Origin of the sequence: Brachybacterium sp. 107, assembly GCF_052379725.1 — a bacterium.
GTDB lineage: Bacteria > Actinomycetota > Actinomycetes > Actinomycetales > Dermabacteraceae > Brachybacterium.
The window spans coordinates 1-57,671 of sequence record NZ_JBQSYW010000021.1 but is presented as its reverse complement, the minus strand read 5'-3'; the positions used below and the strand labels follow the sequence as shown (position 1 = coordinate 57,671).

Genomic DNA, 57,671 nt, shown 5'->3' with positions numbered 1-57,671 from the left:
GTGGGCGACCACGTCGTGAGCTCCGCGCAGCTGTACGGCGGCACCGTCACCCAGCTCGACGTGACGCTGCGCCGCTTCGGCGTGGAGACCACCTTCGTGCCCTCGTCGGATCCGGCGGACTTCCGTGCCGCGTTCCGGCCCGAGACGAAGGTGCTCTACGTCGAGATGATCGGCAATCCCTCCGGCGAGATCGCCGACCTCGAGGGGCTCTCCGCGCTCGCCCATGAGCACGGGGTGCCGCTCGTGGTCGACGCGACGCTGGCGACCCCCTACCTGGTGCGTCCGCTCGAGCACGGGGCCGACATCGTCATCCACTCCGCCACGAAGTTCCTCGGCGGGCACGGCACGACCCTGGGCGGCGTGGTCGTGGAGTCCGGCCGCTTCGACTGGGGCAACGGCAACTTCCCGCAGATGACAGAGCCGGTCGCGTCGTACGGCGGCATCAGGTGGTGGGACAACTTCGGCGAGTACGGCTTCCTCACCAAGCTGCGCTCGGAGCAGCTGCGCGACATCGGTCCGTCGCTGCCCGCGCAGTCCGCCTTCCAGCTGCTGCAGGGCGTCGAGACGCTCCCGCAGCGCATCGACGCCCACCTCGCCGGGGCCGCGGCCGTCGCGCAGTGGCTCGAGGAGGATCCGCGTATCTCGTACGTGACCTGGGCGGGGCTGCCGTCCCACCCGCACCATGCGCGGGCGCGGAAGTACCTGCCGCTCGGCCCGGGATCCGTCTTCGCCTTCGGCGTGCGGCCGACGGGGGAGTTCACGAGCGACGAGGAGGAGTCCGCGGCAGCGCGGGCGACGGGCGAGGAGGTCATCGCGAACCTGCAGCTCGCCTCGCACCTGGCGAACATCGGTGACGCGCGCACTCTCGTGATCCACCCCGCCTCGACCACCCACCAGCAGCTCTCCCCGGAGCAGCTCGCCGCCGGTGGCGTCAAGGCGGATCTGATCCGGATCTCGGTGGGCCTGGAGGACATCGACGACATCCTGTGGGACCTGGACCAGGCGATCACCACGGCGACAGGAACCCCGCGGACCGAAACCCAGCGGACGGAAGCCCAGCGGACGGAGGAGGCACGATGACCGGCATCAGTGTGGAGGGTGCGGGCTCGGCCTGCGCCGTCCCGCCAGTTCCCTCAGCCCCGTCGGGCCCGTCAGGCCAGACCGGGGCGACCGAGGCAGGCGCCCCGTTGCGCACCTGGCAGGGTCCGTCGGCCCCGGATCGCTTGGCGATCCTGCGTCGGGCGAAGAGCATCGCGATCGTCGGCGCCTCGGCGAACCCCTCGCGGGCCAGCTATTTCGTGGCGACCTACCTGCGCTCGAGCTCGCCGTACGACGTGTACTTCGTCAACCCGCGGGCCGACACGATCCTCGGGCAGCCGGCCTATGCCTCGCTCGCCGACCTCCCGGTGGTGCCGGACCTGGTGGACGTGTTCCGCAAGGACGCCGACCTGCCGGGCGTGGCCCAGGAGGCGGTGGACGTCGGCGCGAAGGCGCTGTGGCTGCAGCTGGGCTCGTGGAACGAGGAGGCCGCGGCGATCGCCGAGGCCGCCGGGCTCGACGTGGTGATGGACCGCTGCGTGAAGATCGAGCACGCCCGCTTCCACGGCGGACTGCACCTGGCCGGGTTCAACACGGGCGAGATCACCTCGCGGAAACAGCGCCTCAGCGGGCGCGGCTGAGCGTACGCTCGCAAGTCAGGCGCGGGTCGGGGATCACCTCGGCCCGCGTTCTGCTGCCCGGGGTGGGCATCAACCCAGCGGGCGCGAGAAGTCGATCGTGACGCCGGGGGCGGCGGGGATCTGCACGCAGGCGGAGCGCTCGCCGAAGTCCATGTCGACCGGCTCCCGCACCGCGAGCGCGCCGCGCTCGATCGCCTGCTGGAACGCCTCGTCGACGTCGTCGCAGTGCATGTGGATCACGACGCCGCGGGACGTCTCGTCGCCCGGGGCCGGGGCGTTGATCCAGAGCGGGATGCTGCCCGGCGCAGTCAGCGAGGCGAAACTGCCGAAATCGGATTCGATGGTCCAGCCGAGCGCGTCGCGCAGGGCGCTCGCGATCGAGGACGGTTCGTCGAGGACGAGGGTGAGAGCGCGGATTCCGGTCATCGGGATGCTCCTTCGGCAGGGTGCCAGCGGTTCTCGCACCGTAGTGCACGAGGAGCGTCGGCGTCCGGGACTCGGGAGTGGAGAGGGCGTGGTCAGCCTTCGACGCGGATCCCCAGGTGGCTCGCGAACGCCGGCGCCATCTCGGTGACCTGCTGGGCGTCGAGCGTTGCGCCGGACATGCCCTCGAGGTTGCTGATCGCGCCCATCTCGAGCCCTCGCAGATCCACGTCCTTCAATCGGGCGTGGGCGAGGGCGACGCTGCTGGCGCGGCAGTTCACGAAGGCGACTCGCGTGGCGGTGACGCCGGCGAGGTCCAGCTCGTCGATCGTGCAGTCCTCGAAGAGCACGTCCTCGAGCGTCGAGGAGCGCAGATTGATCCAGTCGAACTTGCTGCCCACGATCCGGGTGGAGCGGATCTCCGCGTCGTAGATGTCCAGCGCGCCGAGCCGCGACCCGCTCAGCTCGACGTCGCGCCAGGTGCTGCGGGTCGCGTCCAGGACCGGGGCGTTCAGCCGTTCCAGGCGCGTCTCGATCAGCCGTGCGTGCGTCAGCGTGGTCGTGTGCGCCGTGACGCCCACCAGCTCGCACTCCGTGAAGGTGGCGCCGGTGAGGTCGAGCCCGGAGAGGTCCGCCCCCTCGAGCCGGAGCCCTTCGTGGCTGTCGTGAGCCTCGAGCTGATCGACGTCCGCCGGCTCGAGGTCGGGCAGGATGAGTCGACTCAGCACAGGCTTCTTGGTGGTGGCATTCCGGCGTGCGATGGGGGACACCTCGAGATCGGGGGTGGGGCCTCCTGCAGCGACGGGACTGCAGTGGCGGGAGACGACTCCGAGACTACGTGGCGGGGCTGACGGGCGACGACGTGGGGCTGCGACGACGGGTGATGCCGACGGGTGGCGCCGACGGGTGGCGCCGACGGGTGGTGCCGACGGGCTGTCGAGTGACGACGACGCTCCGACAGGAATCGAACCTGCGACCGCCTCCTTATGGGGGAGCTGCTCTACCGGGCTGAGCTACGGAGCGTGACGCCAGGTCCGGAGGCGAGCGCCCGGCGACGAAGCCCATCCTGAAGGTCCGTGAGCGGCGGTGTCGAGCATCCTGTCATGAGCCGTCTCCTGCTGACTCGGGGCGTCGTCCGGGTTCTTCGGGACGTTCGACGGAAATCATCCTTCCTCCCCACAGGGTGGTTTTCCACATCGTGCTGGTGGGCGATCAGAAAATGTGTCGTGGAGAGGCAATAGTCAACCTTTCCTCCCCAGGGGTGGTTTATCCACAATGGGAGTATCGAGGCGGCCGATGAGTGGCGTGCGGTGCGGCGAGTCTCGGTGTGAAGGGATGTCGTGCGTGCTGTTGACCTGGGATGTTGTGTGCCGTGGTGAGGCATGTCGTGCAGGCTCCTTGCTCGGGGGCGGTCAGCGAGCTTTGAGGGGTCGGGGGTCGGGGGTCGGGGGTCGGGGGTCGTCGGGCGGTGAAATCAGCGGAGCGATCCGCACGGCCGAGAAGGTGCATGGAGGTTATCCACATTCTGCGACCCGCTCTTTCTTTTGTCGGTGCCCGGCGGAACAATAGAGGCATGAACACGGATTCGCAGGATGTCGACGCGGACGACGGGGACCCCACCCGCCGGCAGCTCGATGTTCTGCGGCACGGCGGCCCGGTCGCTCTCGCGGAACTGCTCGGAGACCAGTCCTATCTGCTCGCGGAGCTCGCTCTCGAACCGGGCGCCTTGTTCGCTCTCGACGGCCCGGAGCGGCCGTCGGCGCACTACTCCGCTGTCGTCGGGCGGCTCCATGAACAGCGCTCTGCCCTGGAGGCGCTCGAGGCTCGAGCCATTGCGAGCCTGGCGGAATCGATCCGTCGCGAGACCCATGCGCAGGAGGCGGCGAACGCCGCTCAGGAGATGACAGCCATGGCCCCGGAGTCGATCCTCGACAAGCGGGCCGAGCGCGCTGCGACCCGGGAGATCTCGATGATCACCCACCGCTCCCCGTCCGGTGCCGGGCGCACCCTGGGTTCGTGCCGACGCATGGTCGAGTCCATGCCGGAGATGTTCGAGGCCATCGTGACGGGGCAGGTGACCTTCGAGAAGGTCCACAGCGCAGCCGCCTCCGTCGCGCCCCTGTCCCCGGAGCAGCGCCAGCAGGTGGATCGCGGTCTCGCGAAGCGGCTTCCTGCCCTCGACGGTGCGGGCACCAAGAGATGGAAGCGCGAGGTCGCACGGCAGATCGAGGCAGCGGACCCACAGGGGGAGGCACGACGGCATCAGTATGCTCGCACCCGTCGTCACGTCACAGTGCGGCCTGGCGAGCACGGTATGGCGACCGTCTCCGCGCGGCTCCCCTCCCTGGACGCCGCCCTGATCCGCAAGCGCCTCTCGCTCGACGCCGAGAAACTGCGAGCCCAGGGGGACCGCCGGGGTCACCAGGCCATCCAGGCGGACATCTTCGTGGACACGCTCCTGGGCCGCGAGACGGGCATGGCCCCCATGACCCTCGACATCGGGGTGATCATCACCGACCGTGCTCTGTTCTCCCCCAGCCAGGGCGACATCGCCCATATCGAGGGGTACGGGCCGGTGCCCTCCGAATCACTCCGTGAGGAGCTGCGCGCCGCGCTCAGCAGCAAGAAGAACGTGATGGACGAGGCGCTGGGGGAGGACGGGCCTGCTGCTCGAGCCGAGCTCAGACGCCTCTATACGCACCCCACCACCGGTGAGCTCGTCGCCATGGAGTCCACAGCCCGAGCCTTCCCTCCGGAGCTCGCACGATTCATCCTCTGGCGCGACGTGACCTGCCGCGGCCCCTTCTGCGACGCCCCCAGCCGCCAGACGGACCACATCAAGCCCTACTCCGAGGGCGGTCACACCTGCCTGGACAACGGAGACGGTGACTGTGTTTTCTGCAACGACAAGGAACAGCAGACACGCAGCGTCGAACGGGACGATGCTCCGGAGACCCAGGGACACAGCGTCACGTGGACCAGCGTCAACGGCGTCACCCGCACCACCACGCCAGAGCCGCTCGGTCCGTCCGAGGAGGCCGTGAGTCCACCGATGGCGTCGGGAGGGCAGGACTCGTCCCGAGCATCCGACACATCGACTCCACCCGATGAGTCGACCGCAACCAACAGGTCAACCGCGTCCAACAAGTCGCCCGCATCCAACAGGTCGACTCCGTCCGACAGGGAGGCACCGGCCGGCGGCCCTCGCCGTTATCGCCGAGTGCGTCAGATCCGTGCATCTCGCCGCCGAGGGGACACCAGGACAAGGACCCGGGTGAGCAAGCGCCGTCGCGTACCTCGGCGCAGTTCACGAGGACGAGGGCCCACGCAGGGCAGAGGACGAGGGTCCACCCAGGATGAAGGGCGGGAGTCTGCCTGATCTGCGGGAGCGGTCTCCTCGGGGCCGGGAACTCCGCCCCGAGCCAGACCCGCGCACACCGATGCCCAGGACGCCCACGAGACCTCCACAACTTCTCCCTCGCCGTGGGGGCCCCTGGTGTCAGGATCTCGTCATGACCACGTATTACGCCTCGGCCGCCGCCTCACCGAGCATCAGAACCAGGGCGAATCCGGCTTCTCGATGGATCGGGGTCGGGGGCACGGCGCTGGTTCTCGCCTATGCCGTCTTCGCAGCCCTTCAGATCCAGGTGCTGAACCCGCTCGCGGCGGTGCCGGGCAGCTCGCTGCGAGAGATCAGCGCGGCGGTGGGGAACACCGCCGACACCATGGGGTGGGGTCTGATGATCGTCGTCCTGGCGCTGGGTCCCCTGATCGCCGTGCTCATCACGATCATCGGGTGGCGCGGACGGATTCCCACCACAGGCATGCTGGTGGCGATGCTCGGGCTGCTCATGCTCGGCACACCGGCGTACTTCGTGGCGTCGTTCCCCGCCGGGATGACTCTGGCCGACACGTTCGGGATCGGCGGAGCCGACCATTCGCCGTGGGCCGGGGTCCTCCACCTCGTCAGCCTGCTCGCCCTGATCGCTCTCGTCGTGATCGCAGTTCGCGCCGTGATCCGAGCGACCGTCCGGAGCGTCGCCCCGGGCAACGCCTGATGAGCTCGGGCATGCGGCACTGAGTCCCTGAGTCCCTGAGTCCCTGAGTCCCTGAGTCTGGGCACCGACTCCCGGTGCCCAGACCCCGGGCCCTCACCTGAGGGCGCGCGGTCAGCTCACGCCGCGGTCAGCTCACGCCGAGGCGGCAGCCTTCGCCGCTCCCGGCAGCGCAGAGGCGATGCGATCGAGTACCTCCGGCGTGTGCGCGGTGGAGACGAACCAGGCCTCGAAGGCCGATGGAGGCAGGTAGACCCCCGCCTCGAGCATCCCGTGGAAGAACCGGGTGAAGGCCGCGGTGTCCTGCGCCTTCGCGTCCGTGTAGCCCGACACCGGATCCTCGCGGAAGAACACCGAGAACAGGGTCCCGGCACTCTGGATGACGTGGGGGACCCCGGCCGTGGTGAGAGCGTCGGCCACCAGCTGCTGCAACGTGCTCGACGCCGCCCCGAGAGTCTCGTAGGCCGCCTCGTCCAGGCCGGCGAAGGTCGCCAGACCCGCCGCCGTCGCCAGCGGATTCCCGGACAGGGTTCCCGCCTGGTACACCGGACCGGCCGGCGCCAGCAGCCCCATGAGGTCCTTCCGGCCACCGAAGGCGCCGACCGGCAGCCCGCCGCCGATGACCTTGCCGAAGGTCATGAGGTCCGGCGCCCAGGCATCATCCGCCCCAGCGACCCCGGTGGGGCCGTCGACCCCGTAGTAGCCCTCACGGCTCGCCCGGAACCCGGTGAGCACCTCGTCGCTGATCAGGAGCGCGCCGTTCGCGTGCGCGGTCTGCGACAGGAAGCGGTTGAAGCCGACCCCGTCGGCCTCCAGCGGCGGGACCACGCCCATGTTCGCGGGCGCCGCCTCGGTGATGATCGCGGCGATCTCGGAACCGCGCTCGGCGAACAGCGCCGTGACCGCCTCGCGATCGCCGTAGGGCAGCACCACGGTGTCCCGAGCGGTCGACGCCGTCACGCCGGCGGACCCCGGCATCGCGAAGGTCGCGACTCCGCTGCCCGCCTCGGCGAGCAGGGCGTCGACATGGCCGTGGTAGCAGCCGGCGAACTTCACGATCACGTCGCGGCTGGTGGCCGCCCGGGCAACGCGCAGCGCGCTCATCGTCGCCTCGGTCCCGGAATTGACCAGGCGCAGCTGCTCGACCGGCGCGATGCGGGAGATGACCTCCTCGGCGAGCGTCACCTCACCGGGCTGCGGCGCCCCGAAGGACAGTCCGCGGCCGGCGGCCTCACGCACCGCCTCGACGACGCCTTCGTGGGCGTGGCCCAGGATCATCGGCCCCCAGGACCCCACCAGGTCCACGTACTCGCGGCCATCGGCGTCGTGCAGCAGAGCGCCCTTCGCGGAGGTCAGGAACGGCGGGGTGCCGCCCACGGATCCGAAGGCACGCACAGGGGAGTTGACCCCGGACGGGATCACCTTCTGGGCGCGGGTGAAGAGGTCGGCGGAGGATGCACTGGTCATGAGAGGTCTCCTGGAGGGGTCGCGGGAGGTGGGTGGACTGGGTGAGCCGATCGGGGTGCCTGGCCTCAGCGGAACTCGCGCAGGTGGGCGGGCAGCCCGTCGCGGTACCACTGGGCGACCTCGCTCGCGTAGTAGGTCAGCACGGTCGAGGCCCCGGCACGGCGGAACGCCAGCAGCGACTCGAGGATCATGCGGTCCCGGTCGATCCAGCCGTTGGCCGCGGCCGCCTCGATCATCGCGTACTCGCCGGAGACCTGGTAGGCGCCGACGGGGACCGGCGAGATCTGGGCGACCTCGCGCAGCACGTCGAGATACGGCAGCCCGGGCTTGACCATCACCAGATCGGCACCTTCGGCGAGGTCGAGCTCCAGCTCGCGCAGCGCCTCGCGGCCGTTCGCCGGATCCTGCTGGTACGTGCGCCGATCGCCCTGCAGGGAGGAGTCGACGGCCTCGCGGAACGGTCCGTAGAAGGCCGACGCGTACTTCGCGGTGTAGGCGTAGATCGCGGTCTCCAGATGCCCCGCCGCATCGAGCTCCTCACGGATCGCCGCGATCTGGCCGTCCATCATCCCCGAGGGGCCCAGCAGGTGGGCGCCGGCCTCGGCCTGGGCGAGGGCCATCTCGCGGTAGCGCAGCAGGGTGGCGTCGTTGTCCACGCGGCCGTCGGCGTCGAGCACACCGCAATGGCCGTGGTCGGTGAACTCGTCCAGGCACAGGTCAGCCATGATCACGGTCTCGTCGCCCAGCTCGGAGCGCAGGCGCGCCAGAGCCTGGTTGAGGATCCCGTCGGGGTCGGTCGCCCCGGAGCCCACGGCGTCCTTGTGCTCGGGCACGCCGAACAGCATCACGCCGCCGACGCCGCGCTCGGCGGCCTCGGTCGACGCGCGCACCAGGGAATCCATCGTGTGCTGGACGACGCCGGGCATGGAGCTCACGGGCTTGTTCTCGTTCGCCCCCTCGCGCACGAACATCGGCAGCACGAGATCCGCCGGGCGCAGGGTGTTCTCCCGCACCAGGGAGCGCATGGCGGCGCTCGAGCGCAGGCGGCGGGGTCGGTCGACGGGGAGGGTCATGGGGTGGCTCCTTGCGGATGGAGGGGACGGGTGGAAGAGCGGGCGGGGGATCCGGGAAGAGGAGCGGCGGTCAGGGGCCGAGGTCGAGCGCTCGCACGACGACGGCGGCGAGGGCTGCGTCGGTCGGCTCCTCGGCCTGGAGGGTGACCCTCAGGCCGGCCTCACGCACCGCCTCGCTGGTCGGGTCGCCGATCGTGAGGATCGCGGTGGAGGGGTGGATCCCGATCGCCGCCGCACGGCGCGCAATCATGGGACTGGTCAGCACCATCGCGCTGTAGCCGCCGGTGCGCAGCGCCTGCGCGGAGGCCTCCGGGAGATCGACGGGCTCGGGCCGGTACACGGTCACCTGGTCGACGCGATAGCCCTTCGACCGCAGCCCCTCGGGCACGGTGGGCGAGGCGGCGCCGGAGGCAGGGAACAGCACCCGGGAGGCCTGAGCCGTGCTCGTGGTCGGCATCTCCTCCACGAGGGCCGCGCCGGAGCCGGAGGCGACCACGTCGGCCCGGATCCCGACCGCGGCCAGCGCCGCCGCGGTGCCCTCGCCCACGGCGACGACCTGCGTGCACGGAGGAACGCCGACGGGGGTCTCCGCCGTGGCCTCGGCAGCGAAGAGGGCCTCCACCGCTGTGCGGGAGGTGACGACCAGATGCGTGTACTCCCCGGCCGCGAGGCGCTCGCGGGCCAGATCGACCTCCGGCCCGCTCACGAGGACCAGACGGGTCAGGGGCCGATTCTCGACGGCGGCTCCCCGCTGCTCGAGCAGGGAGACCAGAGAGTCCCCGCGCCCGGCCGGTCGCGTGACCAGCACCGGCCGGGAGGGGCCGGCGGGGGTTCGGCCGGCGGCGCCCCGACCAGCGGGAGCTCGACCGGCGGAGGCTTGCACGGCGGGGGCTGGGCCCTCGCTCCTGTCGCACTCGCTTCTGCCACCTGCGCTCATAGAGCGCCTCCCTCCGGGCCCCCGTGCATCAGGCCTTCGCCGCCGCGAGGATCTCCCCGGCACCGCGCTCGATCAGATCCGCGGCGAGCTCCGAGCCCAGCAGGAAGGGGATCGAGGCGGTGCCCGAGGCGTCGTCCTCGGCGAGGTCGAAGCCGACTCGCGCCGTGCCCTCGACGACATGGCTGCCATCGGGCCGGATCGCCAGGGCGCGCAGCGACAGCTCGCCGTCCGCGATCTCCGCGTAGGCGGCGACCGGTGCGGAGCAGCCCGCCTCGAGCGTGCGCAGCAGCGCCCGCTCCGCCGTGACCGCCGCGCGGGTGGCGGGATCATCGACGGCCGCCAGACGCTCGGCGAACCAGGCCGGCGCGGTCTGCACCGTCCCACCGTGCAGAGCCGCCGTGGTGACCTCCACCGCCAGCGCGCCCTGGGCGGGCGCCGGCAGCATGACATCCACGCTCAGCAGCTCGCTGATCACGTCGCCGCGGCCCACCCGCAGCAGGCCCGAGGCGGCGAGGACGACGGCATCGAGATCGGCCTCCTCCCCGAGCGCCCGGGCCAGGCGGGTCTCGATGTTGCCGCGGATCCCCACGACGTCCAGATCGGGGCGGGCGCGCAGCAGCTGGGCGGCACGGCGCGGGGAGCCGGTGCCCACGCGAGCCCCCTCGGGCAGCTGCTCGAGGGTCATCCCGTCGCGTGCGCACAGCGCGTCACGGGGATCCTCGCGGGCCGGGATGCACGCCAGGATGATGTCCTCGAGCGGCTGCGTGGGCAGGTCCTTGCACGAGTGGACGATCGCGTCGACCGTCCCGTCCAGCAGGGCCTGGCGCACGGCGGTGACGAACACGCCGGTGCCGCCGATCTGCGCGAGGGGACTGGTGCGGTCCACGTCGCCGTGCGTGCTCACGTGCACCAGCTCGACGGCATGGTCGGTGCCCGCCACGAGCGCCTCGCCGACCTGCCCGGACTGGGTCAGCGCGAGCTGCGAGGCGCGGGTGCCCAGGCGCAGGGCGGAGAGCGCCGCCGTCATGAGGAGACCCCCGCTGCAGTCGTCTCCGCGGACGCCTTCTCCTCGTGGGCGCGCGCCTCCTGGGCGCGGGCCACGTCGTCGGCCGAATCCACGGCGCTCGTAGTGGGGCGGCACACCCGGCCCACGCAGCAGTTCGCGCCGCACACGTCCGGCGTGCCCCCGAAGTCGGTGACCACGCGGCGCGGGAACTGCGCGTCCAGCCGCTCCTGGACCAGATCCGCCAGGGCGGCGATGAAGCGGGGGTCCTCACCGGAGGTCGCGACCCGGCGGAAGGCGAGCCCCTTCTCCTCGGCGGTCTCCTTCGCCTCGGTGTCCAGGTCCCACACGACCTCGACGTGGTCGGTGACGAAACCGATCGGGACGACCACGACGGCGTCGGCCGCATCCTCCTCGGCGAGCTGCGCGATCACGTCGTTGACATCCGGCTCGAGCCACGGGATGTGCGGGGCGCCGGAGCGGGACTGGTAGACCAGCTGCCAGTCGGGGAGCTCCGGCGAATCGTCGTGCAGCTGGTCCATGACCCAGCGGCAGGCCGCGAGATGCTGCTCGACGTACCAGCCGCCGGACCCCTCGACGCGGGTCTCCTCCGGGCCCGACGCGTCGGCCATCGAGTTCGGCACCGAGTGGGTCGAGAACAGCACGGCGACGCGCTCGGCGTCGTGCCCGGCGGTGGCGAGGCTCGCCAGCGCGCGGCCGAGCCCGTCGACCACGGGCTCGAGGAAGCCCGGATGGTTGAAGTAGACCCGGACCTTGTCGATGCTCACCTCGTCGGCCAGGCCGGTCTCCTCGAGCACCATCCCGAAGTCCTCGCGGTACTGCCGGCACGAGGAGTACGAGGAGTAGGCGCTGGTCACCAGGCCGAGGGCGTGGCGGTGGCCGTCGGCGTGCAGCGCGCGCACCGCGTCGGCGTTGTAGGGCGCCCAGTTGCGGTTGCCGAAGTAGATCGGGAGGTCGACGCCGCGGCCCGCGAGCTCCTGCTCGAGAGCGGCGATCAGCGCCTCGTTCTGCTCGGTGATCGGGCTGCGGCCGCCGAGGGCGCGGTAGTGGCCCGCGACCTCCTCGAGGCGCTCGTCCGGGATGCCGCGCCCGCGGGTGACGTTGCGCAGGAAGGGGATCACGTCCTCCTGGCCGTCGGGCCCGCCGAACGACGAGAACAGGATCGCGTCGAAGGGCTTGGGCTCCCCGCGACGGGTGTGGGTCGCGGACGCAGGATCGGCGGCGCGGGGGCGGAGCGTCGACGTGGTGGAGTCAGTCACGGAAGGTTCCTTCGCAAGAAGAGGTGGGTCAGGCGAGCAGAGCGGCGACGTCCGCGAGGGAGTCGAGGCGTCGGCCGGTGTGGAAGGGGAGCTCGTCGCGCACGTGCAGGCGCGCATCGGAGTAGCGCAGGTGGCGCATCATGTCGACGAGGTCGTGGAGGTCGTCCGCCTCGAAGGAGAGCAGCCACTCGTAGTCACCGAGCGCGAAGGCGGCCACGGTGTTGGCGTTGACCTGCGGGTACTCGCGGCCCAGCATCCCGTGCTCGCGCAGCATGCGGTTGCGCTCGTCGTCGGGCAGCAGGTACCAGTCGTAGCTGCGCACGAACGGGTACACGGTGATCCACTGCTTGCGCGTGAACTCGGGGACCATGAACGAGGGCACGTGGCCGCGGGCGAACTCGGCCATGCGGTGCACGCCGACGGAGGCCCACTCGCGGTTCAGCCAGGTGCCGGGCAGGGAGTTCTCGAACTCGCGCAGCGCGGCCTGCAGCGACTCGGGCTTGTCGGCCGCGAGCCACAGCATGAGGTCGTCCTCGGCGCGGAAGCCGGAGACGTCGTAGAAGCCCAGGATCTCGACGTCGCCGTCGGAGGCCGTCTCGATGAGCGACGTGACCTCGCCGAGCGCAGCGGTGATCTGCTCGGTGGTGACCTCGCCGTCCTCGGTGAGGCCGGAGATCCGGCGGAACACGGTGTAGCTCGTGTAGCGCGTGGTCTGCGCGATCTGCTCGGGATTGCTCGCCGCGCCGCTGGTCGCGTCCGTCGACGGGTTCTTCGCCTCGTTCATCAGGGGGTGTCCTTCCACTGCAGGGGAGTTGCTGGATCGTAGGTGGGTCACGTCAGTCGGGTCAGTCGGGTCAGTCGGGTCAGTCACGTCAGTCGGGCGGGGTCGCGTCGGGTTCGGGGGCCGACGCGGCGTCGGCGCGGACGATCGCGTCGATGCCGGTGCCGGCTCTCCAGGAGCCGACGAGCTGAAGGGACGGCTCCTCGCGCAGAACGGCGGTGAGCGCGTCGAGGGCGGCGCGGTGCCCGGGACGGGGCTGCCTCATGGCACGGTCCCAGTCGATCACACGTGCGGCGAGCAGCTGCTCGCGGGTCAGCGCGACCCCGAGGATCCGGGAGGCATCAGTCAGGGCGAGGTCGACGATCCCCGCGGGATCCGGGAGCTCCTCGCCGGGACGTCCGAAGGACAGCCGCACCACGTGCGGGCTCTCGGCCGACGGGAAGGCCTCGCGGGCGGCGTGCTGCACATGCGCCCACTTGGCGCTCGCGTGGGTGAGCGCCTTGGCCCGGACGCCCGCCGTTCCGGGGGCGACCAGGGCGCCGGTGCCGGAGGGGAAGGAGTCCAGGGCCGGGGCGTCGAGCACGAGGACCACCAGGCGCACGGGGGCCGACGGGGTCTGCGGGATGGCCGAGGCGATCCGTGCGACGGTGCCGGTCGTGTCCCTCGGCTGGCCGGTCGGGCCCCCTGGCTGCTCGCCGGTCGGGCCCTCCGGCTGCTGGCCGGTCGGGTCTCCCGACTGCTCTCCGAGCCCGGCCGTCAGCAGGTCATGGGCCGTGTCGGGCGGGCAGGCGAGGACCAGATGATCCGCCTCGAGGGTCTCGCCGGAGGCGGTGCGGACCCGCCATCCAGGGGCGTCATGGTGCACCACGGTGGCCTCCACCGACGTGCGCACGATGCCCCCGGCGGCGAGGAACTGCTCCTGCAGAGTCGCCGGCAGGGCGGACAGCGACGGAGCCAGGGTGTGGACGCGGGTCCCGGCGGTCCACGTGCTGCGGCCGCGCAGCTGCCGGACGGCGGCCACGAGGGAGCCGTGCTCGGCGAGGCCCGCGCTCAGCTGCGGGGACGCGGCGGCGAACTCGAGGGTCGCAGGATCCGCCGAGTGCACCCCGCCGACCACCGGCGCCACGAGGCGCTCGAGCACCGCGGCACCGAGCCGGGTGCGCACCACCTCGGCGACGGTCGCACCGGGGCGGGCCCCGACGGACGCGGGCAGGACGCGCTCGAGGCTCGCCCGCAGGGCACCGCGCAGGCCCAGCACCGCCCGGACGTCGGCCGCGAGGGGACGCCCCGGGATGCCGAGCAGCGAACCGCCCGGCGCCCGATGCGCTCCGGCAGCGGAGACCACGCGGCTGCCCAGACCCTCGCGCGGGCTGACGACCTGATCGGCCAGGCCCAGCTCGGTGACCAGGGCGTCCACCGCTCCGGAACCGGTCGCGTACGCCTCGGCGCCCGCGTTCAGCACGAGCTGCGCGACAGGATCCGTGCCCGTGCCCGTGCCCGTGCCCGTGCCGGTGCTTGTGCTTCTGCTGGTGCTGTCCTCCGGGTCCTGCGTGACCAGGACGTCGGCGATCGCGCCGCCGACGGGATCGGCGGCCTCCAGGAGCACCACCCGGTGCCCTGCCCGCTGGTGGCGGCGGGCCGCGAGCAGTCCCGCGAGTCCGCCGCCGACGACGAGGGTGCGCTCGCTCATGCTCGGCGCGTGCCCAGCTGGTGGGCGTCCTGCTCGTGCAGGAAGCTCACCAGATCGGTGAGCACCTGCGGATCGGTGTCAGGGGCGACTCCATGGCCGAGGTTCACGACGTGGCCGCTCGCGCGGGACCCGGCCTCGAGCACCGCGCGGGCCTCGGCGAAGCGCGCCTCCTCGGAGGTGAACAGCACGGCGGGGTCGATGTTGCCCTGCACCGGCGTGCCCTCGGGGAGGATGTCGAGCGCCTGGTCCAGGCGCAGCCGGTGGTCCACGCCCATCGCGGTCGCGCCCGCCTCGAGCATCGGGGTGAGCAGGTGCGCGGCGCCCACGCCGAAGTGGATGCGCGGCACGGGGAGGTCGGCCACGCGGGCGAGGGCCGCGGCGGAGTGGGACTGCACGCCGGAGCGGTACATGTCCTCCGACAGCGCGCCGACCCAGGAGTCGAACAGCTGCACAGCGGACGCGCCGGCGAGCACCTGGGCCCGCAGGAAACGGCCCGAGAGCTCGGCGACCCAGCTCGCCAGGCGCGCCCACACCTCGGGCTGGGAGCGCATCAGGGCGCGGGTGCGCAGGTGGTCACGGCTGGGGCCGCCCTCGACCATGTAGCTGGCCACGGTGAAGGGTGCACCGGCGAAACCGATCAGCGGAGTGGTGCCGAGCTCGGCCACCGTGAGGCGCACGGCCTCGCGGATCGGGTCGAGCGCGGCCTCGTAGTCGTCGCCCAGCGGGGGCAGGGCATCGACGTCGGCCTCGGTGCGGATCGGGTGGTCGAAGACCGGCCCGACACCGGGCTTGATCTCGACGCCGAGGCCGGCCTGGCGGGCGGGGACCACGATGTCGGAGAAGAAGATGCCGGCGTCGACGTGGTGGCGGCGCACGGGCTGCACGGTGATCTCGGCGGCCATCTCGGGGCGCACGCAGGAGTCGAGCATCGTGGTGCCCTCGCGCAGGGCGCGGTACTCGGGCAGGGAGCGTCCGGCCTGTCGCATGAACCACACGCTGGGGGTGTCTGCTCGGTCACCTCGCAGCTCGCGCAGGACGGACGAATCGGACACTCCGCCCTCGGCGACGGGTCGCCGGGCGGGGTGCTCGGAGGGGAGGGCGGACCCCGCTGCGGTGGGATCCGCGGGGGTCTCGAAGGGCGCCGCGGTGGGGGCGTCAGGGGTGGTGCCGTTGCTCGGGCCTGCGGTGATCCCGTTATCTGACACGCGTCGCGAAGAATCTGACGCGATGTCGGCAAAAGATGGCTCTGACGTGGGGTTCTGTGTCATGACACACCTATTGTGCACATCGGATCCGAGAGCGCCATCCAGCCCAGCGGGCAGGCCTACACTGGCGGCCATGCTCGCTGCCCTCCGTGCCTCCCACGAGCACCTCGATCTCGATGTGCTCGACGCCCTCACCCGGGATGCACGCACCCTGCCCGCCGTGATCGAGGACCTCCAGGCCGAGCGCACCGGCGCCAGCGGAGCGGCCCCGATCATCGCCGGCCACGTCGTGGTGAGCACCTGCAACCGCCTCGAGGTCTACCTCGACACCGACCGCTTCCACGAGGGCGTGGACCTCGTGATCGATGCCGTCGCCCGCACCAGCGGCCTCGAGCGCGACGTGGTCTCCCTGTGCTTCGACGCCGCGATGGACACCCCAGTGCCCCAGCACCTCTACGAGGTCACCTCCGGGCTGCGCTCCCTCGTGCTCGGCGAGGCCGAGATCGCCGGCCAGGTGCGCCAGGCCTACGAGGCCGCCCGCCTCGCGGGCCGCACCACCTCGATGCTCCACGACCTCTTCCAGCACGGCTTCCGCTGCGCGAAGCGGGTCGCCACCCAGGCCCCCGTCGGCGCGTCCGGCCGCTCCGGAGCGGCCGTCGCCGTGGACCGTGCGGGCGTCGAGCTGGGCGGCTTCGCGGGCCGCACCGCGCTCATCGTCGGCACCGGCGCCTATGCGCGGCTCGGGCTCGCCGAGCTCACCCGCCGCGGCGTCACCGACCTGCGGGTGTACTCGCCGTCCGGCCGCGCCGCCGGTTTCGCGGAACGCCACGGAGCCCACGTGGTCAGCCCCGAGGGACTCGACGTCGCCCTGCGGGAGGCCGACCTGGTGCTGTCCTGCTCCGGGCGCGGCACCTCGCTGTTCCCCGAGCAGTTCCTCGCGGCCGGCCGCACCATCGTGCTCGACCTCGCTCTGCGCTCCGACCTGCACCCGCTGGTGCGCCACCTCAAGGGGGTGACCGTGCTCGGGCTCGCCGACCTCAAGGTCGGCGTCGATGCGAGCGACGATCCGGCGCTGCGGACCGCCCGCGCCATCGTCGAGGAGAACGTCGAGGCGTTCCGTGTGCAGCAGGAGGTGCGTCGCATCGATCCCGCGATGGCCGCCCTGCGCCGCGAGGTCGCCGACACCGCGGACGACGAGGTCGACCGCCTGCGCCGCGAGGTCTCCGGAGAGACGGCCGACGTGCTCGAGCGCAGCGTGCGCAGGATCCTGGCGAAGGTCATGCACCAGCCCGCCGAGCGTGCCCGCCACCTCGCCGAGACCGGCTTCGCGGACGACTACGTCGAGGCGTTCCACACGATCTTCGGGATCGACATCTCCTCCGGGCGCGGCGCCGCCGACGTCGAGGCCGATCCGGCGGACGCCGCGCCGGCCGGCTGGATGCGCGTGGACCGCACCGTCCCGCCCGTGTTCGGGGCCTCCTTCGCCGGTGCCGGTGCCGGTGCCGGTGCCGGTGCCGGTGCCGGGGCTGGTGCGGGTGCGAGCGTCGGCGTCGGAGCAGCGGTCGGGGATGCCCTCGGCCAGGACGGGCGCGGCGCTCTCGCAGAGTCGGAGGGCGTCTCCGTGTCGACCCTCGCCCGGGCCGCCCTGCGCGAGGGGAAGTGCCCGGTGGACCATGCCCCGGCGGACCTCGGTGTCGCCCTGGCGAGCCGGAGCGGGCGCGACGCCTGAGTCGGAACTCGGGATGGCAGTGCTGTGATCTGGGTCGGCGCGATCCGGCTCCGTGCGATCCGGCTCCGTGCGATCGAACTCCGTGCGATCGAACTCCGTGCGATCGGACTCCGCGGGATCTGGCTCAGCGCCGTCTGAACAGGCTCCAGCGCGACGCGCGTCGTCGGCCGCGTTCTCCGGGTGCCGGAATCTTCTTCACATCGCCGTGCTCGACGCCGTCCTCGTCGTCCGTGCCGTCCTCGTGGTCCTCGCGGCCCTCGTCGTCCTCGCGGTCCGTCGGCTCGGAGAGCGTGTCCAGGTCGTCGAGTCCCGCTCGGCGCACTGGGGTGTCAGGGAGTTCCGGGAGGTCGGGGGCCGCCGGGGAACCGGACAGATCCGAGGACACAGGGAGCTCCGGAGAACCGGGCTGCTCGACCCGCAGGCCCTCCTCGTCCACCCAGTCGTCGGTCCAGCCGACGTCGGACTCATCGCGCGGGGCGTAGGCCGCCCGCGGGCCCAGCACGTCCTCGACATCGGCGAACTCGATGTCGACGGGAGCCTTGACCTCTTCGCCGCGATGCGGGACCGGGCAGGTCCAGAAGTACGGGCAGCCCGGACACCCGGCGGTCTCCTCGTCGGGAGAGGCCTCGCGCTGCATCTGCACCCCGTCGATCTGCTGCAGCATGCGCAGACGCGACTCGTAGGGATTGATCTCCATGGCCTGCTCAGACTACTGCGCACCGGGACGGAAGGCGTCATCGCCCCCGTAGGATCGTTCCTGCCCCTGCACGCCGTCCCCACTTCGGAGGAGCCCCCGATGAGCACACCGCAGCAGCGTGTCCACGACACCACCCGCCGCCTGCTCGAGCTGCTCGCCAGCGACGACTCCCACACCCCCGCAGTCATCCCCGAGGCGATCGCCCTGCGCACCGAGCTGGCCGTCGCCACCGCCGAGGCGGGACATCTCGAGGATGCCTTCGTCCAGGTCGACGAGCTGCTCAAGGACACCCAGCGCGAGTACGGACGCGAGCACGAGCTGGTCGGCCCGGTCCGGGCCGCGGTGTCGAGGGTCGAGACTCTCGCCCAGCGCGCCCTCGACGAGGCCTGACCCGGGCCTCACCAGCGGAAGCCGGCGTCCTCGAGCTGTCGCTCGACCTCCGGGCCGGCGGACTCCATGTAGGTCGCCGTGAGGTGGTCCTCGTCGAACATGACGTGGATGTTCCCGATGATCGGCGGGCAGGCGCCCCGCGGACAGGTGATCGGCAGCAGGTCGACCGGGAGCACCTCGCCCCCGCCGTCCTCCTCGGTGCGGGCGGCCAGGTCCTCGAGCACTGCGGCATCCGGGCGCCCCTCGGGCATCGTGCCCCGGTCCAGCGGCTGCGTGCAGTCCTCCGCCGTGCCTCCCGCCTCCAGACAGACGACGGGGTTCTCGGCGATGCGCGGGGCGTCGCGCAGCGCGATCACGTCGACCCCGTCCCCGAGCAGCGCGGGGACGGTCTCCTCCGTGACCCGGTCCACCCGCTCGGGCCCCTCATGGAGCACCATCGTGGTGGAGACGGCGACGGCCTCCGGGCCGACCTGGTCGATGTACTCCAGCGCCGCGTCGTTGTGGGCGTCGCACTCGGCCCCCAGATAGGAGTCGATGCCCGGGGTGAACACGCAGCTCGGTGCCCGCAGGATGATCAGTCGCCACCCGTTCTCCTGGGCGGGGCCGCTCAGCGAGACCGCTGTCTGCGCGAGACGGGAGTTGCCCGCGGCGATGATCACGGGCGCGCCGTCGGGGGCATCGGTCATGCGGCAGGACCCCTCGAGCATCCCCTCGGCGGGGGCGAACTCCCCGGAGCACTCCTCGGGCAGGTTCTCCCAGTCCTGGCTGAGCGTGGCGGCGGACGGCAGGGGAGCCGCATCCGGATCCGCGTCCGGGTGGGGCTCGAAGCCCGGCATGAGGGCCCGCGCCCCGGGATTGTCCGCGGTCGCCCGGCGCTCGGCGTCCTGCGCAGCGTCCTCGAGGAGCTGCTTGGCGCCGATGCTCGGGGCCAGACCGATCGCCAGCACCGCCACCACCACGGCGCCGGCCCGCGGCGCCGAGCTGTTCGCCCAGCTCCACCGCCGTATCGGGGTGTCCAGGAAACGGGTGAGCAGGTAGGCGAGGACCACGCTGAGCGCGATGATCGCCGGGCCCAGGAGCGGTCCGGCGGTCGCCCGCTCGGCGGCGACCAGGGTGATGGCGAGGATCGGCCAGTGGATCAGGTACAGCCCGTAGCTGATGTCGCCGAGGAAGGAGAAGGGCCGCGAGCGCAGCAGACGGTCCGCGCCGAGGCGGGAGCCGCTCACCCCGGACAGGAACACCAGCGTCGCGCCCAGCAGAGGGATCGCGGCGATCCAGCCCGGGAACATCGAGCGGCCGTCGATCAGCGCGCCGGTCGCGATGAGCACTGCCAGGCCTGCCCAGCCCAGCCCCACCCGCAGCCGACGGGAGGGCGCGGACCGGGCGGTGCCGGCCGGTGCGGCCGCCGGGAGCAGAGCCAGCAGCGAGCCGGCCGCGAACTCCCAGATGCGCGCCGTGGTGTCGAAGTAGGCGGTCTGCTGCTGGGTCGCGGTGGAGACCACCGACCAGACGAACGAGGCCAGCGCGATCACCGTGAAGACGATCAGCACCACGCGGCGCGGGGCGATGCGGGAGCGCCGGGCGATCACCGCACAGAGCGCGAACAGCAGCGGCCACAGCAGGAACACCTGCCCCTGGATCGACAGCGACCAGAAATGCTGCAACGGCGAGGTCGCGGTGGTCGCGGCGGCCTCGTAGTCGGTGCCGCGATGGATCAGCAGCCAGTTCTCGACCTGGAGCATCGAAGCGATCGCGTCGTGGATCGCGGGCATCCAGGTGCTCGGCGGCAGGAACAGCCGCACCGCGGCGAGGGTGGCCAGCACGATCACCGCCGCCGGAGCGAGCAGCCGCTTGAACGTGCGCGCCCAGTAGGCGACCGGGGCCATCGGCTTCCCGGTCTCCATCCGGCGCACGAAGCTGCCGGTGAGGAAGAAGGCCGAGATGAACAGGAACACGTCGACACCGCCGGAGACCCGGTCCATGAACACGTGATAGAGCACGACGAGCGCGATCGCGAGTCCGCGCAGCCCGTGCAGCTCCGGGCGGTAGGTCGGGGGCGGGGGAGCGCCCGCGGTGACGGGGGACCGGGCGGCGCTCACCAGTGGAACCCCCCGTCGCGCAGCCGGGCGCCCACCGCGTCCTGCATCGAGGCGGCGTAGGTGCCGGTGAGATGGTCGTCGTCGAGGGAGACGACCACATTGCCGATCACCGGCGTGCAGACGTCGTCGGGGCATACCAGGTCGTTCACCTCGAGCGGGACGACGGCGCCGTCGGCAGCGGCGAGCAGCTCGGCATCGGGGCGCTCCTGCTGGAGCGGCTCGGCCAGCGGCGGGGCGCAGTCCGGATCGTCCGCGCCCTTCTCCGCGGTGCACGCCGGCGGGTCGAACGGCATCCGGGGGAGGTCGCGCATCGCCACGACCTGGGTGCCGGTCGCGGCGAGCTGCGGCAGGGTCGTCTCCATGCCCGGCATGATCGTCTCGGTGCCGTCACGGTTCATGAAGGTGGTGTTCAGCGCGACGGCATCCGCGTCGATCCGTTCCAGATAGGCCTTCGCGTCGGCGCTGAACCCGTTGCAGTCGGGCTCCTCGAGGGTCGCATCGGGCGTGTAGGCGCACCCGCCCTTCCACAGGGTGACCAGCGTCCAGCCCTCCTTCTTCGCGAGCTCGATGAGGGAGGCGCTGAACTGCTCGAGGCGGGAGTTGCCCACGCTCACCACGACCGGTGCGCCCTCGGGTCCCGGCACCGTCCGGCAGATCGGGTCGAGCTGCTCCTGCTCCTGGCCCTGGGGCGCGAGATCGCCGGTGCACTCCTCCTCACCGGAGACCCAGTCCGAGCCCATCAGCGCCGCGGTGGGCAACGGCTCGGCCGACGGGTCCGCGTCGGGGTGCACCGTGAAGTCCGGGTCGAGCACCCGGGCGCCGGGGTTGTCGGCGACCACGCGGGCCTCGGCCTCACGCTGCTGCGCGATCAGGTGCTGCTGGGCGGCGAGAGCGGGGGCGAGTCCGAGCACCAGGCAGGTCAGCGCGACGGCCCCGGACCGCCAGGCCTTCGCCGACGCCCAGGGCCAGCGCCGGATCGGGGTGTCCACGAGTCGCGTCAGCAGCCAGGCGGCGGCGAGGGAGACCAGGATCAGGAGGAGGCCGTCGAGCACTCCGGCGCGCTGCTTGCCGGTGTGGGCGAGGTAGAGGGTCAGCAGCGGCCAGTGCACCAGGTAGAGGCCGTAGGAGATGTCACCGAGCACCTTCGCCGGGCCGGTGGCCAGCAGCTGGTCCACGCCGAGCCGGTGCCCGGTGGTGCCCACGACGAGGACCAGGCCGGCCGCGGCGAGCGGCCAGGCCGCGATCCAGCCCGGGAAGGCCCCCTGCACGTCGATCAGGAGACCGCACGAGACGAGGCCGACGATCCCCGCCCAGCCGGCGAGCACCCGCCAGGGGGAGACGGCCGACGCCGGACCGCGGTGCCGGCCGCGACTCCGGTCCTGACCTCGATCCCGGCCCTGACCTCGATCCTGGCCCTGATCTCGACTGTGCCGCCGCTCCGCGGCCCGCTCCTCCCAGGCCGGCAGCAGCAGCCCCAGCAGGCTCCCCGCCGCGAACTCCCAGAGCCGGGCGAAGGTGTCGAAGTACGCGATGTCCTGCTGGGTCGTCGTGGAGTGCACGGACCAGGCGAAGGAGAGCACGAGGACGAGCGCGAACAGCACCGCGAGCACGGAGCGCACGGAGCGTCGCAGCACGCGGGCCAGGAGCACGCCCAGCGCGATCAGCAGCGGCCAGGCCAGGAACACCTGCCCTTGGATGGACAGCGACCAGAAATGCTGGAAGGCGGAGGGACCGGTCTCCGCGGCCGCGTAGTAGTCCACGCCCCGCTGGATCAGCACCCAGTTCTCGACGTGCAGCAGTGAGCCGATCGCGTCGTCGAGCGCGGGCATCCACCGCTCCGGCGGGAGGATCAGGTACACCCCGGCGAGCGTCGCCAGGGAGACCACGGCCGTGGGCGGCAGCAGGCGCTTGAACGTGCGCCCCCAGTACGCCGCCGGGCGGGTCCGCTCGCCCCGGTCGATCCGGCGCAGGAACGTCCCCACCAGCAGGAACGAGGAGAGGAAGAGGAACACGTCGACCCCGCCGGAGACCCGGTCGAACCACACGTGGTAGAGCACCACCAGGCCGATGGCGAGTCCGCGCAGCCCGTGCAGCTCGGGGCGGAAGCGTCCCGCCTGCGTGGAGGTCGGCGGTGCGGCCGGCAGCGGCGAGGGCGGCGTCCGGGGAGGCGCCGTGGCGGAACGGGACATCAGAGGAGCGGGAGCCTCTCAGCCACGCAGGAACGCGGCACAGGCCTGCTGCAGCAGGAGGGGATCCGCGCTCGCGCACATCTCCCGGGCGGAGTGCATGGACAGCAGGGTGATGCCCACGTCGATCGTGGTCATCCCCAGACGGGTCGCCGTGATCGGGCCGATGGTGGACCCGCAGGGCATGGCGTTGTTCGAGACGAACTGCTGGTACGGCACCTCGGCCGCCTCGCACGCGGCGGCGAAGGCGGCGATCCCGACGGCGTCGGTCGCATAGCGCTGCTGGGCGTTGATCTTCAGCATCGGGCCCTCGCCGAGGCGGGGGCGGGTGACGGGGTCGTGGCGCTCGGGGTAGTTCGGGTGGGCGGCGTGGCCGGCATCGGCCGAGAGCACCATCGAGGAGGCGAGGAGCCGGCGGCGGGAGGCCTCGTCGCCGCCGAGGGCGGCGTGCATCCGCACCAGCACGTCCTCGAGGAAGGGGCCGGCGGCGCCGGAACGGGTCGCGGAGCCCACCTCCTCATGGTCGTTGGCGACCATCATCGCGATCGGGTCCGAGCCCGCGCTGCGGGCGCTGCCGGCCACCGTGATCAGGGCCAGCGCCTCGGCATGGACGGAGGTGAGGTTGTCCAGGCGTCCGGAGGCGAGGAACTCCTCGTGGGCACCGAACAGGGCCGGCGCCTGGGCGTCGACGGTCACCACGTCGAAGCCGACGATGTCGCTCGCCGAGACGCCCGCCTCGGCCGCGAGCACCTCCCGCACGTCCAGCGGGCCGAACCCGAGGATCGGCTGCATATGGCGCTGGGGGTCCAGCTGCAGGCCGTCCTTGTTCACCGCGCGGTCCAGGTGCACCGCGAGCTGGGGGACCCGCAGGATGCCGTCGGTCGCCACCAGCGCGGTGGTGCCGTCGGCCAGGGCGAGACGTCCGGCCAGGCGCAGCTCGCGGTCCAGCCAGGAGTTCAGCAGCGGGCCGCCGTAGATCTCGACGCCCACCTGCGCGAGCCCCTCGGCGCCCAGTCGCGGGTTCGGCTTGAGCTTCAGCCCGGGCGAGTCGGTGTGGGAGCCGACGATGCGCCACGGGGTGCCGGTGTCGACGCCGTCGGGCGTGGACCAGGCGATGAGCGAGCCGTCGCGGATCACGAAGCGGTCGCCGGTGACCTCCGCCGCGCCCCACGGGGCGGTCTCGGTCAGCTCGGTGAAGCCGGCGTCCTGGAGCCGGCGCGCCGTCTCGCGCACCGCATGGAAGCTCGAGGGGGAGGCGGTGACGAAATCACCGAGGTCCAGGGCGGTGGCGCGGGCACGGGGCGAGGGGGCGGCGGCGGAGAACGTAGTCACGACGTCATTGAACCATCGACGCCGCGGCAGGGGAGCATGCGCAGCAGCTTCGCGTCGCCCACCTGGAGCACCACCTCGGCCGCTCCGGACTCGGAGATCTCGTTGAGCCCGGTGTAGGTCGCGCTGCGGCCATGGAGCTCCTGCGCACCGAAGTCCAGGGCGTAGTCGACGTGCAGCTGCTCGGCGGCGTCGCACACCTCGGGGTTGGTCTGCGCCTCGTCGAGCCGCCCGTTGAGCAGGTGCACCTCGGGTTCGGCGGAGAAGCCCATATAGGTGTTCAGCACCGGGCGGTCGGAGATCGCGTAGGCCAGCGAGCTGCCGTTCCAGGCGTTGGTCGCGATCACCGCATCCTCGGGGACCACGTCGGGCAGCTGCTCGAGCAGGGTGTGCTCGTCCGCGGTGAGCAGCGCGTCGCTGTGCCAGTCCACGGCCAGGTAGTCGAGGTTGGCGCGCGTGGCGGGGGAGAGCTGGGCCAGGGCGAGCACGCCGAGCACGCCGAGCACACCGGCCACCGGGAGGGCGGCGGCCGTCGGCCCGGCGAGCGCCGCGACACTGCGCGAGGTGCCGGGGGCGATGGCGCCGCGCCGCGCCGGCAGGTGCTCGTCGACCCACCGGCCGAGCGCATCGATCCCCACGGCGAGCACGGGGATCGCGACCACGGGCACGATCGCGGCGATGCGGAAGGTGTCGCTGTACCAGCCGCCGGTGAGCAGGTACCGCAGGTCGCCGACGGGCGTCGCGCGGGCCGCGACGGACAGCGCTGCGGCGGCCAGCCAGGAGGCGACCAGCCACCGGGACCGGGTCCGGAGGAGCACGACGAGCAGGCCCACGAGCATGACCACGCCCAGCGGCAGCCAGGTCGGTGCCCCGTTGGGCGAGAGCGAGCCGACCTGACCGATCGCCTCCCGCCACGAGGCGTTCGGCTCCCAGACGGCGGAGGACTGCGGGGGGCGTGCCCGCTGCCAGACCTGCCAGGCGATGGCGCCGCCGCCGACGGTCATCACCACGAGCGGGAGCAGGCGTCGGACGCTGCCGGGCACCCCGGCGATCAGGTCGCGGGCGCGCACCAGCGTGGCCCAGGCCAGGATCGGCAGGCCCAGCACGACGCCGACGAACACGCCCTGCGGGTGGGCGAGGGCCGCGGCGAGGCACACAGCCGGCAGCAGCACCACGAGCTGGAGCGTGCTCAGGCGCTGCGCGGACTCCGGGGCGAGGCCGGCCAGGTGCACCACCATCATCACCACGAGGGGCATCAGGACGAGCGAGAGGAGATAGGGCAGCACGATCCCCCACGACATCAGGGAGAGCGGGAACGCGCCGGAGACCCCGGCCAGGGCGCCCGCCGCCATCCAGCCCAGCGGGCCGCTGCTCGTGGTGGTGCGCACCAGGGCGACCAGGGCCAGCGGCCACACGAGGACCCCGACCACCAGCATCATCAGGTTCGAGACCAGGATGATCTCCTGCCCGGACAGCTGCACCGCGAGGCTCACGGCCTGGTGCCACAGGGCCGGGTAGTAGACGGCCTCCCCGGGGAGCGCGGTCATGCCGCCCACCACCCACGCGGAGCCGTCGCCGGCGCGCAGGATGTGCCGGATCGCGTTGAGGTGGAAGACGTTGTCGTAGGTCTGGCTGAGCGCGCCGACGCTCCCCATCATCGTCAGGGCGCGCGCCAGCAGCACGCCGCAGCCGATGACCAGGCCGCCGAGGATCGCCAGGGCGGCGCCGCGCCGGCCCGCGAGGAGCGCCCGCACCCCGGCGAGCTCCGGGGACGGGGCGACGGCGGGGTCCGCAGCCGCCTTCGCGCTCGAGGGTGCGGGATGCGAGGGGGAGGGATGCGAGAGGGAGGGATGCGAGGGGGCGCGATGCGAGGGGGCGGGAGCGGCTGCGCGGCGGCGGCCGACGAGGAACAGGCCCGCTCCGAGCAGCAGACCGAGCACGAGCGGGGACAGGCCCGTCCAGCGGATGCCGAGCTGGTGCCCGAGCTCTGCGGAGATCGCGATCAGCAGGAGGGAGACGGGAGCGAGCACGGCGACCCCGGTGAGCGGTCGCAGTCGTAGCGCGAGGACGGCGGGCAGACCCGGGACCACGAGCACGGCGAGGGTGGCGAGAAGTGCCGCGAGCACCCCGAGAGCTTCCACGTGGGCGAACCTGCTTCCTGCTGGGCGGGGCGTCGGAGCGCCCCCGGGACGGGCACATCGTAAGCCGTGCAGGTTGCGAGCGGGTTCACCGGGAGTTCGCGAGCAGTTCGGTCACCCTGGGCGCGAGGGTCTCCTCGACGAACAGGCGCGTGAGATGGTCGTCATCCATGTACACCGAGACGTCCCCGAGCACCGGGGAGCAGCGGCCCTCGGGACAGATCTGCGTCGAGAGGTCCAGCAGGGTGACCTCGGCCGCGGTGCCGTCTCCTGGACCTGCCGGGACGAGGTCCGCGAGGGGCGTCGCCGGATTGCTCGCGGCGAGCTTCTGCGAGGCGTCCGCGCCGCAGGTCTCGTCGGCCTCGGCCGGGGTCCCGCCGCCGTCGATGATCTCCTCGGCGCACTGGAACTGGTCGCTCTCCCAGCGCGGGGTGTCCCGGGCCGCGATCACGTCGATCCCGCGGTCCAGCAGCGCCTGCACCGAGGAGGCGGCGCCGTCGGGCAGGGTCTCCTCGGCCGATCCGGCATCCGTGAGCGTGACCGTGGTCAGCACCGTGTCGGGGTGGATGGAGTCGACGTAGGAGAGCACGTACTCGTCGTAGCCGGCGCAGTAGCCGTCGCGCTCCGCGCCCGCCAGGAACTGGCAGCCGTCCATGGTGAGGTTCACGACCTGGGCGCCCCGTGCCTCGGCCGTGGGCAGCAGGGCGGGGATGTACTGGCGCGAATGCGAGCTGCCCACCACCACGATGGTCTCGGAGGTGTCGACGTCCGTATCGCCGGGGAGCAGCTGCTGGCAGGTCACGTGGGGGAAGCTGACCGACGGGGCCCACGGGCCGGCGCACCGCTGCGGAAGGTCCGGCCACTGCGAGCCGAGCTGCCAGCCGGCCGGGCGGATGACGGTGGGCACCGTGGTGGCGACCTCGTCGGTGGGCAGGTCCTGCGCCGACGCGGTGGTCTCCTGCGGGGACTGCTGGTTCAGCACCAGCCACCAGCCGCCCGCCCCGGCCAGGACCAGGGCGAAGCTCGCAGCGATCGCGGTCAGCGCGCGCCAGGGGCGGGCCTCGAGCCAGCGGGAACGCCGCACCGGGGCATCCACGGCGCGGGTCACCAGCCAGGCCAGCAGCACCGAGCCGGCGAGCACCACGAGGCCGTCGAGCAGCCCCGCCCGCTGCTGCCCGCTGTGGTGGAGCCAGAGCACGAGGACCGGCCAGTGCACGAGGTACAGGGCGTACGAGATGTCGCCGACGAAGGCGGCCGGCCGGGTGGACAGCAGCGCGTCGATGCCCCAGCGGTGCCCGGAGTGCCCGGCGACCACCACGGCGCCCGCGGCGGCGAGCGGCACGATCGCGATCCATCCCGGGAACATCGTCGAGACGTCCAGCACGATGCCGCAGGCGAGCAGGGCGGCGATCCCGGCCCAGCCGGTCAGGGCGCGCGCGAGGCGCAGCCGGGGAGGACGGCCGTCCTCCGGGCGGTACGCCCCCGTGATCCGGTCGATCACGGGCAGGGCGAGCGCGAGCAGCGAGCCGGCGGCGAACTCCCACAGCCGGGCGGCGGTGTCGAAGTAGGCGACCTGCTGCTGGGTCTGGGTGGTGATCACCGACCAGGTCAGCGAGGCGGCACCGATCAGCAGCACGAGCACGATGAGCGGCCGACGCACGCTCTTCCCCCGCCGGGCGCGGCGCACCACCAGCAGGAAGAGCAGCGGCCACACCACGAAGGCCTGCCCCTGCACGCTGAGGGACCAGAAGTGCTGCAGCGGGGAGGCTCCGCCGGCATCACGGGCGTGATAGTCCACCTGCAGGAACACCAGCAGCGCGTTCTGCACGTAGGCGGCCGACGCCACCGCCTCCTGCATCACCGTGGGCCACAGCGAGGACGGCAGGAACGCGGCGGTGCCGACGAGGGTGAGCAGGATCGTCACCGCCGCCGGGGGCAGGAGGCGCTTGAACGTGTGCAGCCAGTAGCGGGGGATGCCGAGCGGGCGTCCGCTCTCCAGCCGCCGCACGAACGTCCCCGTGAGGAAGAAGGCGGAGAGGAACAGGAAGACGTCGACGCCGCCGGAGACCCGACCGAGCCAGATGTGATAGATCGCGACCAGACCGAGGGCGACGGCGCGCAGGCCGTGCAGCTCGTGGCGGAAGACGGGCCCGGTGCGGCGTGCGTCGTCGACCTCGGGGCGTGCACCGGGGCTGTCTGCAGTTCCTGCAGATCCCCCAGGTCCTGTGGGATCTGCGGGACCCGCGGCGCCGTCCGGCTGCGAGGACCGTGACCGGCCGCGCTCGGCACGAGGACGCCAGGTCCCGGTGACGGAGTCGGCGGTGGACCAGGCGTCCTCGGCCTCGCGCTCGACGTGCAGCTCGATGGGGCCCTGCAGCCAGTCCTCCAGGGAGGAGGTCGTCGTGGGCAGCGGCCCGGCGATCCATGCGGAGACGTCGGAGCGCGAGGGCGCGGCCGTCGCGGGCTCCTGCGTCCAGTCCTCGAGGTCATCGGCGAGGGGCGGCGCGGGGTTCTCGGTGCCCTCTGCGTCCCCGGTGCTCCGTGTGCCCTCTGCGCCGTCGAGTGCCGCCTGCTCCCACGGGGACGCGGCGGCGTCCCCATCGCTCACGGGGCTGTCCGCGCGGTGGCGGTGGGACGGGGCGTCGGACGAGCTGGGGGAGGCGCGGTGGGTCGAGGGGGGAGGCTCGGCGTCGGGGCGTGGGGTCGACGGATCGCTGGGCGTCGTGATCGTGGTCCCCTCCCGTGCTGCCGCCTGCGCCGGAGCACCCGGCGGGACGTTCGCCGCTGTCGCGTCCTGGGCTGGATCCTAGTGGATCCGGCATCCCGGTAACTGTGGGCGTCATGGGGGCGTGGGATCATGGGCCGGTGACTGCACAGCCTCCTCGTTCCGCCGCCCCCGCTGCTCCGGCCGGCACTCCTGATCCCACGGGTCCGGCCGTCGACCCCACGGGAGCGGCCGTCGCGTCGTCGGACGCCGGCTTCGAGATCGTCGCCCGCGCCGGGGACAAGGCCAGGGCCGGGGTGATCTCCACCCCGCACGGCCAGATCCGCACCCCGGCCTTCGTGCCGGTGGGGACCAAGGCCACCGTCAAGGCCGTGCTCCCGGAGTCGATGAGCGAGCTCGGGGCGCAGGCGCTGCTGGCCAACGCCTATCACCTGTTCCTCCAGCCCGGTCACGACCTGATCGACGAGGCCGGGGGTCTGGGCGCCTTCATGAACTGGCCCGGTCCCACCTACACCGACTCCGGCGGCTTCCAGGTGATGAGCCTCGGCGCCGGGTTCAAGAAGGTGCTCTCCAGCGAGTTCTCCGGCGGGGAGAAGGCCCGCACCTCCTCGGGGGAGGACGACGCGGTCGCCGAGGGCAAGGAGCGCCTGGCCCACGTCGACGACGACGGCGTCACCTTCCGTTCCTTCCTCAACGGCGACGTGCACCGCTTCACGCCCGAGGTCTCGATGCAGATCCAGCACGGGCTGGGAGCGGACATCATGTTCGCTTTCGACGAGCTGACCACGCTGATGAACTCCCGCGGCTACCAGGAGCAGGCGCTCGAGCGCACCCGGCTGTGGGCCATCCGGTGCCTGGCCGAGCACGCCCGCCTCACGGACGAGCGCACCCATCGCCCCTACCAGCAGCTGTGGGGCGTCATCCAGGGCGCCCAGTACGAGGACCTGCGCCGCCGGGCGGCCCGGGATCTCGGTGCGATGGACGTCGAGGGTCAGACCTTCGACGGCTTCGGGATCGGCGGGGCGCTCGAGAAGGAGAACCTCGGCACGATCGTGGGCTGGGTGACCGATGAGCTGCCCGACGAGAAGCCCCGTCACCTGCTGGGCATCAGCGAGGTCGACGACCTGTTCGTGGCGATCGCGGCGGGCGCGGACACCTTCGACTGCGTCTCCCCGTCACGGGTGGCGCGCAACAGCGCCGTCTACACGGCGCGGGGGCGCGTGAACCTCACGGGCTCGAAGTACCGCCGCCAGTTCGCCCCGATCGACGAGACCTGCGACTGCTACACCTGCACGCACTACACCGCCGCCTATGTGAATCACCTGTTCCGCGCCAAGGAGATGATCTCCTCGACCCTGTGCACGATCCACAACGAGCGCTTCGTGGTGCGCCTGGTGGACCGGATCCGGGCCTCGCTGATCAACGGCGACTTCGACGCGCTGCGCGAGGAGACGACGGGCGCCTACTACGGCGAGGTGCGCTGATCCGGTGATCGGGTGAACGGCAGACCCGGTGAGCGGCAGACCTGGTGAACGGCGGTCCCCTCCGCGGGCCGGTCGCCTACCCGGTCCGTCTCAGGCGGAGAGCCTCTTCGAGGCGGTGATGCTCACCTGGTAGACGCCGACGCCCATGGCCAGGATCACGAGGAGGACGCGCAGGGCCTCGACGACCCCGATGAGCCGATAGCCGTTCGCCTCGACCCCGCCGAGATCGCTGTCCATCCCCAGGGACACCAGGACGATCGCCATGATGATCGTGACCACCCAGTAGGCGATGATGGAGACGGGGATCATCGCGGCGACCACGATCCCGCCGACCCGAGCGCGGCCGCGGGCCATCACCGCGACGATGATGCCGACCACGATCATCGCGAGGCTGACCACGACGTTCGCGAGGTACAGCACGATGGCGACCAGCCCGGTGCCGAGGGCGACAGTGCTCATCTCCCCGCCGGAGTCCTGGGCGGCGAGGCTATCTGCCCCGAAGTAGGTGGTCAGGGCGATGCCGAGTCGGACCACCATGAGCAGCATCAGGCCGATGGTCAGCAGCGTGCCCAGGAGCTTGACGCGCCTCCAGTTCACGCCATCGCCGGATCCTGGCTGCGGGCCGGGATAGCTGGTGGAACCCGGGTAGGCGCCCATCACGGGCCTCTGGTCCCACGGCGTCTGCTGCGCCGGGGTGGGCTGTCCCCACGGGGGCTGGGGTGCGGCCTGCTGCGGAGCGCTCCACTGCGGATGCTGCTGCGGCGATGGCGACGACTGCGGCGCAGGGAAGGGTGGCACGTTCTGCCCCCACTGGCCCTGCGGGTTCTGCTAGCCCTGTTGACCCCACTGGCCCTGTTGACCCCACTGGCCCTGTTGACCCCACTGGCCTTGTTGGCCCTGCTGGCCCCACTGGCCCTGCGGGTTCTGCTGACCGTGGCCCGGTCCGTACCCCTGCGACATGGTGCTCCCTCGCCCAGCGTCGATGCGACGCCACGGCGACGTCGCCTCGAGAATATCGGGCACCGCCCGGGCCGGGCCAGGGCGATGCACCGTGCCCGCACCCGCACCCGCACCCGCACCCGGGCCCGCGCCCTGCGGCTCAGGCGGTCAGGCGCCCTGCTTCACGCCGCGCCGCACCATGAGCCCGCCGACGATGAGCGCCGCGAAGACGATCAGCGAGCGGATGACCTCGACGATCGCGTAGATGATCGCCACGACCCCGATGGTGGAGTAGTCGGCCATGTTGTAGATCACGGCGACATAGATGCCGTAGCCGATCCCGTACAGGACCACGGACAGCACGAGCGTCGCCGCGATGATGATCGCGCCGGTGCGGGCGCGGCCGGAGGACTTCACCGCCACGAAGATCGCGAGGACCAGCAGGCCGAGCGTGACGACGCCGTTCAGGAGCAGGAGGAGGAGCCCCAGGAGCGCGCCGCCGCCCGCGACGGCCATTCCGCCGTCGACCGCGCCGCCCGAGGACATCGCCCCGGAGACGAAGCCCGCCCCGAAGCCCACGGCCCCGCGGATCACGCGCACCACGATCACGACGATCACCGCGATCATCGTCCACTGGGCGACCTTGGCGAGGGTCGGGTCCACCCCGGTTCCGGTCGCGGAGGCAGATCCCGTGACGCCCGGGTGCTGCGTGGCGCCCGGGTGCTGCTGCGCCCCGGGGTACTGCGGGGCGCCGGGGTATTGCGACGCGCCGGGGTACTGCTGCGCGCCGGGGGTCTGGGGCGTCCCGGGGTAGGAGGTCAGGTCCGGGGACGGGTTCCACTGCGGCTCCTGGGCGGGCTGCTGTGCCGCCGCGGGCGAAGCCTGGCCCCACTGCGGCTCCGGGGCGGGCTGCTGCGGCTGCTGCCCGTACGGGTCGCCGGGGGACCCCTGCCCCCACTGCGGCTGCTGGGCGTCGTCCGGTCCGTACCCCTGAGTCATGCGTCTCCCTGCGTCGTTATCCAGGGGACGCCGCACAGCGCCCCGGACCACCGTAGCGGCCCGGGGCGGTCCCTCCCGTCACAGGGAGGTTGCGATGATGCCGCGCGCAGCGGCCGGTCTCATGCGGAGCGGGTGCCCAGACGGAACGCGAACGTCTCCTCGCGCGCGGAGAGCACGTACTGCGGCAGCGGGATCGGACCGCACGCCGCCGAGCCCACGCCCTGCAGCGCCGACGAGAGCGTCACCCAGGTGCGGCCGTCCGGACGCAGCGCCCCGTCGTGCGAGCGCGCATCGAGCTCGGCGGTGGACCAAGGGCGCACCGCCAGTCCCAGCCCGGCCGGAGCCTGCAGCTCGAGACCATCGGCCGTGCCGCCGCTGAGCAGCGCCCGGACCACGTCCGCCCGATTGCCGTTCTCCTGCGGGAACACGTAGGGCACCTGGAAGTCCGCGAGGGTGGAGGACCAGGTCGCGAAGGTGGTGCCGCCGCCGGTGTCCGGGTAGGACTCGTGCGGGCCGTACCCGGTGTACTCCACCTGATCGGGGGCCGACGGCAGGGCGAAGGTCCAGCCGATGCGCGGCAGCGGCAGGTCCTCGGGCCAGATCGCCGACGGGGACACCGTCACCTCGACGTCGACCCCGCCCCCGGCCCCGACCCCGTCACTGCCGGAGCCCCCGGGGCCGCCCGCATCCGCGCTCCAGCGCTCGGTGACGTCCGCTCCCAGCGCCGAGCCGTCCAGGCCCAGCCGGCTGCGCACCACCAGGGTCGCGCCGTCGGCCGTGATCTCGACCAGACGGCGCCGGGCGACGTCCAGCCCGATCCGCTTCCAGCGGGCCTCGAGCGGGTAGTGGGTGCGGGCGCGCTCGTTGTCCACCGGCGCGCGGTACAGGTCCACCCCCGCGTGCTCGATCTCCAGCTCGCCGAGGCCCACGAGGCGGCCCAGGTCGTCGAAGCGGGCCGGGCCCAGGGCCCAGCTGCCGTCCTCGTTCTGCTCCGGAGCGAGCGGGGTTCCGGCCGACGCGGTGACCGCGGCGCGGCGACGCTCGGCATCCACGTGGTCCGCGGCGACGATCAGGTGACCGGCGGGGACGGGGCCCTGCGCCTCCCGGGTGGTCAGCCGCACCGTGGTGCTCGGGCCGTCGTGCGTCGGGAGCGCCACGTCGAGTGCCTCGCCCGCAGCGATTGCGGGCAGCTCGAGCTCCTGCCAGCTCGCCTGGGCGTCCAGCGACACCTCGGCGCGCAGGTGGGCGAGAGAGGAGAAGGCGTAGCGGTTGGTGATCCGCACGCCGCCGGGGGAGACCACGAGGCCCACGGGGGAGTAGTGGTGCTTCGCATCGAGCAGCGCGGGCGAGGGGGTGCGGTCCGGGAGCACGAGCCCGTCGGCCACGAAGTTCCCGTCGTGCAGGCGCTCGCCGAAGTCGCCGCCGTAGCCGTAGATGCGGTTGCCCTCGGCGTCGGTGGTCTCCAGGCCGTGGTCGATCCACTCCCAGATGAAGCCGCCGTGCAGGGCGGGATACTTCTCCGTGAGCTCCATGTACTCCTTCAGGGAGCCGGCGCCGTTGCCCATCGCATGGGCGTACTCGATCCACAGGAACGGCTTGGACAGCGCCGGCGGATTCGCGAAGTGGCCCTCCGGCACGTCGAGCGCGAAGCTGCGCAGCATGCGCGTGAGCTTGTCCTGGTACTCGGGGGAGAGGTCCCGGCGGCCGATCTGCTCGGACTCGTCGACCGTGGAGTACATCAGCGAGAACACGTCCACGTACTCCGCGGCGTAGTCCTGCTCGTAGATCACGGGGCGGGTGTCATCGGTGGCGCGCACGCGGGCGACCATCGCCTCGGTGACCGGACCGCTCGCGGCCTCGTTGCCGATGGACCACATGATGATCGAGGCGTGGTTGCGGTCGCGGCGCACGAAACGCTCCGAGCGCTCCACGAGCGACTCCTCGAACAGCGGGTTCTGCGCCGGTCCCTCGGCCGCACCGGAGCCGTCCTCGCCCCACGTGGAATCGGCGTGGAAGCCGTGGGTCTCGAAGTCGCCCTCGCAGATCACGTACAGCCCCGCCTCATCGCACACCTCGAGGAACCGCTGGTGGGGCGGGTAGTGGGAGGTGCGCACGGCATTGAGGTTGTGCTGCTTCATGAGCGCGACGTCGAGGTCCTGGTTCGCCAGCTGCTGGGTGCGGCCCACCACCGGATCCGCCTCGTGGCGGTTCACGCCGCGGAACACGATGCGCTCGCCGTTGACGCGGAAGATCTCGCCGTCCACCTCGACGCGGCGGAAGCCGAGGCGCAGGGTCACGGTCTCGGAGTCGGTGCGCACGGTGACGTCGTAGAGATACGGGTCCTCGGCGGACCACGGCCGCACCTCGCCCACCTCGAGGGCGTCGGCGCCGGTGGGGGAGGCGAGCTCCAGGCCCGGGACCTCGAGAGTGGCGGGCAGCTCCGCGCCGTCGGCACCATAGGCGGTCGCGCGCAGGGTGCCGGTGCGGGTCGCGGGGTCGAAGTCCGCGACGGTCACGAGGTCGTGGATGCCGCCCGTGGGGCGCAGCAGCAGGTCCACGCTGCGGAAGATGCCCGAGGCCCACCACATGTCCTGGTCCTCGACGTAGGTGTTCACCGACCACTGCACCACGCGCACGTCGAGCCGGTGCTCGCCCGGGGCCGCGAGCGCCTCGGTGACGTCGAACTCCTGGGTGAGGCGGGAGCCGGCCGTCACGCCGATCTCGATGCCGTCGATCCAGATCTTCGCCGCCGAGTCCACACCCTGGAAGCGCAGCAGCACGCGGGCGCCGCCGGTGAGATCCCTGGCCCAGTCCTCGGGCACGGTCACGGTGCGCGAGTAGTGCCCGGTGGGGTTCTCGTCCGGCACGTGGGGGACGTCGCGCGGGATCGGGTAGATGACGTTGGTGTACTGCGGGGCGCCGTAGCCCTGCAGCTGCCAGAGCCCGGGCACCTCGATCTCGGCGCTCTCGCCGAGGTCGGAGCCGTCAGCCCGGGTCCCGTAGCGGAAGTCCCAGGTGCCGTCGAGGCTGAGCTCGCGGGCATCGGAGTGCAAATGGGCGCGGCCGCGCAGGCGGTTGCGGCCCGCGGGGAGCTCCTCCCACCAGCGGTCGGTCGGATCTGCGAGCGGCAGCGGCGTGCTCATCGGTGAGGTTCCTCCTGAAGTCTGGGCGGGACGTCCGGACACGTTTCGTGAACGTTCCCGTACCCCAGGTTACTCGGAGCGCGGAGCGGCTGTCGGTGCGTCCCCGGCAGGGTGCTCCTTCGAGAGCGCACGAGGCGTTGCACTGGTGTCGGTGGGCCCTGCTTGCTACGGTGTGCTACACGATGCCATGCGGTATCCGATCGCTAGAGAACGCCATGAATCGAGGGGCCATCTCCACGATCCCGCACCGCGAACTGCGCAACCACAGCGCCGAGATACTGCGTCGGGTCGAAGCCGGGGAGACCATCTCGATCACGAACAATGGCCGGCCGGTCGCTCGACTCGTGCCGTACTCCAGCTCGCCGCTCGACGCGCTGCGGGAAGCAGGCAGGGTGAGCGCCGCACGGCATGTCGATCTGACCGCGATCCCGGCGGCGCGCGGCGTCAGCAGCCGCGAGATCCTGGACGATCTGCGAGGCGAGGAATGATCGTCTACCTCGACACCTCGGCCGTGCTGAAGATCCTGATCGATGAGCCGGGCACGCAGGCGATGCGAGAGTCGTTCGAGGGGTGGCAGGCGAAGGGGGACGACGTCGTCTCCTCGTATCTTCTGCACACCGAGCTACACAGCGCCGCCCGGCGACGAGGGTTCGTCGAGCCGCAGGTCATCGATGAGCTCCTCGCCGGCATCGGACTGATCGATCTCGACCGTTCGCTGCTCCTCGCCGCCTCCCGGATCCCGCACCCCCTGCGCAGCGCGGACGCCATCCACTACGCCACCGCGCTCTCGATCGATGCGGAAGTGCTGGTCACCTACGACACCGAGCTCGTGGACGCTGCTCACGGCGGCCCCCTCGCGCCCCTCAGCCCGGGGACCTGATCGGAGCCCTGCTGCTGCCTCGGTGAGGTGCTCAGCAGCCATCCGGCGGCGCTCGCCACGGGACGATCGCTGAGGGCCGCCGACCCGCGTCCCCCGCGCCGGTAGACTCCCTTCTCGTGACCACGACCGAGCCGAACCGGTGGACCGACCGCCGCAGCGACGCTGTCTCCGCGCGCAAAGAGGCCTACGAGCAGCTGCGCCGGGCAAGCACCTGGCGCCTGCTCGCGGCGACCAAGGCTCCCGCCGTGCTGGCGATCCTGCAGTCCGTGTTCCCGGCCGGGGACCGTCGGCTGGCGCGCAGCGAGCTCATCGCCCGCGTCGGCGCGCATCTCGCTCTGCTGCATGACGAGGATCCGGCCGCAGCCTCGGAGGCCGACGGCGTCGAGCAGGCGGGCGCCGCCGGCGCTGCGGAGCCCGACGCCGAGGAGCGCAGCGGCCGCAGCGCCGCGGAGTATGTCGACGGCTGGGTGCGCGAGGGCTACCTCACCCGCCGTGACGACCCGCAGCACACCGAGACCACCTTCGAGCCGTCCCCCGCGACGATCGACGCGATCCAGTTCATCTCCTCCCTCGAGGAGCACCGGCCCACCACCACGCAGTCCCGCCTGCAGCTCGTGGTCCAGCAGTTCGAGCGCCTCGCCCAGGAGACGGAGACCGACCGCGACGTGCGCCTGGCGGATCTGCAGCGCCGCCGCGAGGGCATCGAGGCCGAGATCCGGAACCTCGCCGAGGGTGAGCTCATGCTCCCCAGCGCCGAGGCCTCCACCGACCGCCTGCGCGACATCCTGCAGATCGCCGCCGAGCTCTCCGGCGACTTCCTCCAGTACCGCGAGGACCTGCGCGCCGTGGACCTCCACCTGCGTGAGCAGATCCTCTCCCCGGAGTCCTCCCGCGGCGAGATCCTCGAGCAGCTGCTCGCCGGGGACGACCTGCTGGGCCAGTCCACCGTGGGCCGCACCTTCACCGCGTTCTTCCGGATGCTCAACGACCCGGTCCAGACCCGCACCACGCAGGAGCTCGTGGACCGGCTCCTCGAGCGCGACTTCTCCCGCACCCTCCAGCGCAGCGAGCGCGAGAAGCTGGCCAACGTGTTCAGCGACCTCTATGAGCCCGCGCAGGAGGTGCTCGACGTCAAGACCGAGCTGTATCGCTCGCTGGCACGCTTCGTGCGCTCCCAGGACTTCCGCCAGCACCGCGTGCTGCTCGAGGCCCTGCAGGAGGCGCAGGGAGTGGCCCTCTCCCAGAAGGACGACGTCCCCACGCGCACCCCGTTCCCGCTTGAGCTGGATCTCTCCCGCGTGCAGCTGTCCTCCGTGGCCCAGCACCGGCTGAAGGATCCCACCGACCCCGGCGCCCCCGCCGAGGCCGAGGTGCACGATGCCACGTCGCTGAGCATCGAGGTGCTGCAGGATCTGGTGCGCACCAACGACATCGACATCGTGGGACTGACCGGTTCGGTCAACGAGGTGCGCGGGGTCAGCGGCCAGGCCTCGATCGGGGACGTGCTGCGGGCGAAGCCCGCCGATCAGGGGCTCGCCAGCGTCATCGGGCTGATGTTCCTAGCCACGAACTATGCGCAGGAGCGCGAGGGCTCCACGGAGATCGTCGGCTGGCAGGAGCTGGACGGCAACGAGTATGCCGCCCGGGTCCCGTCGTTCTACTTCCTGGACGACGTGCCCGTGGAGTGAGTCGCCCCGCGGCGTGACGTGCCGGTGGAGGGACGTCCCGGGGGAGCGACGTGCCGGTGAAGTGACGCGGCGTCTCACTCGGCGGTCGGCGCCGTCTCCCGGTGCGACCGGAGCGAATGGGCGAGGGCGACGAAGAGCAGTGCGCACCCCACATGGATCCAGAACACCGTCACCAGAGCGTGTTCCAGGTGCTCCTGCTCGGGTCCGGCGAGTGTCCAGAACAGGCCGCCGAGCAGTGCCACCCCGAGCGTCAGCCCGAGCTGCTGGACGGTGGCGAACAGGCCGCTGCTCACCCCGGCCGCCCACTGCGGTGCGCGCGAGAGCACCGTCTTCAGCACGGGACCGAACATGAGTGCCTGCGCGACGCCCAAGGGGATCAGCGCCCATTGCAGCGAGGCGATGTCATGGTGGCCCGTGCTGATCAGCACCGCGATCGCCGCGAGGATCACCGCCTGGGCGAGTCCGGCTGATGCCATGGTGAGCTCGCCGGCGGCCGGGATCAGCCGGGGCAGCGCCAGGGACGCGGCGATGAACGCGATGCCGAACCCGAGCACCAGCAGCGCCGGGCCCAGCGGGCCCATGGCGTAGCGGTGCTGGGCGAAGGCCGAGAGCTCGTAGAGGAAGGCCCCGTAGGTCATGAAGAACAGCAGCGTCATGAGCAGCCCGCGGCGCACCGGCGTCAGCCGCAGCACCGACGGCGGCACCACCGGTATCGTGCCTCGCCGTTCGGAGCGACGCTGAAGCGCCCAGAACGCGGCGAGCAGCGCCACCCCGACCAGCAGCGAGACGACGGTCCAGGACGGCCAGCCGAGCGAGCGGCCGATCGTCAGCGGCACCACGATCAGCAACAGGCTCGCGCCGAGCACGGAGGCGCCGATCGCATCGAGGGAGAGCGGGGCCGACGAGCGCGTGCGCGGCACGGTGCGAAGCCCGGCGACCGCGGTCAGGGCGATGAGCCCTGTGAGGATCTGCACGGCGCGCCACCCCAGGTGCTCCGGCAGCGCGTGGGCGACCGTCCCGGCCACGATCTGCCCCACCACCGTGCTCGCTCCGCTGACCGCGACGAACAGCATGAGGCCTCGAGTGCGGGCCGTGCCCGAGGAGGCGGACTGGATCGTCGCGAGCACCTGAGGAGTGAGCAGGCCTGCCGTGACGCCGAGCAGGACGCGCAGCGCGACGGTGGACGTCAGGTCCGGGACGAAAGCAGTGGCGACGCTGATCACGCCCACGCCGAGACCACCGATCAGGAGCAGGCGGCGTCGGCCCCAGCGATCGCCGAGCCGACCGGCGATGACCAGGGTCGCGGCGAAGGCAGTGGTGTAGGCGGCGAGCACGAGCTGCTGCCCGGCGGCGTCGGCACTGAGATCCCGGCCGATCGCATCGGCCAGCACGTTCACCGAGCCGAAGGTGAAGTTCACCGGGGCATAGGCGACCAGCAGCACACCCAGCCCCCAGGCGGTGAGCGACGATGTCCGCGGGGGAGCGACCGAGCTCGTCGGAGCAGGAGGGTCTGCTCGGCCCGGTGGCACTGGAGCGGGAGGAGCGGTGAGGGTTTCGCAGGACATGGATACACGGTCCCTGCGTGCGGATCCTGGAACCAGGAGCCTGCTCATACTGGTACCAGCACCACCTGGCAGGAACGGGCGCGACGTCGCACACTGGAGGGATGGAGAGCTCCGCCGAACGACGCAAGCAGCTGGGCGCCTTCCTCCGGGCGCGCCGCGAGAAGGTCACACCCGAGCAGGTGGGCCTGCCGCCGCTGGGTCGTCGCCGCACGCCGGGGCTGCGACGCGAGGAGGTCGCGCAGCTCTCAGGCATCGGCACCACCTGGTACACCTGGCTCGAGCAGGGGCGAGCGACGGGCGTCTCCGACCAGGTGCTCGAGGCCGTCGCCCGCGTGCTGCGGATGACCGACGCCGAGCGGCACCACCTGTTAGTGCTCGCCGATCGCGCCCCCGCCAAGCTCGGCCCGCTTTCGGCACTTCGCCCTGAGCACACCGCCCTGCTCGAGCAGCTGCTGCCCTTCCCGGCCGCGGTGCAGACCGATGCCTATGAGATCGTCGCCTCGAACCGGGCCTACCGATTCCTCTTCAGCGACCTCGATGCGCTGCCGGTCCAGGACCGCAACTGCGCCTGGCTGATGTTCACCGATCCCGTCTGGCGGGGCAGCCTGCCGAACGAGGATCTCGTGCTGCCCGAGATCGTCGCCCGGCTCCGTGCCCATCGGGCCGAGCATCGGGGCGATCCGCGATGGGACGAGCTCGTCGACCGCCTGCTTGCGCACTCCGCGGACTTCCGGGAGCTCTGGGAGGCGTACGAGGTGGCCGACGACCGACCGCACCTGCGCGAGTACGACTCCCCGCACGCCGGTCATCTGACCGTGCACTTCCAGAGCCTCTGGCTCGATCCGGACCGGGGATCCCGGCTCATCGTGATGGTCCCGGCCGACGAGGTGTCGCGGGAGCGGCTGGAGCGCTACTCCGCCCTGATCGAGGCCGCGCCGAGCTGGACCGCCCGGGACGACGGCGAAGCCTCTCGGGCCAGCTGAACCGACCGACCCGGGGCATGGAGTCGTTCAGGCGTGCAGGTCAGGGGGCGGGGTCGTCGTCCAGCTGCGCCAGGGGAGCCGCCGTCGCGCGGCGCAGCTCCGTCAGGTCCGCTCCGAACTCCGCCATCCGGCAGCCATGCCCATTGGGCTTCACGGTGATGCCCTCGGTCTCCCAGTACGGGAGCGCCCGGGCGAGCAGCGGATGGTCGCCCGAGGCGTTGGTGACGCGCCACCATGGCACGTCCGACCCCCAGGTGCGCATGATCCGGCCCACCAGGCGCGGTCCGACGCCGACGATCGCCCCCACCTCGCCGTAGGCGGCGACCCTCCCCGCGGGGATCGCCTCGACCACGCGCAGCACCCGCTCGACGGTGACGTCGTCCATACGGGTACGGGGGAGGCCTGGGGTCATGCGCCACAGTCTCGCACTGTGCCAGGCAGGGAGTCGGCGTCGTCGGCCGCCATGAACCGCCTTACGGGTTCACCTTATGGCGCTCATTAGCTAGCGTGTGCCCCATGATCCTCACCGGCCTCCTCATCGGCGCCGCGCTCGGCTACGTGCTGCAGCGGTCCCGCTTCTGCGTCACCGGCGCCTTCCGCGACATCTACCTCTCCCGCTCCACCCGCTACTTCACCCCGTTCATGCTGGCGATCGCCATCCAGGCCGTGGGCGTCGCCGCGCTCACCAGCGCCGGCGTGCTCGCCCCCGAGGCTGCGCCCTTCGCCCCGCTCGCCGTGATCGGCGGCGGGCTGATCTTCGGCGTGGGCATCATCCTTGCCGGGGGCTGCGCCACCGGCACCTACTACCGGGCGGGCGAGGGCCTGATCGGCTCATGGGTGGCCCTGGTCTTCTACGCCCTGTTCGCCGCCGTCATGAAGTTCGGGCCGCTCGGCGGATTCACCGAGGCCGCCCGTGCCCGGACCGTCGGCCAGGCCACCATCCAGGAGACCCTCGGCGTGAGCGTCTGGGTGCCCACGGTCATCTTCTCCGGCCTCGTCACCGCGCTGGTGGTGTGGCAGGTGCGCCGCAATGCCGCCCGCACCGGCGGCCGCAGCTCGATCGCCCTGCCCGCCCGTCGTACGGGCTTGGGCCACTACCTCGCCGACATCCCCTGGAGCCCCTGGGTGGGCGGCGTGCTGCTGGGCCTGATCGCCATCATCGCCTGGGTGGCCTCCACCGCGGCCGGCCGCAACGGCGGCCTCGGCATCACCACCCCGTCGGCGAAGATCGTCACCTTCCTGACCACGGGCGACGTAACCCTCGTGGACTGGTCCGTGATGCTCGTGCTCGGCATCCTGCTGGGCTCGGTCCTCGCGGCGAAGCTCTCCGGGGAGTTCCGCTGGCGCGTTCCGGACGCCGGGACCATCCTGCGCAGCGCCGGCGGCGGTGTCGCCATGGGCGTGGGTGCCGCGCTCGCCGGCGGCTGCACCATCGGCAACTCCCTCGTGGAGACGAGCCTGTTCAGCTACCAGGGCTGGGTGTCGCTCGTCGCGATCATGCTCGGCACCTGGGGCGCCGCCTGGGTGGTGCTGGTGCGGCCGCAGAAGACCGCCGCCTCGCGCCCCGCCCCGGTGCTCACCCCGGCCGCGTGACCCCGGGACCGCTGATCCTCATCAGCCGGCCACCACCTGCACGACGTCGAACCAGAACACAGAACCCACTCCGACAGAACCCACTCCGACAGAACCCGCTCCCCAGGAGGACCCCCATGGCTGCCTACACGCTCGAGACCAACGGCGCCGTCTGCCCCTTCCCGCTGATCGATGCGAAGACCGCGATGGAGCAGCTGACCACCGGTGACGACCTGATCATCGGCTTCGACTGCACCCAGGCCACCGACTCGCTCCCGCAGTGGGCCACGGAGGCGGGCCACGAGGTCGTCGCCTTCGACCGCGTCGGTGACGCCGGATGGACGATCACGGTGCGCAAGGGCGCCTGACCCAGGAAGCCCTCGACACAGACGGCGGCCCGGGAACCTGATCAGGTTCCCGGGCCGCCGTCGTGGTGCCCGCTGAGATCAGCCGCGGGGCTCGGTGCCGTCCTCCGGAGCGCGGAACTCCGGGGCCTTCGGCGGGAGCTCACCGTTCTCGTCGGTCAGGGGCTGCTCGGGAGCAGCCTGCTGCTCGCCCGGGACCTGCTGACCCTGCTGGCCCTGCGGGGCCTCCGGCCGCTGGCGGTACGCCTGGTCCTGCTGGTCGTTCTGCCCGAACGCTTGGTCCTGGCCCAGCTGCCCGCGCGAGGGATGGGTCTCACGGGACTGCTCGAACTGTGCCTCCTGCGCTGCCCCGCCGCGCTGGTACTCCATCGGCTCCGCACCGTACTGGCCCTCCCCATACGGGGACTGCTGGGCCGTCGGCTGCGGCGCCTCGTGCGCGCCCTGCTCGGAGGGAATGCCCTGGGAGTTCCCGTTCAGCGGCCGGGCCTGGCCACTGTCGACCGGCTCGGCCGGGGCATCCGTGCCGGCTGCCCGGCGGCCGTGCGGGACGTCGGACCCGCCCTGCGGTGCGACCGTGCCCTGGGGAGCGGTGTCGTGTCCGGGGCGCTCCCGGCCGGCAGGCTCCTGCACGACCGGCTCCTGGCCGGCCGCTCCGCGGGTGCGCTCTGCGTCGTACCCCACGGTGTCCGCCGACGCCCGACGGTCCGGCTGCTCACCGAACTCCGCGGCCCGCGCATCACGATCGTCGCCTGCTGCGCCGCCTGCTGCGCCACCGGCGACGGCTCCTCCGGCAGCCCCTGCCGCTGCGCCGGTGCCGGAGTGCGTGGACTCCTGATGCGGCCGGTCCGCCCCGCGCTCCTGGACCGGCTGACCGGACTCGCGGGAATCGCGGGAATCGCCCCGGGAGTCGAGATCCGCATCAGAGCGGTTCTGGCCACGGGCGACTCGTTCCTCGATCGTGCTCTCGTCGAGGGGTTCGCCCGAGGGCTCGGAGGGATCGCGACGGGCATCGTCGGCGGTCTCCGCAGCACGGTGGCCACCGGAGACGCCAGGGGAGTCCTGACGTCGGTCCGAGACCTCCGCGTCGCGGGCCGAACGGTCGTCCCGCAGCGGGGCGTCCTCACGCCCCGCACGGCCCTCACGCCCCGAACGGTCGTCGATCCCGGCGTGGTCGCCGCGCTGACGGTCGCGGTCCTCACCGCGGTCGCCGTCGTGCGCCGCCATGGCGGCGCCGCCGACGCCTGCACCGGCGACGCCGGCACCTGCTGCTGCGGCTCCGGTGTGGCCGTGCTCCTCGCGGGGAGCACCAGCGGCGCCCTCGCGAGCGGCTCGGTCCTCACGGACGGGCGCTTCCTCACGAACGGGCGCTCCGTCACGGACAGGCGCATCGTCACGGGCGGGCGCTCCGTCACGGACAGGTGCGTCATCACGGACGCCACGGTCAGTGCCGGCCACGGGTGTCGAACGGCCGTCTCCCACCGGGCGAGCGGCCTGCTCGCCCCGGGGAGCCTGATCGCCTGCGACGGGGGCGCCGTCGCGAGCGGTCCGATCCTCGGCGACCGGGCGAGCCGCCCGGTCGTCCCTCACGGGTGCGTTCTCGCGGCCGACGGCGTCATCCCGCCTGCGGTCGCGGTCATGGTCCTTGTCGCGATCGTGGGCGGCCATGGCGGCACCGCCGACGCCTGCACCGCCGACGCCTGCACCGGCGACGCCGGCACCTGCTGCTGCGGCTCCGGTGTGGCCGTGCTCCTCGCGGGGAGCACCAGCGGCGCCCTCGCGAGCGGCTCGATCGTCACGGACAGGTGCACCCTCTCGGACGGGTGCGCCGTCACGGGCAGGTGCGCCGTCACGGACGCCCTGGTCATGGCCGGCTGCGCGTGCTGAGCGGTCCTCGCGGACCGTGCCGTCCTTCGCGGCAGCGGATCCGGCACCGGCTGCGGTGCCGGCAGCGCCCGCACCGTCATTCGGCGTGTCGGGGTCCAGACGGTCGGCCTCGGCGCGACGCTGCTCGACGGTGCTGCGATCCTCGTCGACGGCGGAACGCTGCTTCTCCGCGTCGATGCGGCGACGCTCGGCGGCGATCTGTTCCTGCTCCGCCTCCTTCGCCTTCTTCTGAGCGTCGAGATCGGCACGGTCGGCCTCGACCTCGGTCTCCTTGGCGGCGATCTCGCGCTCCTTGACCTTCTGCTCGTCGCGGGCCGCCTGCTCTCTGAGCTCGGCGGCACGGCGGCGGTTCTCTTCCTCCTGGCGCGCGCGGCGTCGCTTGGACCCCACGACGCCCACCACGATCAGAATGATCAGGAGGAGGAGCACCAGCACGATGATTCCGATGAGTACGGGCAGTGAGACGGGGAGGTTGTTCATCGTCAGCTCCTTGCGGTCGGCTCCTTCGCCCGATCGAGCGAAGGGAATCCTGCTCTCGAGCCCGATTCCACCAGAAACCACGGCCCGATGCATAGCGTTCGGCCTGAACCCGTGCACCGGGCCGCTCGATTCGCCGCCTCCGACGCCGGTAAGGTAGAGCCGTGACCAGCTCAGCGATTCGATACGCAACCGACGGTGACCAGGCTGCCGGGGACGACGACACGCCGTCGGCGCCGGGTGCTGCCCTCGTCGAGGATTCTCGACGGGTGCTCGTGCACCTGATGCAGGGTCCGTTCCTCGACGGGCGTCGTGATCCCGCACGTTATGCCCAGCTGCTGCGCGATCGTGCAGCGATCGAGGCGCGCCTCGCGGACCTCTTCCTCGAGCTCGTCGTCGACGACGACGCGCAGGTCGCCTTCGTGCGCCAGAGCGAGTCCGATCCCGACGCCCCCAAGCTGCTGCGCCGACTCACCGGACTGAACCGCCTGGACTCGGTGTTGTTGCTGGTCCTGCGCCAGATGCTGCTCACGCAGTCCTCCCGCGGCCAGCGCACCGTGGTCTCCGAGGCGGAGGTCCAGCAGGCGCTGGCCGCATACCGCCGCACCACGTCCACCGACGAGGCGGGCTTCGCCAAGGAGGTCCGTGCCTCGATCGCCAAGATCCAGCGCGCCGGTCTCCTCGACGAGCAGGGCGACGACTACGAGGTCTCCCCGGTGCTGCGCCTGATGATCGGTCCCGATACCGCGCGGGAGTTCATCGCGCTGTATCGCCAGGCCGGCGTGGGCGGCCTGGAGGATCCGACGGACGGGGAGCAGGACGGCGACGACGAGGAAGCAGGCTCCGACGTGGTCGGATCCGCGCCCGCCGACAAGGTCTGAGCGACCCTCCACCGTCGGGGACCGACCAGGCGGTCCGGACCCACGATCTGATCGCCGGCATGAGCGATCCGATCACCGCCGGGAACAGGTATGGAGCCAGAGTTCGTCCGACATCGGGGATACCCGCTGACGAGTGCTGCCCGCGAATGAGTGATGCCCGGCCCCTCTCGGAGCCGGGCATCACTCGTCATCGCTATGCGGTGACTCTCAGCGGGTCAGTTCTCCTCGCCGCCGTCGGTGTCCTCATCGCCCTCGTCCTGCGGCGCGGAGCCGTTCGCGGTGGGGTCTCCCTGGCCTTCGGCCTGGTCGGCACTCCCGCCCTCCTCGCGCTCGGTCGGGGCGTTCTGCGCGGCGAGCGACTTACGCTCCTCGAGCACGACGTGGCGCGCTGCGCCGACGAAGGCCTCGGCATAGTTCTCGGGCGGGAACGGGCCGAGGTAGTACTCGCGGGTCGCCTTGCGCTGGTCCGCCTTGGAGTCGTGGAGCAGCAGCTCGTCGAGCGCGCCCTGCAGAGTGGTCAGCTCGCGATCGATCACGTACGCGGACCGGGCGAGCGGGAACGCCGCCTCGAACTCCTCCACGGTGGAGGTCATCGTGACCAGCCCGTAGGGCTTGCCCGAGTACAGGAAGTCCGGGACCACCGAGGAGACGTCGGAGATCATCGCGTCAGCCGCGTTGAAGCAGCCGAAGGCATCCAGCTCCTTCTCGGCGGCTGCGCCGAAGAGGTGCTCGCGGCCGCTGGACTCGGCATCTTCGCGCAGCAGCTGCTTGATCTCCCGGATGTTCGCGCTCGCCGCCGGGTTGCGGTAGCTGAAGGGGTGCGGGCGGAACACGACCGTCTGCTCCCGGGCGATCAGCTCGCGGATGATCGCGGGGCCGACGGGAAGCGAGCCGTAGTTCGTATCGGCGTAGTGCCCCTCCCAGGTCGGGGCGTAGAGCACCGTGCGGACAGGGACGTTCTCCGGGCCCTGCTGCTCGACGGTCTCGACCTGCGGGCGACCCACGATCGTGAACTTCTCCTGGGGGATGTGCACGCCGTTGTTCTCGTAGCGGTCGATCGCCGCCTGGCCGGCCACGAAGACCCGGTCGTAGAGCGCGGTGACGGGGTTGAAGCTCGAGGCCTTGTCGCTGTCACCGTGCAGCAGCTGCACGTGCGTCAGGTGCGGATACCGCACCAGGTGCACGTTCGGGGCGGAGTTGTTCACGTAGAAGGCGGCTGTCATCGTCGGCGTGATCACGTCGTCCAGCTGCCAGATGTTCGTGCGGACCACGACGGGGGCGTCGGTGAGCCGGGAGATCTCGCGGAACGCGGAGGTGCGGCGGAGGACCACGATGAACTTCTCGCCGATGCGCTCGAGATAGTCGATCCACATGCTCACCTGGTACGAGGAGCCGGAGGGGACGCCGTAGTAGAGGACGAACTTCGGGTCGTACGCCTCGACGGCCCCGTACAGATCGTTGTCGGAGTTGACCGACTCCCGGATACGACGGAAGGAATCGAGCGCCGAGTACCCGGCCACTCCCAGCGCGATGAGCGGCAGCAGGACCAGCGCTCCGGCGGGGACGTGGAGGAGGAGCAGGATGCTCGCGAGAGCGGTCAGCGTCAGATCGAGCAGCAGCACCACGTTGACGGGGATCCGCGGTCCGCGGGTGTCGGTGATCCCCGGGAGGTTCGCGACGCGGAGCTTCCGGCCCGGGGCGACGCGGGTGACGACCGGCTCCGCAAGGGGTACCAGCGCGAACAAGCTCAGCGCCACCCAGCCGACCGGACCTGCGGTCCCCATGCTCCAGGCGATCCCGAGCGGGAGCAGGCCCAGCGCGAGGCGGATCCCGTGCTCGCCCGAGAGGGCAGTGCGCGTCACGCGCTTGCGCAGGCGGCGGTACCCGCGACGGATCAGGATGAAGAACGGGTACACGGCCGGGATCGCCGCGATCGCCGGGTGCACGCCGATGGCCAGCAGCACGAGCGGGGCCAGCGCGAAGACCGTCTGCGTGAGGCGGCGGCGCAGTCCGGCCATCCGCTGCCACGGAATGGACATCCGGCGGCCGGGCGCGGCCTCGCTGCCTGGGCTGTCGTTCTGGGTCATCGCCGAGGGGCTCCTTGGTGGACATCTGATCGGGGGCTGTCGTCCCGTCGGACCGAGGCGTGCGCAGGAAGCACCCGGGTGAAGAGGCTGCTGCTGACGTCGCGGTCCGGAGGTCGACAAGGGATCACTGTACTTTGGCGACCGGCCACCTGTGCTTCACCTCCCGGCTACGAAGGCATCCCATCCGTGGGTTCTGCCCGACAACCCAGGTAGGGCCTCGTGTGTCGGAGAGTGCGTCTGCGCCGACCGACCGAGCCTTCCTGTCCACGGAGGTCACTCCTATAGTGGACGCCTGCTGTCACAGGCCGGGCCACGACGCCCACAGGATCTGGGGTGATCGCGCTCAGATCCAGGTCCCGGTCCCACCCCTGCGAGCTGATTGGAGAACTCCATGACGACTCCCACTGATGCCCCGACCCCGCTCGTGTCGGTGGTCATCCCCGTCTTCAATTCCGTGTCCTATCTGGCCGAGACGCTCGACTCGATGCTCGTGCAGGGTCTCTCGGAGACGGAGCTGGAAGTCGTCGTCGTCGATGACGGATCCGACGACGGCTCCGAGAAGATGGCAGACGACTACGCCCAGCGGTACCCGAACTTTCGAGTCATCCACCAGGCCCCATCGGGCGGTCCGGCGTCACCGTGCAACGTCGGCGCCTACGCGGCACGGGGGACGTTCTTCTTCATCCTGGGCTCCGATGACGTGCTGACCCCGAACGCCATGCGCGACCTGGCCGGGACCGCGGAGCGTGAAGGATCCGACATCGTCCTGGGACGGCTCGGTAGCATCGGCGGGCGCCGCACCCCGGGCGCGGTCTTCGCCAAGACGGTGCATGACGCGGACCTGGTGGAGAACCATGTGTTCAACACGCTCAGCGCCGTCAAGCTCTTCCGGACCGAGCTGCTGCACAGGACGGGGGCGCTGCACCCGACGAGCCTGCGCATCGGATCGGATCAGCCGTTCGTCGCCACGCTCTTCCTCGCTGCGGGGAAGGTCAGCATCTGCGCCGATCGTGACTACGTGCTGATCCGTACTCGGGAGGACGGCACCAACATCACCTCCACGCGGAGGACTCCGCGGGACTACATGGACCTTCTGGTGCTGCTCATCCCCGTCATCGTCGAGCGGACGGAGCCAGGAGCGTTCCGGGACGGTCTGCTGCGGCGCCCCTTCCGGAACACGCTCACCAAGAGCATGCGGACCGGGTTCCTGGCACTGGACGAGGCGACGCAGCAGCGCGTCGTGGACCAGCTCCGCGAGACGATCTCCCCGCTGTACAACGAGGCGACGGCCGCACATCTCGACGTCCTGACCCGTACCAAGGTGGAGCTCGCGCTCGATGGTGACGTGGAGGCCCTGCGCGAGGTCATGGCCTGGGAGACGAAGGTCGGTCGACGACGGCTCATCCAGGAGGACGAAGGATTCGTCCTTGACCTGCCCGCGGGCCTGAGACGAAGGATCGGGGATCATCGCATGCATACGGTCGACGTCACGGGGGACATCACGCTGACAGGGCTGTCCGCGGACGGCGCCCTCCTCAGGGTCGCTGCGAGGGCGATCGTGCTCGGCACGACGGAGCCCGCGTCCGCGGTCATCCTGCGCCTGGTGAACCGGCGGAGCGACGAGCGGGTCGAGGTCGGGATGGCGGAATCTCGACGGGTCGACACCGACTCCGGGGCCGGCCATGACGTGAGCATCGCCGTGGATACGGGACCGCTCGCTCACGGCGTCTGGGATGCCTACCTCGTCCAGCAGTTCGGGGGAATCGAGGTCGTGACGAGGTTCGGTGCCAAGCGCCGGAAGGGGATCTCCGCAGAGCCTCTCACCCTTGTCGAGGACGCCGGGGGCGGGGCTGCCCTGGGGAAGGTCTACTTCACCCGGGGCGCGGGGAACCTCTCCCTCGACCTCGGCTTCACCCAGACCCGCAATGACCTGCCCGAGGTTGAGGTGCGGGGTCGGATCGAGCATGCCGACGGGTCGATCCAGGTCCTGCTGTCCGTGGTGAGCGAGAAATCTCCGACCTTCAGCACTGCGGAGGGCAGCCCCGCTCGCGAGCTCTCCCATGCCGAGCTCGGTGGAGATCTGCACCTGATCGGAGTGTCCGCAGCGCAGGGCGTGGGGATGCCGAACCTGGTCGTTCGTGCAGGCGATCGGGAACGGACCGTCGTTCTGGGCGGAACGCCACGAATATCCCGGCCGGTCCCCGTAGACAGCCTCGATGGCCTGAGCTCGGAGCAGCTCCTTCGTGGCTCCCTCCGAGCTCTCCGCACCGTCGGTCGCCGAGTGATCCGTCGTGCAGCAGGAAAGGGCCGCCCCGGAAAGGCGTCGTGATCGAGCGGCCGGAGCTGCCCTCTCGAGGGGGTGATTCGAGGACCCTGGCGCGCCCGCACCGTGACCAGCAGTGACGGACGGATATGCTCTGCGGCGTGGCAGAGGTAGATCGGCGAGAGCCTGCTGCCGGCGGCTTCCTCGAACCGGCCGTCTGTGTAAGCCGTCGCCACGCCCTGCAATGCACGCACTCTCGGGAGAACGGAACCGGCAATGAATGTCGATACGGCGATGGAAGAACCGCTGGTTTCGGTCATTATTCCTGTGTACAACGTCGAGGACTTCGTGAAGTTCACGCTCGACTCGACCTTGAATCAGGGGCTGCCCGAAGGTCAGCTAGAGGTGATTTGTGTCGATGACGGTTCCACAGACAGTTCTGGCCGCATTCTCGATGATTATGCGTCCCGCTTCGACTTCTTCCGGGTGGTGCACCAGGAAAACTCCGGGGGCCCGGGTAACCCGCGGAACAACGGAATAAGCATATCGAGAGGGCGATACCTGTTTTTCCTCGACGCAGACGATGAGCTCACCGAGAATGCTCTCCGAGACCTGGTGGGGACGGCGGAAAGCGAGGGCGCGGATGTCGTGCTCGGCAAGGGCGAGGGGATCAACGGGCGCGTCGTCCCCGGCCCCGTCTTCCGAGCCACGAGGCTCGACGCCGACCTCATCGACGACAACGTCTACCGCACCCTTTCCCCGTGGAAGCTCTTCCGCAAACGCCTGATCGACGAGAACAATAACCGCTTCCTGGAGACCTTGAGCATCGGCGAGGACCAGCCTTTCGTGGCGAACGCCTACCTCAACGCTCGCAAGATATCGGTCCTCGCGGACCGGCCCTATGCGCGCCTTCGGGCACGGGGCGACGGCACGAATGTCACGGCGGCGTCGAGGTCCGTCGACGACTACCTGGATCTCGCGAAAGCCATCGTGGGCGTGATCATTGCCGAGTCCGAGCCGGGCCGAGTCCGCGACGGAATGCTCGCGCGTCCCTTGAAGCGGACCTTGGGGCCGGTGGTGGGAAAGAAATTCTTGGGTCTCGACGATGCCGGGCAGAAGGCAGCTGTGCGCGAGATATCACAGTTGATGTCGGGGTGCTATAACGATGCTGTAGCGGCTCACCTTTTAGGGCTCGAACGCCTGAAAATGGATCTGGCGGTCGCGGGGCGTGCCGAACCTCTGGCGCAAATCATCCGCTGGGAGAAGGAGAACCCCGATTCGTTCCTGACCGTCGACTCGGAAGGGATCCGTTTCGACCTTCCCGAAGGCATCCTCGAGGACATGAACGACTCGCGGGTGCGAGACGTGGACGTCGCCACCGAGCTCACACTGAAGAGCTTCGACGTCCGGGGCCAGCTCGTGACGATTGCCGGAGATGCCTCCGTCGTCGGTCTTGCGACGCACCGCCACGACGTATCGCTGCTCCTGCTGGGCAGGAAGACCGGCGCCGCTCTGACGATCCCCACGGAAAGGCCGGACGCACGAGGAGTCGACAGCGGGAGCGGCGCCTTCGTCGCGTCGTTCGACACGCTCGAGCTCGCGGACGATGTGTGGGATGTGAAGATCGTCCAGACCATCGGTGGAGTGGATCATGAGAAGCGTCTGGGATCTCAGCGATCGCGGGGTATGCAGAGCGACCACGGCTACATCTATCGTGATGGAGTTCTGCGCGGGCTCCTGTACTTGACCAAGGGTGCCGGATACCTCGCGTGCGATCTCGGACTGCAGATCGCTGCTCACCGCGCCCCCCAGGCACAGGTGGTTGGGGTGACGCTCGAGGGTTCCGATCGGGCGAGGTTCCTTGTATCTGCGCCCGGCGCAACCTCCCTCACCGTCCGCACGGACCTTCCGGCGACGGGCGCTCCCCTGACGAGCTCGACCCCGATAGCGCAGTTGAGCGAGGGCCTGTACGAAGCGACCGTCGAGTGGAGGAGCGGACCTGACGTCCGAGTGCAGATCGATGCCTCCAATGGGGTGGGCAACGCGCCCGCCGCGTGTGCGCGGGGGTTGGAGCTCCCGGTGGGGAGCGAGGGTCGCGTCATCTCCGGCTCCATCCGCGGTGCGGACCACTTCGTGCTGCGACGAGACGATCCGCCCAGGTCCCTCGTCGCAGCTGTGCGCAGGCGTGTCCGAGCAGCCCGCGCCCGCCGGGACGGCTGACGGCTGAGTGCTCAAGGCTGTGCTATTCGGCGAACTAGAACGGGAGTGGTGACGGAGACATGGCAGAACCAAGATCGGCGATCCGCCTGGTGGACCTTCGGGTCGACGGGCGCAAGGTGACACTATCCGTGTCGAGCGCGGTGATGGAGGGGCCGTACGACCCTCGGGGCTACCGTGTGATCGCGCGGAAGCGTAAGAGCACGACGATGTGCGAGCTGTCGACGGTTCACGCGGACCTCGATCTGGACGGCGGCACGGTCCTCGTCACCGCCGACCACGAGGGCTTCGAGCGGGGTGTGTGGGATCTGTACCTCGCGGTCGGGGCAGAGGAACGGATCGAGGAAGTTCGCTTCGGGCGTGAGCGCGCGAGGAACATCCCGCCTGAAGGCTTCTCGAACGCCGATGACAGGCCACTCCTCAACGACTATCTCGTGGCCTATTTCACGAAGGGTGCCGGGAACCTCTCCATCGATAGCGGGGGGATCCTGCACAAGTCCGTTCCAGTGGTCAGGTCGCTAGGCGTGGCCCCCGACGAGGACGGGCGGGCGCTGGCGGTCCTGGGATTGACCCGCGAACCCGAGGCAGAGGATGAGTACTTCTGCACGCTCGACGGGGCCCAGGAATATGCCGGGCGGCATCTCCTGCCGACGGTCCGCCTCGGAGATCGCCTCATAGGGCTGCGCCTTCCGGCGTCGGCCGAGCTCGTCGGCGCGACGATGCGGTTCACCGCGGTGGTCGACGGAGCCCGGATCTCCCTGGCGGTTGCCGGCGCCGATTTCTGGCCGGCTCGCCTCACGGGATTCGGGCTGAGTGCGGAACGAGGCGGCGGCCTCAAGATCATCGAGGCGTCGCGTGCCGCGACGGCGAAACGGGAGATCACCGGTCCGGGCTCTCGCGCCGAGGGCGGCGGGGCGCTGAGGACACTCGGGGCGACGGTGAGGTCGGTGCCGGTGGTCGGCGACGTGCTCGCGGCCGGGTATCGGAAAGTCAGGGGGCGACGCGCATGACGCGCCCGCTCCCGGTGTTCTGGTGGCGTTGGAAGTTCCCCCACCGCTTGAACTTCGGTGATGAGCTGACCCCGCCACTGGTCGAACGACTCACTGGTCGACGGGTCGAGTGGGCACCCGTCGACCGGTGCGATCTCGTCGGTGCCGGATCGGTCGTGCAGATGGTCCTCAGAAGCCAGGGGAGCAATCAACCACGGATGTGGGGCGGCGGATTCATTCGTGAGGAGACGCCCGACGAAGGCCCTGCTCGTCTTGATGTGCTCGCAGTGCGGGGCCGATCCACGCTCGCGCGGGTCGAGAACATCTCGCCGCGCCCCATCGCTCTCGGTGATCCTGGCCTGCTCGCACCTCTGCTCCTGGACGGACCCGTCAAGAAGCGGTACTCGCTGGGGGTGATTCCGCACTATCACGATGTCCATTCACCGGTCATCGGTCGAATGCGGGAACTCGGCCCTGACGTCCGCGTGATCAACGTTGCGTGGACTCCGCAGGAGGTCGCGCGAGAGATCGCGTCCTGCGACGCGGTGATCTCGTCAAGTCTCCATGGACTGATCTTCTCGGACGCTCTCGGGGTGCCGAATGCCCATGTCCGTCTGGGCGACAAGCTCAAAGGCGGACTGTACAAGTTCCACGATTACTATTCTGCGTATCCCGGCGAACATCGCTATCGGGAGTATGTCGAACCTGAGGGCGGTGCCGAATCCGTCTCCGCGGTCGTGGAAGCCGTGATGGCGGGATACAGGGATGCTCAAGGTCTTCAGAACCTGCAGGACGGACTCGTGCAAGCCCTTTCTGAGGTGTGAATGGCGAGTCATCCGGCATGGGGTGCCGACGGAGCTCGCTGCGGCTCCGCCGTCGAGATCTGCCGATGGCGGACCGTCCGCTCGCGAGGACGTGGCGCGTCCCCTCAGCGACCGCCCACCGGATTCCCGGCGGAGATACCACGTCGTGTCCATGGATGGCCGATGTCACTGGTGGCACCCTGCGGCGAGGAGCGTCTCGTTGGACTCGCCACAGGGGTGCGCGGTGACGTGGGGATGAGCACGGGATGGAGTGCCGGTGTACACCGCGTCGCTATCATGGCCGGTAGTCCGAGGCTCCTGCAGCACGGATGGACAGTACCCGGCGAGATGGGAGCAGCACTTTGACTGCTGGCGAGGCGAAGGGCGTCACCGCACCGAGGGTGCCGGCGCCGCTGGAGCGCGCCTACGACCAGGCCGAGGTCGACACTGCGGCCCGGGAGAACGGTCTCGAACAGATCGGCGTGCGCCCGCATCTGATCCCGTACATCAAGGATCTCTGGGCCCGACGCTCCTTCATCAAGGTGATGGCCGTGTCCAAGGCGCAGGCCGAGAACCAGAACACCTACCTGGGACAGCTCTGGACCCTCTTCTCCCCGATGATGAACGCCGCAGTGTACGTGGTCATCTTCGGTTTCATCCTGCAGCTGGGCCGTGCCGGCATCGAGAACACCATCGCGTTCATCGTGTGCGGCGTGTTCATGTTCCGCTTCTTCGAGCGGTCCGTCATGGCCGGCGCTCACTCGATCAACAAGAACCTCAACCTGGTGCGTTCGGTGAAGTTCCCCCGCGCCGTGCTGCCGATCGCCGGGGTGCTCACGGAGCTGACGATCCTGCTCCCGGCCGTCGTGGTCATGGCTGTCATCTCGTACGTCTCCGGTTTCCTGCCTTTTGCCGGCAAGGTCACCATCGACTGGTACTGGCTCCTCACGATCCCCGCGATCACCCTGATGTGGATCTTCTCCACCGGTTGCGCGTTCCTGGTCGCACGGTGGGTGGCCCTCGCCCCGGACCTCGACAACATCATCCCGCACATCATGCGCGTGCTCATGTACGCCTCCGGCGTCATCTTCTCGATCGACCGGTACCTGGGCCAGTTCAGCTGGGGCTGGATCGCGCAGTATCAGCCGGTGGCGGTGTACCTCTATCTGGTGCGCTCCTGCCTGCTCAACGAGCCCGCGTACCAGCCGTCGCTCACGATGTGGCTGTTCGGCATCGGGTGGGCCATCGTCTTCGCGATCGTCGGCTTCGTGGTGTTCTGGCGCGGAGAGGAGCGGTACGGACGTGACTGATATCGAGGAAGAGGACGAAGTCGATTTCGAGATCGATCCCGAGGACCTCGACAGCGCACCTGTCTTCGCGGTCCCCTCGGAACAGCTGTCGTTGCTCGTCAACGATCTGCACGTGACCTATCGCGTGTTCGGCGCGAAGAAGGTGGGCCATGGGCCGCAGCGTAAGCAAGGCTTCTTCCAGAAGCTGCTCCGGCGCGGGGCGAGCCAGCCCGTGGTCCGTGAGGTGAAGGCTGTCCGCGGCATCACCTTCTCCGCCAAGCACGGCGAGGCCATCGGCATCATCGGTGTGAACGGTTCGGGCAAGTCGACGCTGCTGCGCGCCATCGCGGGCCTCATCCCGCCTGCCTCCGGCACCGTGCACGTGGCCAGCTCCCCGGCGCTGCTGGGTGTGAATGCCGTGCTCATGAAGGACCTCACGGGCGAGCGCAACATCATGATCGGCGCGCTCGCGTTGGGCCTGACCACCAAGGAGGTCAACGAGCGCTACCAGGAGATCGTGGACTTCGCGGATCTCGGCGACTTCGTGAACCTGCCGATGAAGGCCTACTCCTCCGGTATGGGGGCGCGACTGCGCTTCGCGATCTCCGCTTCCGCCGTCCCGGACATCCTCATGATCGACGAGGCCCTGGCCACCGGCGACGCGGCGTTCCGCGCCAAGAGCAAGGCCAAGATGGACGCGGTCCGTGAACAGGCCGGCACCGTGTTCCTGGTGAGCCACTCCCTGGGGACCATCCAGAGCATGTGCAGCCGCGTGCTCTGGGTGCACGAGGGCAAGCTCGTGATGGACGGGGACCCGAAGGAGGTCTGCGGGCGCTACAAGAGGTTCGTGGCGGAGTCCAAGAAGAACGCCAAGGCGAAGCCGAAGGCCAAGGGCTGATCTCCCTCGGTGGGGTCCTTGCAGGTCCCGTCCATGTTGAGAGCGTTCATGATGACCGATAGAACAGGTCCCGCCCCTCGGCGCCAGCGCGTGGAGATCGTGGATTATCTGCGACTCCTCGCCGCAGTCTCCGTGGTGGCCTTCCACTACCTGTACAACGGGATCCATAACGGCAAGGTCGACAGCATCGACCACGAGCCTGTCACCGGGGTCGCGCAGTACGGCTATCTCGGCGTGAACTTCTTCTTCATGATCAGCGGGTACGTCATCTTCGCCTCGGCGCGGGGGAAGACGGCCAAGCAGTTCGCCGTGGGCCGCGCATTGCGCCTCTATCCCGCCTTCTGGGTCGCGCTGATCATCACCGCCGTCTTCACGCTGATCCTCGGCGGGGACACGATGACCGTGAACCTCCCGCAGTTCCTCGCGAACCTCACGATCGTCCCCAAGCTGCTCGACCAGCCCGTCGTCGACGGCGTGTACTGGACGCTGCTGTACGAGGTGCAGTTCTACTTCCTGGTGTTCCTGCTCATCCTGTTCCGCCAGGGGAAGCGGCTCGAGATCCTCATGCCGGCCTGGGCGATCCTCATGTTCTACCTGACCATGGCCGCCCCCGATATGACCAGCAGCGCCCCGTACCTCGGCGGCTACTTCATCTGGTTCGCCGGCGGCGCGATCATCGCGTCGATCGTCGAATCGGGATGGTCTGCATACAGGGTCGTGGGGCTCCTCGCCGCCTACCTCCCGATCAGCCACTTCGAGCTGACGCTCCTCAGCGGTCTCAAGACGCTGATCTTCGTGACGCTGCTCGTGACGCTCAGCCCGGCCGTGCGCCGACTACGACTTCCCGGGTCCCAGACGGCCGGCGCCCTGACCTACCCGCTGTACCTCCTGCATGCGCACATCGGCTACCTGCTCCTGGATCGGTTCGCGACCGAAGAGAACAAGTGGTTCGTGTACCCGCTGATCCTGACGTTCGTGGTCGCCCTCGCGTACGCCCTGCATCAGGTCGTCGAGAAGAATCCGACCTCTCGACGCTTCTGGGCCTGGTTGTTCGCCAACACCCTCGGACGCTTCGTCGGGCTCCTGCAGCGCCTCGTCGACCTGGTGCTGCCTGCCGAGGCGATGGCACCGCCCGATGCTTCTGAGAGGCCGGGGCGTGACGGAGGGGGTTCGGCGCCGCCCGTGCCCGCTCCGCCCTCCGAGGCCCTCACCACGGCGCGGTCAGGGGCACCCTCCGCTGCGTCCACCAGGGTGCCTGCAGGTCCCGAGGAGAGCTGACCCGCACAGCGGTCGACGCAAGCAGCCCGGCGGCCCGCTGGCCAGTCGTCGGTGCCGGTCCGCGCAGGCGGTCTCCTGCCGCGGGAGACACGAAGTGGGGG

At 70.9% G+C, this 57,671-nt stretch carries 44 protein-coding genes and 1 tRNA gene (1 of these 45 running past the window's edge); 21 read left to right on the top strand and 24 right to left on the bottom strand.

Annotated elements, in window-relative coordinates:
• Positions 1-1,080, top strand: the 3' portion of a protein-coding gene (locus tag ACT3UL_RS16920) for an O-acetylhomoserine aminocarboxypropyltransferase/cysteine synthase family protein (protein WP_444579536.1). It extends 432 nt beyond the left edge of the window; the window shows 1,080 of its 1,512 coding nt (coding positions 433-1,512); its start codon lies beyond the left edge, outside the window; it ends in the stop codon at positions 1,078-1,080.
• Complete coding sequence (locus ACT3UL_RS16915; RefSeq protein ID WP_193118407.1) at positions 1,077-1,679, top strand: CoA-binding protein; 603 nt, start codon at positions 1,077-1,079, stop codon at positions 1,677-1,679. The genes ACT3UL_RS16920 and ACT3UL_RS16915 overlap by 4 nt, the downstream gene beginning before the upstream one ends.
• Before the next feature lie 69 nt (positions 1,680-1,748).
• Here ACT3UL_RS16915 and ACT3UL_RS16910 read toward each other — a convergent pair whose 3' ends face one another.
• The 3 genes from ACT3UL_RS16910 to ACT3UL_RS16900 all read right to left on the bottom strand — a co-directional run bounded on the left by ACT3UL_RS16910 (position 1,749) and on the right by ACT3UL_RS16900 (position 3,125).
• A complete protein-coding gene (locus tag ACT3UL_RS16910; protein ID WP_444579535.1) occupies positions 1,749-2,105 on the bottom strand; it encodes a VOC family protein in 357 nt (118 codons plus the stop codon).
• 92 nt (positions 2,106-2,197) lie between these two features.
• A complete protein-coding gene (locus ACT3UL_RS16905; protein WP_444579534.1) occupies positions 2,198-2,872 on the bottom strand; it encodes a pentapeptide repeat-containing protein in 675 nt (224 codons plus the stop codon).
• Positions 2,873-3,051: 179 nt separating this feature from the next.
• A tRNA-Met gene (locus ACT3UL_RS16900) sits at positions 3,052-3,125 on the bottom strand.
• Positions 3,126-3,675: 550 nt separating this feature from the next.
• Here ACT3UL_RS16900 and ACT3UL_RS16895 point away from each other — a divergent pair.
• Both ACT3UL_RS16895 and ACT3UL_RS16890 read left to right on the top strand, forming a co-directional pair.
• Positions 3,676-5,481 (top strand): DUF222 domain-containing protein, encoded by a 1,806-nt coding sequence (locus ACT3UL_RS16895; protein WP_444579533.1) that lies wholly within the window; start codon positions 3,676-3,678, stop codon positions 5,479-5,481.
• 133 nt (positions 5,482-5,614) lie between these two features.
• Positions 5,615-6,160: a hypothetical protein gene (locus ACT3UL_RS16890; RefSeq protein ID WP_193118279.1), complete on the top strand. Its 546-nt coding sequence runs from the start codon at positions 5,615-5,617 to the stop codon at positions 6,158-6,160.
• Between the two features lie 132 nt (positions 6,161-6,292).
• Here ACT3UL_RS16890 and hemL read toward each other — a convergent pair whose 3' ends face one another.
• The 8 genes from hemL to hemE form a co-directional block, all read right to left on the bottom strand.
• Positions 6,293-7,624, bottom strand: coding sequence for a glutamate-1-semialdehyde 2,1-aminomutase (hemL, locus tag ACT3UL_RS16885; RefSeq protein ID WP_444579532.1), 1,332 nt, complete (start codon positions 7,622-7,624; stop codon positions 6,293-6,295).
• Positions 7,625-7,689: 65 nt separating this feature from the next.
• On the bottom strand, positions 7,690-8,697 hold the full coding sequence (gene hemB, locus ACT3UL_RS16880) for a porphobilinogen synthase (protein WP_444579531.1): 1,008 nt from the start codon (positions 8,695-8,697) through the stop codon (positions 7,690-7,692).
• A gap of 70 nt (positions 8,698-8,767) precedes the next feature.
• The gene (locus ACT3UL_RS16875) at positions 8,768-9,505 is read right to left on the bottom strand and encodes a uroporphyrinogen-III synthase (protein WP_444579530.1); all 738 of its coding nucleotides are present in this window, start codon (positions 9,503-9,505) and stop codon (positions 8,768-8,770) included.
• A 157-nt stretch (positions 9,506-9,662) separates the two neighbouring features.
• Positions 9,663-10,661 carry a hydroxymethylbilane synthase gene (gene hemC, locus ACT3UL_RS16870; RefSeq protein ID WP_444579529.1) on the bottom strand — a complete coding sequence of 333 codons (999 nt, stop codon included), beginning with the start codon at positions 10,659-10,661 and terminating at the stop codon, positions 9,663-9,665.
• Positions 10,658-11,917 (bottom strand): ferrochelatase, encoded by a 1,260-nt coding sequence (locus ACT3UL_RS16865; RefSeq protein ID WP_444579528.1) that lies wholly within the window; start codon positions 11,915-11,917, stop codon positions 10,658-10,660. The genes hemC and ACT3UL_RS16865 overlap by 4 nt, the downstream gene beginning before the upstream one ends.
• Positions 11,918-11,945: 28 nt before the next feature.
• Positions 11,946-12,701 (bottom strand): hydrogen peroxide-dependent heme synthase, encoded by a 756-nt coding sequence (hemQ, locus tag ACT3UL_RS16860; protein ID WP_444579527.1) that lies wholly within the window; start codon positions 12,699-12,701, stop codon positions 11,946-11,948.
• A gap of 88 nt (positions 12,702-12,789) precedes the next feature.
• Positions 12,790-14,388, bottom strand: a complete 1,599-nt coding sequence (locus ACT3UL_RS16855) for a protoporphyrinogen/coproporphyrinogen oxidase (protein WP_444579526.1) — start codon at positions 14,386-14,388, stop codon at positions 12,790-12,792.
• Positions 14,385-15,440, bottom strand: a complete 1,056-nt coding sequence (gene hemE / locus ACT3UL_RS16850) for a uroporphyrinogen decarboxylase (RefSeq protein WP_193118287.1) — start codon at positions 15,438-15,440, stop codon at positions 14,385-14,387. The genes ACT3UL_RS16855 and hemE overlap by 4 nt, the downstream gene beginning before the upstream one ends.
• Before the next feature lie 286 nt (positions 15,441-15,726).
• Between hemE and ACT3UL_RS16845 the strand changes: the two genes are divergently transcribed.
• Positions 15,727-17,322, top strand: a complete 1,596-nt coding sequence (locus ACT3UL_RS16845) for a glutamyl-tRNA reductase (RefSeq protein ID WP_444579525.1) — start codon at positions 15,727-15,729, stop codon at positions 17,320-17,322.
• Positions 17,323-17,446: 124 nt separating this feature from the next.
• On the opposite strand, the gene ACT3UL_RS16840 is transcribed toward ACT3UL_RS16845, so the two are convergent.
• Positions 17,447-18,019, bottom strand: a complete 573-nt coding sequence (locus tag ACT3UL_RS16840; protein WP_441448566.1) for a hypothetical protein — start codon at positions 18,017-18,019, stop codon at positions 17,447-17,449.
• A 99-nt stretch (positions 18,020-18,118) separates the two neighbouring features.
• On the opposite strand from ACT3UL_RS16840, the gene ACT3UL_RS16835 reads away from it, so the two are divergent.
• Complete coding sequence (locus ACT3UL_RS16835; RefSeq protein WP_193118271.1) at positions 18,119-18,409, top strand: hypothetical protein; 291 nt, start codon at positions 18,119-18,121, stop codon at positions 18,407-18,409.
• A gap of 8 nt (positions 18,410-18,417) precedes the next feature.
• Here ACT3UL_RS16835 and ACT3UL_RS16830 read toward each other — a convergent pair whose 3' ends face one another.
• The 5 genes from ACT3UL_RS16830 to ACT3UL_RS16810 all read right to left on the bottom strand — a co-directional run bounded on the left by ACT3UL_RS16830 (position 18,418) and on the right by ACT3UL_RS16810 (position 28,769).
• Positions 18,418-20,508: an acyltransferase family protein gene (locus tag ACT3UL_RS16830; protein WP_443415431.1), complete on the bottom strand. Its 2,091-nt coding sequence runs from the start codon at positions 20,506-20,508 to the stop codon at positions 18,418-18,420.
• The gene (locus ACT3UL_RS16825; protein ID WP_444579524.1) at positions 20,505-22,697 is read right to left on the bottom strand and encodes an acyltransferase family protein; all 2,193 of its coding nucleotides are present in this window, start codon (positions 22,695-22,697) and stop codon (positions 20,505-20,507) included. Before ACT3UL_RS16825 ends, ACT3UL_RS16830 begins: the two co-directional genes overlap by 4 nt.
• 18 nt (positions 22,698-22,715) lie before the next feature.
• A complete protein-coding gene (locus ACT3UL_RS16820; protein ID WP_444579523.1) occupies positions 22,716-24,026 on the bottom strand; it encodes a M18 family aminopeptidase in 1,311 nt (436 codons plus the stop codon).
• A complete protein-coding gene (locus ACT3UL_RS16815) occupies positions 24,023-26,164 on the bottom strand; it encodes a DUF6541 family protein (RefSeq protein ID WP_444579522.1) in 2,142 nt (713 codons plus the stop codon). The genes ACT3UL_RS16820 and ACT3UL_RS16815 overlap by 4 nt, the downstream gene beginning before the upstream one ends.
• Before the next feature lie 85 nt (positions 26,165-26,249).
• Entirely contained in the window at positions 26,250-28,769 is a 2,520-nt protein-coding gene (locus ACT3UL_RS16810) for an acyltransferase family protein (RefSeq protein WP_444579521.1), read from the bottom strand.
• Positions 28,770-29,026: 257 nt separating this feature from the next.
• Between ACT3UL_RS16810 and tgt the strand changes: the two genes are divergently transcribed.
• Positions 29,027-30,370 (top strand): tRNA guanosine(34) transglycosylase Tgt, encoded by a 1,344-nt coding sequence (gene tgt / locus ACT3UL_RS16805; protein ID WP_444579520.1) that lies wholly within the window; start codon positions 29,027-29,029, stop codon positions 30,368-30,370.
• A gap of 90 nt (positions 30,371-30,460) precedes the next feature.
• Here tgt and ACT3UL_RS16800 read toward each other — a convergent pair whose 3' ends face one another.
• The 3 genes from ACT3UL_RS16800 to ACT3UL_RS16790 all read right to left on the bottom strand — a co-directional run bounded on the left by ACT3UL_RS16800 (position 30,461) and on the right by ACT3UL_RS16790 (position 35,451).
• On the bottom strand, positions 30,461-30,967 hold the full coding sequence (locus ACT3UL_RS16800) for a hypothetical protein (RefSeq protein WP_444579519.1): 507 nt from the start codon (positions 30,965-30,967) through the stop codon (positions 30,461-30,463).
• A gap of 510 nt (positions 30,968-31,477) precedes the next feature.
• Complete coding sequence (locus ACT3UL_RS16795) at positions 31,478-32,308, bottom strand: hypothetical protein (RefSeq protein WP_444579518.1); 831 nt, start codon at positions 32,306-32,308, stop codon at positions 31,478-31,480.
• Positions 32,309-32,427: 119 nt separating this feature from the next.
• Positions 32,428-35,451, bottom strand: coding sequence for a glycoside hydrolase family 2 TIM barrel-domain containing protein (locus tag ACT3UL_RS16790; RefSeq protein ID WP_444579517.1), 3,024 nt, complete (start codon positions 35,449-35,451; stop codon positions 32,428-32,430).
• Between the two features lie 215 nt (positions 35,452-35,666).
• Here ACT3UL_RS16790 and ACT3UL_RS16785 point away from each other — a divergent pair, with 215 nt between their 5' ends.
• The 3 genes from ACT3UL_RS16785 to ACT3UL_RS16775 all read left to right on the top strand — a co-directional run bounded on the left by ACT3UL_RS16785 (position 35,667) and on the right by ACT3UL_RS16775 (position 38,019).
• Positions 35,667-35,939 (top strand): type II toxin-antitoxin system Phd/YefM family antitoxin, encoded by a 273-nt coding sequence (locus ACT3UL_RS16785; RefSeq protein ID WP_444579516.1) that lies wholly within the window; start codon positions 35,667-35,669, stop codon positions 35,937-35,939.
• Positions 35,936-36,331, top strand: coding sequence for a type II toxin-antitoxin system VapC family toxin (locus tag ACT3UL_RS16780; RefSeq protein ID WP_444579515.1), 396 nt, complete (start codon positions 35,936-35,938; stop codon positions 36,329-36,331). Before ACT3UL_RS16785 ends, ACT3UL_RS16780 begins: the two co-directional genes overlap by 4 nt.
• Before the next feature lie 116 nt (positions 36,332-36,447).
• Positions 36,448-38,019 (top strand): DUF3375 domain-containing protein, encoded by a 1,572-nt coding sequence (locus ACT3UL_RS16775; protein ID WP_443344936.1) that lies wholly within the window; start codon positions 36,448-36,450, stop codon positions 38,017-38,019.
• Between the two features lie 74 nt (positions 38,020-38,093).
• On the opposite strand, the gene ACT3UL_RS16770 is transcribed toward ACT3UL_RS16775, so the two are convergent.
• Positions 38,094-39,584: an MFS transporter gene (locus ACT3UL_RS16770; RefSeq protein ID WP_444579514.1), complete on the bottom strand. Its 1,491-nt coding sequence runs from the start codon at positions 39,582-39,584 to the stop codon at positions 38,094-38,096.
• Between the two features lie 101 nt (positions 39,585-39,685).
• On the opposite strand from ACT3UL_RS16770, the gene ACT3UL_RS16765 reads away from it, so the two are divergent.
• Positions 39,686-40,567 carry a helix-turn-helix transcriptional regulator gene (locus ACT3UL_RS16765; protein ID WP_444579513.1) on the top strand — a complete coding sequence of 294 codons (882 nt, stop codon included), beginning with the start codon at positions 39,686-39,688 and terminating at the stop codon, positions 40,565-40,567.
• A 40-nt stretch (positions 40,568-40,607) separates the two neighbouring features.
• Here the strand turns inward: ACT3UL_RS16765 and ACT3UL_RS16760 are convergent, their stop codons facing one another.
• Positions 40,608-40,979 carry an MGMT family protein gene (locus tag ACT3UL_RS16760; protein ID WP_404801951.1) on the bottom strand — a complete coding sequence of 124 codons (372 nt, stop codon included), beginning with the start codon at positions 40,977-40,979 and terminating at the stop codon, positions 40,608-40,610.
• A gap of 104 nt (positions 40,980-41,083) precedes the next feature.
• Here ACT3UL_RS16760 and ACT3UL_RS16755 point away from each other — a divergent pair, with 104 nt between their 5' ends.
• Together ACT3UL_RS16755 and ACT3UL_RS16750 are read left to right on the top strand one after the other, a co-directional pair.
• Positions 41,084-42,160 (top strand): YeeE/YedE family protein, encoded by a 1,077-nt coding sequence (locus ACT3UL_RS16755; RefSeq protein WP_444579512.1) that lies wholly within the window; start codon positions 41,084-41,086, stop codon positions 42,158-42,160.
• 116 nt (positions 42,161-42,276) lie between these two features.
• On the top strand, positions 42,277-42,507 hold the full coding sequence (locus ACT3UL_RS16750; protein WP_343921982.1) for a sulfurtransferase TusA family protein: 231 nt from the start codon (positions 42,277-42,279) through the stop codon (positions 42,505-42,507).
• Positions 42,508-42,585: 78 nt separating this feature from the next.
• Here ACT3UL_RS16750 and ACT3UL_RS16745 read toward each other — a convergent pair whose 3' ends face one another.
• A complete protein-coding gene (locus tag ACT3UL_RS16745; RefSeq protein WP_444579511.1) occupies positions 42,586-44,868 on the bottom strand; it encodes a hypothetical protein in 2,283 nt (760 codons plus the stop codon).
• Positions 44,869-45,029: 161 nt separating this feature from the next.
• Here ACT3UL_RS16745 and ACT3UL_RS16740 point away from each other — a divergent pair, with 161 nt between their 5' ends.
• Positions 45,030-45,746 carry a DUF4194 domain-containing protein gene (locus ACT3UL_RS16740; RefSeq protein WP_444579510.1) on the top strand — a complete coding sequence of 239 codons (717 nt, stop codon included), beginning with the start codon at positions 45,030-45,032 and terminating at the stop codon, positions 45,744-45,746.
• Positions 45,747-45,961: 215 nt separating this feature from the next.
• Here the strand turns inward: ACT3UL_RS16740 and ACT3UL_RS16735 are convergent, their stop codons facing one another.
• Positions 45,962-47,833: a CDP-glycerol glycerophosphotransferase family protein gene (locus ACT3UL_RS16735; protein WP_444579509.1), complete on the bottom strand. Its 1,872-nt coding sequence runs from the start codon at positions 47,831-47,833 to the stop codon at positions 45,962-45,964.
• Between the two features lie 391 nt (positions 47,834-48,224).
• Here ACT3UL_RS16735 and ACT3UL_RS16730 point away from each other — a divergent pair, with 391 nt between their 5' ends.
• From ACT3UL_RS16730 to ACT3UL_RS16700, 7 genes are all read left to right on the top strand, one after another.
• Positions 48,225-50,162, top strand: coding sequence for a glycosyltransferase family 2 protein (locus ACT3UL_RS16730; protein WP_444579508.1), 1,938 nt, complete (start codon positions 48,225-48,227; stop codon positions 50,160-50,162).
• Positions 50,163-50,372: 210 nt separating this feature from the next.
• On the top strand, positions 50,373-52,316 hold the full coding sequence (locus tag ACT3UL_RS16725; protein ID WP_444579507.1) for a glycosyltransferase family 2 protein: 1,944 nt from the start codon (positions 50,373-50,375) through the stop codon (positions 52,314-52,316).
• A 128-nt stretch (positions 52,317-52,444) separates the two neighbouring features.
• Complete coding sequence (locus tag ACT3UL_RS16720) at positions 52,445-53,323, top strand: hypothetical protein (RefSeq protein WP_444579506.1); 879 nt, start codon at positions 52,445-52,447, stop codon at positions 53,321-53,323.
• Complete coding sequence (locus tag ACT3UL_RS16715; RefSeq protein WP_444579505.1) at positions 53,320-54,126, top strand: polysaccharide pyruvyl transferase family protein; 807 nt, start codon at positions 53,320-53,322, stop codon at positions 54,124-54,126. The genes ACT3UL_RS16720 and ACT3UL_RS16715 overlap by 4 nt, the downstream gene beginning before the upstream one ends.
• Positions 54,127-54,467: 341 nt before the next feature.
• Positions 54,468-55,415: an ABC transporter permease gene (locus ACT3UL_RS16710; RefSeq protein WP_444579504.1), complete on the top strand. Its 948-nt coding sequence runs from the start codon at positions 54,468-54,470 to the stop codon at positions 55,413-55,415.
• Between the two features lies 1 nt (position 55,416).
• The gene (locus ACT3UL_RS16705; RefSeq protein WP_443426537.1) at positions 55,417-56,292 is read left to right on the top strand and encodes an ABC transporter ATP-binding protein; all 876 of its coding nucleotides are present in this window, start codon (positions 55,417-55,419) and stop codon (positions 56,290-56,292) included.
• Between the two features lie 99 nt (positions 56,293-56,391).
• Positions 56,392-57,570, top strand: coding sequence for an acyltransferase family protein (locus ACT3UL_RS16700; protein ID WP_444579503.1), 1,179 nt, complete (start codon positions 56,392-56,394; stop codon positions 57,568-57,570).
• Positions 57,571-57,671 lie beyond the last annotated feature (101 nt).

Excerpts from the sequence above, each read along its gene's own strand:
- ACT3UL_RS16915 (WP_193118407.1), top strand. The coding sequence starts at position 1,077 with ATGACCGGCATCAGTGTGGAGGGTGCGGGCTCGGCCTGCGCCGTCCCG.
- ACT3UL_RS16910 (WP_444579535.1), bottom strand. The coding sequence starts at position 2,105 with ATGACCGGAATCCGCGCTCTCACCCTCGTCCTCGACGAACCGTCCTCG.
- ACT3UL_RS16895 (WP_444579533.1), top strand. The coding sequence starts at position 3,676 with ATGAACACGGATTCGCAGGATGTCGACGCGGACGACGGGGACCCCACC.
- ACT3UL_RS16890 (WP_193118279.1), top strand. The coding sequence starts at position 5,615 with ATGACCACGTATTACGCCTCGGCCGCCGCCTCACCGAGCATCAGAACC.
- hemL (WP_444579532.1), bottom strand. The coding sequence starts at position 7,624 with ATGACCAGTGCATCCTCCGCCGACCTCTTCACCCGCGCCCAGAAGGTG.
- hemB (WP_444579531.1), bottom strand. The coding sequence starts at position 8,697 with ATGACCCTCCCCGTCGACCGACCCCGCCGCCTGCGCTCGAGCGCCGCC.
- hemC (WP_444579529.1), bottom strand. The coding sequence starts at position 10,661 with ATGACGGCGGCGCTCTCCGCCCTGCGCCTGGGCACCCGCGCCTCGCAG.
- hemQ (WP_444579527.1), bottom strand. The coding sequence starts at position 12,701 with ATGAACGAGGCGAAGAACCCGTCGACGGACGCGACCAGCGGCGCGGCG.
- ACT3UL_RS16855 (WP_444579526.1), bottom strand. The coding sequence starts at position 14,388 with ATGAGCGAGCGCACCCTCGTCGTCGGCGGCGGACTCGCGGGACTGCTC.
- ACT3UL_RS16845 (WP_444579525.1), top strand. The coding sequence starts at position 15,727 with ATGCTCGCTGCCCTCCGTGCCTCCCACGAGCACCTCGATCTCGATGTG.
- ACT3UL_RS16840 (WP_441448566.1), bottom strand. The coding sequence starts at position 18,019 with ATGGAGATCAATCCCTACGAGTCGCGTCTGCGCATGCTGCAGCAGATC.
- ACT3UL_RS16835 (WP_193118271.1), top strand. The coding sequence starts at position 18,119 with ATGAGCACACCGCAGCAGCGTGTCCACGACACCACCCGCCGCCTGCTC.
- ACT3UL_RS16825 (WP_444579524.1), bottom strand. The coding sequence starts at position 22,697 with ATGTCCCGTTCCGCCACGGCGCCTCCCCGGACGCCGCCCTCGCCGCTG.
- ACT3UL_RS16795 (WP_444579518.1), bottom strand. The coding sequence starts at position 32,308 with ATGACTCAGGGGTACGGACCGGACGACGCCCAGCAGCCGCAGTGGGGG.
- ACT3UL_RS16790 (WP_444579517.1), bottom strand. The coding sequence starts at position 35,451 with ATGAGCACGCCGCTGCCGCTCGCAGATCCGACCGACCGCTGGTGGGAG.
- ACT3UL_RS16785 (WP_444579516.1), top strand. The coding sequence starts at position 35,667 with ATGAATCGAGGGGCCATCTCCACGATCCCGCACCGCGAACTGCGCAAC.
- ACT3UL_RS16780 (WP_444579515.1), top strand. The coding sequence starts at position 35,936 with ATGATCGTCTACCTCGACACCTCGGCCGTGCTGAAGATCCTGATCGAT.
- ACT3UL_RS16770 (WP_444579514.1), bottom strand. The coding sequence starts at position 39,584 with ATGTCCTGCGAAACCCTCACCGCTCCTCCCGCTCCAGTGCCACCGGGC.
- ACT3UL_RS16765 (WP_444579513.1), top strand. The coding sequence starts at position 39,686 with ATGGAGAGCTCCGCCGAACGACGCAAGCAGCTGGGCGCCTTCCTCCGG.
- ACT3UL_RS16760 (WP_404801951.1), bottom strand. The coding sequence starts at position 40,979 with ATGACCCCAGGCCTCCCCCGTACCCGTATGGACGACGTCACCGTCGAG.
- ACT3UL_RS16755 (WP_444579512.1), top strand. The coding sequence starts at position 41,084 with ATGATCCTCACCGGCCTCCTCATCGGCGCCGCGCTCGGCTACGTGCTG.
- ACT3UL_RS16750 (WP_343921982.1), top strand. The coding sequence starts at position 42,277 with ATGGCTGCCTACACGCTCGAGACCAACGGCGCCGTCTGCCCCTTCCCG.
- ACT3UL_RS16745 (WP_444579511.1), bottom strand. The coding sequence starts at position 44,868 with ATGAACAACCTCCCCGTCTCACTGCCCGTACTCATCGGAATCATCGTG.
- ACT3UL_RS16735 (WP_444579509.1), bottom strand. The coding sequence starts at position 47,833 with ATGACCCAGAACGACAGCCCAGGCAGCGAGGCCGCGCCCGGCCGCCGG.
- ACT3UL_RS16730 (WP_444579508.1), top strand. The coding sequence starts at position 48,225 with ATGACGACTCCCACTGATGCCCCGACCCCGCTCGTGTCGGTGGTCATC.
- ACT3UL_RS16725 (WP_444579507.1), top strand. The coding sequence starts at position 50,373 with ATGAATGTCGATACGGCGATGGAAGAACCGCTGGTTTCGGTCATTATT.
- ACT3UL_RS16715 (WP_444579505.1), top strand. The coding sequence starts at position 53,320 with ATGACGCGCCCGCTCCCGGTGTTCTGGTGGCGTTGGAAGTTCCCCCAC.